Raw genomic sequence first — 57,397 nt, 5'->3', positions numbered from 1 at the left:
GAGTCCCTTCGCATCCCGTACGAGCCGGTGCGCTGGAGCGCGGACAAGCAGGTTGATCCGGCCGACGAGATCAACAAGGTCGCCCGGATCCAGCAGCTGATCCACTCCTACCGCGTCCGCGGCCACCTGATGGCGGACACCGATCCGCTGGAATACGTTCAGCGCAAGCACCCGGACCTTGACGTACTCACCTACGGCCTGACCCTGTGGGACCTGGACCGCGAGTGGCCCACCGGCGGTTTCGGCGGCAAGTCCATGCTCAAGTTCCGCGACATCCTGGGTGTCCTGCGGGACGCCTACTGCCGCACCACCGGCATCGAGTACATGCACATCCAGGAGCCTGCCGAGCGCAAGTGGTTCCAGGACCAGCTCGAACACCCGTACTCGAAGCCCAGCCGTGAAGAGCAGCTGCGCATCGTCTCCAAGCTGAATGCTGCCGAAGCATTCGAGACGTTCCTGCAGACCAAGTTCGTGGGCCAGAAGCGCTTCTCCCTTGAAGGCGGCGAGTCCCTGATTCCGCTGCTGGATGCCATCATGTCCGACGCCGCCGATGACGGCCTGGACGAGGTCGCGATCGGCATGGCCCACCGTGGCCGCCTGAACGTGCTGACCAACATCGCCGGCAAGACCTATGCACAGGTGTTCCGCGAATTCGAAGGCACCCAGGATCCCCGTTCGGTCCAAGGCTCCGGCGACGTCAAGTACCACCTGGGTACCGAGGGCACGTTCACCTCGGACAACGGCAAGGAGACCAAGGTTTACCTGGCTGCCAACCCGTCCCACCTCGAAGCTGTGGACCCGGTCCTCGAGGGCATCGTCCGTGCGAAGCAGGACCGCCTGGACCAGGGCGAGTCCTTCCCGGTGCTGCCCATCGTGGTGCACGGTGACGCCGCTTTCGCCGGCCAGGGCGTGGTTGCTGAAACCCTGAACCTGTCCCAGCTGCGCGGCTACCGCACCGGCGGAACCATCCACATCGTGGTCAACAACCAGGTTGGCTTCACCACGGCTCCCTCCTCGTCACGCTCGTCCACGTACTCCACCGACGTTGCCAAGATGATCCAGGCCCCGGTGTTCCACGTGAACGGCGACGACCCCGAGGCTGTGGTCCGCATTGGCCAGCTCGCCTACGAGTTCCGCCAGCGGTTCCACAAGGACGTTGTCATCGACATGGTCTGCTACCGCCGCCGCGGGCACAACGAGGGCGATGACCCCTCAATGACCCAGCCGCTGATGTACAACCTGATCGAAGCCAAGCGTTCGGTGCGCAAGCTCTACACCGAGTCGCTCATCGGCCGTGGTGACATCACCGAGGAAGAAGCCGAGCAGCTGCTTCGCGACTACCAGGAACGGCTGGAGCGCGTCTTTGCTGAGACCCATGCAGCCCAGACTTCCCCGATTCCGATCATCACGGCGGACTCTGCAGCCGTGTCCGACATCGAGCGGCCCATCGCCCAGCAGTCCGATTCCAGCACCAACGCGCCGGTATCGACTGCCATTTCCGCTGACACACTGGCCCGGATCGGCAAGGCGCATGTGGAGATTCCCGAGGGCTTCACCGTCCACGCGAAGCTCAAGCAACTGCTCGAGAAGCGTGAGCAGATGTCCCGTGAAGGCGGCATCGACTGGGGCTTTGGCGAGATCGCAGCCTTCGGCTCGCTGATCATGGAAGGCGTGCCCGTCCGCCTGGCCGGCCAGGACTCCCGCCGCGGCACCTTCGTGCAGCGCCACGCCGTCTTCCACGACCGCGCCAACGGAAAGGAATGGCTGCCCCTGGGCAACCTCTCCGACGACCAGGCCAAGCTGTGGATCTACGATTCGCTGCTGTCCGAATACGCGGCCATGGGCTTCGAGTACGGCTACTCGGTGGAACGCCCCGACGCCCTCGTCCTCTGGGAAGCCCAGTTCGGCGACTTCGTCAACGGCGCCCAGACCATCATCGATGAGTTCATCTCCTCGGCCGAGCAGAAGTGGGGCCAGCGGTCCTCGCTGGTGCTGATGCTGCCGCACGGCTACGAGGGCCAGGGCCCGGACCACTCGTCCGCAAGGATCGAGCGCTTCCTGCAGCTGTGTGCCGAAGAGAATATCATCGTGGCCAACCCCACCACGGCCGCCTCGCACTTCCACCTGCTGCGCCGCCAGGCTTACAGCCGTCCGCGGAAGCCGCTGATCATCTTCACGCCCAAGCAGCTGCTGCGACTCAAGGCTGCCGCCTCGTCCGTGGAAGACTTCACGAACGGCACTTTCCGCCCGGTGATCCCTGAGCATGAGCAGCTGGCCGCAGACGCCGTCGAACGCGTCCTGCTGGTCTCCGGCCGCCTCTACTACGATCTGCTGTCCACGCGGCAGAAGACGGGCGACACGACCACGGCGATCGTCCGGGTGGAGCAGCTTTACCCGCTGCCGCACGCGGAGATTGCTGCCGAACTGGCCAAGTACCCGAACGCCGAGGTTGTCTGGGCGCAGGATGAGCCTGCCAACCAGGGGCCGTGGCCGTTCATCGGGCTGAACCTTCCGGACGCACTGGACCGCAAGGTGCGCCTCGTGTCGCGCCCCGCCTCGGCGTCCACCGCTGCGGGTTCCATGAAGCGCCACGCCGCGGAGCAGGATGCCCTGCTGAAGCAGGCATTTGCACGGTAGTAATCAATAAGGCTGCCCGGCCGGACGTCGAAATACCAGACTCCGGCCGGGCGGTTCTGTTTAATGGGATGGACAGCGCCTGCCCGGACAGGGAAACATTCCCGGGCGGCGGCCGGCAGGCACCGAAGTAAAGAGGAACGTGTGGAAGACAGGAAGCTGCGTATCGCAGCTGTAGGAGATGAACTGCTGGCCGGACTGGGTGACCCCCGGGCGCTGGGCTGGCTGGGCCGCGTACTGGCCCGCACTCCCCAGGACGGGATGGTCCTGGAAAGCTACGCACTTCCCTGCCCGCAGGAAGGTACGGAGGGCCTGGCCGCCCGCTGGCTGGAGGAGACCGGCCGGAGGTTCAACAGCCAGTACGAGAACCGCCTGGTCATCGGCCTGTCCGGCCGGGATATTGAATTCGGCCTGTCCACGGCGCGCAGCCGGCTTAACCTGGCCAACATTCTCGATTCTGCCTCCCAGAACCGGCTGGAGGTGTTTGTTGTCGGGCCGCCGCCCACCCTCGACCCGGCCCAGAACCGGCGCCTCGACGAGTTGAACACTGCTTTCGCTGACGTCACCACCCGCCGCAAGCACCTCTACGTGGACACCTTCTCCCCGCTCCTGAACCACGAGCAGTGGCGCCAGGACCTTGCGGCCAACGGGGGCACGCCCGGGCAGGCGGGCTACGGCCTGATGGCCTGGCTGGTACTGCACCGAGGCTGGTTCCAGTGGCTGGGGATGGCAGCGCCAGAGTAGCGTTTCTTCGCGATATATCTTGAAGTCCTCCCGCTCCGGGGGTACTTTGGTCAAACACGATATATCGTCTTTGGAGGAACCATGGCTGGAACAACACCTGACCAGAACTGGGATGTCACGGGCGCGGAGACAATCGACGTCGGCTCTGTCGCATCACTGAAACTGGGGATGGTCCGTGGCCGGTTCGATGTAGTAGCCCACGAACAGCCCTACACCCGGATCGAGATTTCCGAAGTGCAGGGCGACCCCGTGGCTGTTTCGCTGCAGGACGGCCGGCTGGAGGTCCGGCACCAGCTGCACGGACCGCAGGGCTGGTTCAAGAACCTCATGGGAACGGTGAACCATCACAGTGAAAACTACGCCGTCATCAGCATTGCCTTGCCTGCCACCGTGGAGGTTGAGGCAGGCACGGTCAGCGGTGACGGCCTGGTGTCAGGAATGGCCTCCCGTACACGCCTGAACACCGTCTCAGGTTCCGTCATGGCCGACGGCACCGACGGCGAACTGTTCATCACCACTGTGAGCGGCGAAGTCAGCGCCCGGAACCACAGCGGTGTCCTCACTGCCAAGACCGTCTCAGGCGAGGTCACCGCTTCGGGGCACTTCAGCCACATCCGCGCCAACACAGTCAGCGGCGATATGAACTTCGACCTCTTGGATTTCACCCAGGATTTCGGCGCCAATTCAGTTTCCGGTAACCTCACCATCCGGATCCCCCACGACGTCGGCGTGGATATCGTCGCCAAATCGGCCACCGGAGCAGTGGTGATCGGCAACCAGCAGTACCACGTCACGGGCGGCAAGGTGGAGACAATTGCCGGCCCGGACGCCAAACTTATGCTGGTCAGGACCAATTCTGTATCGGGCAAGACCTCCATCCTGCACAGGGCGCCCGGCGAGGCGAACGGAAACACCATGGGGTCTGCGGAAGAACGGCACTGATGCCTGCTGTCTTTGCCCACGGCGCCCTGCGGCTTTACCTGCTTGCCCTCCTCGAATCGGGTCCAAAGCACGGCTACGAACTGATCAAGGCACTCAAGGAACGGTTTGGCGGGACCTATTCCCCCAGCGCCGGAACCATTTACCCCCGGCTCGGGAAACTGGAGGAAGAGGGCCTGGTGGTCACCGAAACCTCAGGCCGCCGGACCAACTACCGCATCACGCCGGCCGGCCTGGCGGAACTCAACCTGCGCCGTGAGGAACTGGCAGGAGTAGAGAAGGAAATCTCTGCGTCGGTGCGCCGGCTGGCAGACAACCTTCGTGAGGATATCCGCAGCAACATGCGCGGGCTCAGGGCCGACCTCGCGGCCACCGCCGAGGCCGCCCGCGCCGGTGCGGCGTCTGCCGCGTTCACGGCCCTCAAAGGCGGCCCGGCGTCAGACAGCAAAGGCTCACTCAAGGAAGCCGAGCTGATGCTCCAGGCTTTCCGGGATGACCTTCGCGCCGAACTCCGGGTACAGGCAGGCAAGCAACCCCTGAATCCCGTGGTTCTGGAAACGCTTCGGACCGTGCTGGAGCAGGCGGGCATCGCCATCCGCAACTCACTTCGGAACTAGTCTGCCGGAGCCTTCCCCGCTCCCGGCACGGGCGAAGCCTCCTTGAACCCCAGGTCACGCGGCGGTCGCCGGTTCGCGGGGCATCAGATCATGTGGGAGACTTGAGGGCAGCTCTTTTTGAGTACCAACAGTAAGGAGGCCAGCTATGAGCAAGCGTGCACGCAAACGTCGTGACCGTAAGCGTGGCGGCGCGAACCACGGGAAGCGCCCCAACACCTAGGCACATGCCAGGTATAGCGGTTACAGCAAAGGACCCCGGAAGCCATTCGGCTTCCGGGGTCCTTTGTACTTAATCGGGGTTCCGGGGTGGCGGCCTGCGCATCCGGTAGTACTGTGCGTCCGCTACTGGCTACGCATCCACTGGACGGATCGAGTGGATCCGGTCCAGGATGGCGTTCTTCAGGTTGTCCGGAGCAGCTTCGGTGCAGGAGCGCTTGACCATGTTGCGGATAACGCACTCAAGGTCGTACTGCTCCGTGCACTCCGGGCACTCATCAAGGTGCGTCTTGATTTCCGTGATGTCTTCACGTGTCAACGCGCCGTCAAGGTACTCGTAGATGCGTTGCATCCGGGTATCGTCGCAGTCGCCCAATCCCTGGCAGTCGCTCATTTCCTGTTCTCCTGTTGTGTGCTTTCCGCCGCATCCGGTGCAACTGCGGCTGTTTTGAATCCCCGCTCGGCGGCGTATTCCGCGAGCATGTCCCGCAACATTCTCCGGCCGCGGTGGAGCCGGGACATCACTGTTCCGATGGGGGTGTTCATGATGTCTGAGATTTCCTTGTACGCAAACCCTTCAACGTCCGCGAAATACACCGCAAGGCGGAATTCTTCGGGGATGGCCTGAAGGGCGCGTTTGACGTCCGAATCCGGCAGGTGATCCAGCGCCTCCGCCTCAGCGGACCGCAGTCCGCTGGAGGTGTGTGACTCAGCGCGCGCCAACTGCCAGTCCTCGATGGTGTCCGAGTTGGACTGGAGCGGTTCGCGCTGCCGCTTGCGGTACAGGTTGATATAGGTGTTCGTCAGGATCCGGTACAGCCAGGCCTTGAGGTTGGTTCCCGGCTTGTACTGGTGGAACGCGGAAAAGGCCTTGGTGTAGGCCTCCTGGACGAGGTCCTCTGCATCGGCTGGGTTCCGGGCCATCCGCATGGCCGCCGAGTACAGCTGATCGACGTACTGCATCGCGTCGCGTTCAAACCGGACACGGCGGTCCTCCGCGGATTCCGTAGAAATGTTGACCGCTTCTTCGGTTGCTTCCGCAGACTGCCCGGAGTCTTCCGCCGGCTCTGCCAGCTCGGGCCGGGTATCAGCGCTGCTCTTGGCTTCGTTCTGCGAAGCCTCATACATGGCCGAAACGGCCGGATCCAAGGTGCTCATTGCCTTCAAGTCTACTGTCAGGCTATGCGCACGCGGCGGACCATACTCAGGGGGTTCAGCCCCCATCGAGTGAGTAGCCACCGGTCCTGCTGCTTCGATTCCGTCCAACACCCGCCTCAAGGGCCAACTCCACTCTGTTGTCCGGTGCTTTGTCTTGTGGGCCCCCGCTTTCCAGGCCCAGTTTCCATAACCTGCGGCTTCAGGCAAATATTCCCCAAAAGTGCAAGACTAGAACGGACTCCGCCGCACCAGACGCGGTTCGTCCACCCAGGAGGAAATCCATGTCCTTTGTCCGCACACTCGCACGGCCCATGCTGGCTTCCAGTTTTGTACTTGCCGGAATGGATAAGCTCAAAAATGCCGACGATACCGCGCAACAGCTCTCACCCCTGCTGAGCAAGGCAGCGGCGGCGCTGCCTTTCCAGACGGATGAGAAGACACTGGCCCGGATCATCGGCGGCACTCAGGTGGGCGCCGGCGTCCTGTTCGGGCTGGGAAAGTTTTCCCGTCTTTCGGCCACCGTGCTGACTGTGGTTTCCATGCTCAATACGTTCGTCGAATGGCGCAGCGCAGACATCAGCAGCAAGGAGGGCCGCGCGAACCGCCGCAGCCAGCTCCTGAAGAACCTGTCCCTGAGTGGAGGGGCATTGCTTGCCTCCGTGGACACTGCAGGAAAGCCGGGGCTCGCTTGGCGCGCCGAGCATCTGGCGGCTGACGCGAGGAAGGGCGCCGCGCACCTCGCGTCGGATGCCCGCAAGACCACCAACAAGAAGCTGCACAAAGCCGACAAGGTTGTACGCCGCGCCGTCGAACACGCCACGGGGGCATAAGCAGCACATGACCGCACCAGCCGCCGCCCGGGACAACACCGGAGCGTCCCTTCCCCACTGGCCCGCCCCCTTCGCGCACCGCCCCGTGAATGCCACGGTCACCGTGCCCGGCTCAAAGTCGTTGACCAACCGGTACCTGGTGCTCGCCGCCCTGGCCGACGGCCCGTCGCGGCTGCGCGCTCCGCTGCACTCCAGGGACTCGGCACTGATGATCGAGGCGCTCCGCCAGCTTGGCGCCACCATCACCGAAGTGCCGGGGGACGGTGCCTTCGGGCCGGACCTTGAGGTCCTCCCGATCGCCGCGGACGGGACACCGTCCGCAGCCACGATCGACTGCGGCCTCGCCGGAACGGTGATGCGGTTCGTGCCGCCGCTGGCTGCCCTGCGCAATGGCGCCAGCCTGTTCGACGGCGACCCGCATGCCCGGAAGCGGCCCATGGGAACCATCATCGAAGCGCTGAAGGCGCTGGGAGTGGCTGTTTCCGCCCAGGACGGCGGCACGCCGTCGTCCTTGCCGTTTGTAGTGGAAGGCTCCGGCGAGGTCCGGGGCGGCCACCTGGTCATCGACGCCAGCGCCTCGTCGCAGTTTGTCTCGGCCCTGCTGCTGGTGGGCGCAAGGTTCACCGAGGGGCTGCACCTGGAGCACGTCGGCAAACCGGTGCCGAGCCTGGATCACATCAACATGACAGTTGCCGTGCTGCGCGGCGCCGGGGTTGTGGTGGACGATTCTGTCCCGAACCACTGGGTTGTTGCTGCCGGTCCTATCCGTGCCTTCGACCAGCAGATCGAGCAGGACCTGTCCAATGCCGGCCCGTTCCTTGCCGCCGCACTGGCGTCCGGCGGAACCGTCCGGATTCCGGGCTGGCCTGAACAGACGCAGCAGGTAGGGGATTTGTGGCGCAGCATCCTGGCGGAGATGGGTGCCGATGTCAGCCTGCGCGACGGCGTCCTCACCGTCACAGGCGGAGCGGACATCAAGGGTGCCGATTTCGCGGACACCAGCGAACTGGCGCCTACGGTCGCCGCGCTCTGCGCACTGGCCACCACCCCCTCCCGGCTCACCGGCATCGCGCACCTGCGCGGACACGAGACGGACCGGCTGGCAGCCCTCGTTACCGAAATCAACCGCCTGGGCGGCGACGCCGAGGAGACCAGCGACGGGCTGGTGATCCGGCCCGCGAAGCTGCATGCCGGCGTCGTACACAGTTACGCGGACCACCGCATGGCCACGGCCGGAGCCATCCTTGGCCTGGCCGTGGAGGGCGTCCAGGTGGAGGACATCGCCACTACCGCCAAGACCATGCCCGATTTTCCCCGGCTGTGGGCGGACATGCTGGCCCAGACCGGTGTTTCCAGTGCAGTTTCGGAAGGTTCAGCCGGTGGCGCGGAGCACTGACTCCTGGGACGAGTCGGATGTCCGCATCCGGCCCAGCAAAAAAGGTTCCAGGCCCCGGACCAAGGACCGGCCCAGCCACGACGACGCCGTCACCGGCCGCATCGTCACAGTTGACCGCGGCCGGTACACGGCAGTGGTGGGCGAGGACTCCGGCAACGAGCGCGTGGTCATCGCCGCCCGGGCACGTGAGCTGCGCCGCAACCCGGTGGTGGCGGGCGACTTCGTCTCGCTCGTGGGAGACGTTTCCGGCGACCCCAACACCTTGGCCCGGCTGGTGAAAATCCAGGAACGTAAAACCCTCCTTCGCCGCAGCGCTGATGATACCGATCCCGTGGAACGGGCTGTCGTGGCCAATGCGGACCAACTGGTGATTGTGGTGGCCGCGGCCAACCCGGAGCCGCGCACCGGCTTCATCGACCGCGCCCTGGTGGCTGCGTACGACGCCGGGATCGAGCCGATCCTGCTGGTCACCAAGGCGGACGTCAAGGATCCGGCGGAGCTGTTGTCCAACTACACGCACCTGGACTTCCCGGTCATTATCAGCCGGACGGCGGACTCCGCGGCGTCCGGTATCGACGCCCGCTCTGATGACGGATTGTCAGCCCGGCTGGACAGTAACGCAGTGGCGGAGCTGCGGGGCTACTTGGACGGAAAAGTCACCGTAATGCTGGGGCATTCGGGCGTGGGCAAGTCAACCATGGTGAACGCACTGACGGGGGCCGAGCGAGCAACCGGCGGGGTGAACGCCGTGACGGGCCGCGGCCGCCACACGTCCTCGTCAGCCCTGGCGCTGAGGTTGTCGGACGCGCCGGCGGGCAGCTGGATCATCGACACCCCGGGCATCCGCTCCTTCGGCCTCGCCCACGTGGACCCGGACCGCATCCTGCGTTCCTTCCCGGACCTCTTCCCCGGCATTGAGGACTGCGAGCGGGGCTGCAAGCATACTGCCACAGCTGTGAACTGCGGCCTGGATGCCTGGGTGGAAGGCGGCCATGCCGGAGCCACGGGTGTTGCCCGGCTGGCCTCGCTGCGCAGGCTCCTCGGCACCGATCCCCGGATGGAGGCCCAGGAGGCCAAGGAGCTTGGCAGCGTCAACTGACAGTGCCGATCTCCCAGCAGAACCGCGCGCAGACGGTAGTTTGGAAGCATGATCCAACCCGCTTCAAGCTACAACGATGACCTGCGCCTGGCCCATGTGCTGGCCGACTCCGTGGATGACCAGACCATGGGCCGTTTCAAGGCCCTGGACCTCCAGGTGGAGACCAAGCCTGACCTGACGCCGGTCACGGACGCGGACAAGGCCGCCGAAGAAGCCATCCGCGGCCAGCTGTCCCGTTCCCGCCCGCGCGACGCCGTGCTGGGCGAGGAGTTCGGCAGCACAGGGCACGGGTCGCGCCGCTGGATTATCGATCCCATCGACGGCACCAAGAACTTTGTCCGCGGCGTCCCGGTCTGGGCCACCCTGATCGCGCTGGTGGATGAAGGCGAACCGGTGGTGGGCGTAGTCAGCGCGCCGGCCTTGGGCAAACGCTGGTGGGCGGCCAAGGGCATGGGCGCCTACATGGGCCGTTCGCTCGCCGCGGCCACCCGGCTCCGGGTATCCAATGTGTCCAAGCTTTCCGACGCTTCCCTTTCCTATTCCAGCCTGGGCGGTTGGAAGGAACGCGGCAGCCTGGAGAACTTCCTGGGCCTCACCGAGGATGTGTGGCGGACCCGGGCGTACGGCGACTTCTGGTCCTACTGCATGGTGGCCGAGGGCTCAGTGGATATCGCCTGCGAACCTGAACTGAACCTGTACGACATGGCGGCACTGGTACCGATCGTGGTGGAAGCCGGCGGGCGCTTCACATCCCTGGAAGGGGAAGACGGGCCCTTCGGCGGCAACGCCCTGGCCACCAACTCCATCCTGCACTCCGAGGTGCTCCGCAGGTTGAACCCGGAGCTGGACGACCTCCTGTAACAGCAGCATCATCGAAGAATCAGCGGCGGGCGCCTCCTTGGAGAGGTGCCCGCCGTTCTTTTCTTCGGCAAAAGAAGCTCATTCCGGCCAGGCGTAACAAAGCGCTTAACAATCGCCCCGACTTAAAACCTCCCAACCCGATGTTCTACGCTCTTAACCAGGTCACGAGTGCCAGCGCGAAACCCCGGTTTGCTGGCCGGCAACCCTCCAACCGCGGTGGGGTGCCCCGGGTGACGACCAGGCCGGTCCGGAGCGGATGCGGCAAGCGCGGATTCCCGGGAGCGGGAGTCCTTCTGAAGTGAGGTCTTTCGTGACAACTGCCACCGTCTCCCCCAATGCCACCGCCACGTTCGAAGCTGCCGGGTCTGGAACAGCCCAGGCCGGAACCACCTTTGCCCGCCGTGCCGCTGCCGGCCGGCCGCTCGCAGCCGTCACCGGCGCAGAAATCCAGGCGCCGCTGATCCACGGCGGCCACATCCGCTACGCCAACCTTGACTACGGCGCCTCGGCTCCGGCCCTCTCCGTGGTCTCGGCCTACCTGAACGAGATCCTGCCGTTCTACGCCAGCGTCCACCGGGGTGCCGGCTACGCTTCACAGATCAGCACCTCCGTCTACGAAAACGCCCGCAACATCGTCCGCGAGTTTGTGGGCGGCCGCCCGGACGACTCCGTGATCTTCACCCGGAACACCACGGATTCGCTGAACCTGCTGGCCGGCTGCCTGCCGGAAACAGACGGACGGCCCGACGGCGATGTCCTCTACCTGGACATCGAACACCACGCCAACCTGCTGCCGTGGCAGGGCGTCCCGCACCGCAGCATCGTTGCCGCCGACACCATCGCCGGCACCATCGATGCCGTCCGCGCGGAACTGGAGCAGGGCGGGGTGAGCCTGCTCGCCGTCACCGGCGCGTCCAATGTCACCGGCGAAATCCTTCCCATCCGGGCCCTGGCTGCACTGGCCCACGAACACGGCGCACGGATCGTGGTGGACGCCGCCCAGCTGGCACCGCACCGCCGCGTGAATATTGCAGCGGACGACGTCGACTACCTCGCCTTCTCCGGCCACAAGCTGTACGCACCCTTCGGCGCCGGCGTGCTGGTGGGCCGCACGGACTGGCTGGACGCCGGAACGCCGCACCTTGCCGGAGGCGGCGCCGTCAAGGAAGCAAGGCTCGACGGCGTCAGCTGGGCCACCGGCCCGGCCCGCCATGAGGGCGGCTCCCCCAACGTCCTGGGCGCCGCCACGCTGGCACGCGCAACCCAGGTGATCGCCGGGCTGGACCAGGAACAGTGGCATGCCCACGAATCGGCCATCCGGTCTTTCCTGGTGGAAGGCCTGCAGCAGATCGATGGCGTCACCGTCCACCAGATTTTCAAGGACACCAACCCGGATACGGACACCATCGGTGTGGTCAACTTCTCGGTGGAAGGCTACGACGCCGGCCTGGTGGCGGCCTACCTGTCCGCCGAACACGGCGTGGGCCTGCGCGATGGACGTTTCTGCGCCCACCCGCTGCTGAAGCGGCTGGGTCTGCCCTCCGGATCCCTGCGCGCCAGCTTCGGCGTCGGCTCCCGCCTGGAGGACGCCGAACGCCTCCTTGCCGGTATCGCGGCGCTGCGCACCAACGGGCTGGGCTGGGACTACGTGGTGGACGCCGGACGCTGGGTTCCCGCCAACGATACCCGGACCTACCCGCACTGGGCTCCCAACACCCCGGGCACCGCGGGTGCCGCTCCCTGCATCGACGACTAGGCACTTGCGGTAAATTCGGAGGATACCCAAGGGCATCAATCGAAGGAGGGCCACAGGTGGTACGGGGTGGCCCCAAACTTGATCACGGACGGCGGCGGGAGCTCGGCCAGAGCTTCCAGGACGGCGGCGGGCACTACCAGCAGGTCCGGCCGGGTTATCCGCAAGAATCCGCACAATGGCTGGTCCCCGCCGGAGCCCGCGATGCCCTCGACGCCGGGGCCGGCACCGGGAAGTTCACCGAACTCCTGCTCGGCATGGGACTGTCGGTCACCGCCGTGGACCCGTCCGAGGACATGCTCGAGCAGTTGCGCGCGCACTATCCTGACGCCACGGCTGTCCGGGCCACCGCGGAGGCGACCGGACTGCCCGCGGCAGCCTTCGACGTCGTCAGCGTTGCCCAGGCCTGGCACTGGTGTGACGCCCTCGCAGCCAGCACTGAACTGGCACGCGTCCTGCGTCCGCACGGAACCCTGGGCCTGATCTGGAACCAGCTGGACACCTCGGTTCCCTGGGTTCACCGGCTTTCGCGGATCATGCATGCCGGAGACGTTTACAAGCCGGATTTCCGGCCGCACGTAGGGCCGGAGTTCCGCGATCTTGAGGGCCACCTAACGCATTGGCAGGATCGTGTCACCACCACCGACCTTGTGGAGCTGACGAAGTCGCGGAGCTACTACCTGCGGGCCGGTGAAACCACCCGCGCTAAAGTGCTGGCCAACCTCGACTGGTACCTGCACGACCACCTCGGCCACAGCCTGGACGAAGAGCTCGAACTGCCCTACCTCACGCTTACCTGGCGGGCCACCAAAGCATGACCGCCGGCGGTGAACGGGTAGGCTTGGTGCTGTGAAGACCAGCGCGCCCTCCTCCTCCATCGAGGATTACGTCAAGGTCATCTACTCGTTCACCGAATGGCAGGACAAGCCCATCACGTCCTCCCAGCTGGCCCAGCGCCTTGGGGTGGCCAACTCTTCGGTATCTGAAATGGTGCGGAAGCTGAAGGACCAGGGGCTGGTGGACCACAAACCCTACAGCGCCATCACGCTCACGGACCAGGGCGTCCGGCTGGCGCTTTCCATGGTGCGCCGCCACCGGCTGATCGAGACCTACCTGGTCCAACAGCTGGGCTACAAGTGGGACGAGGTCCACGACGAAGCCGAGCTGCTGGAGCACGCCGTCTCTGACACCTTCATTGAGCGTGTGGCAGCCATACTCGGCGACCCGCAGCGCGATCCCCACGGGGACCCGATCCCCACCGCCGAAGGCACGGTCCGGATGCCCCGCGCACACCTGCTGGGTGAGCTGGACCAGGGGCACACCGGCAGGATCACCCGCATCAGCGACGAAAACCCGGACCTGCTCCGCTACCTCTCCGCCGAGGAAATAGACCTCGACGCCGAAGTGGAGGTGGTGGGCCGCAAGCCGTTCGGCGGGGCCCTGGTGGTCAGGATCCGGAACTCGGGCAGGACCAGGGACTATGACCTGGCCGACGAAATCACGTCTGCCCTCTGGGTACACAGCGACCATCCCCACCCGGGCTGCCTGCTCGGGGACGGCTGAATGAATCCTCCCGGCGCGCCTTCGGCCAGCGCCTGGCTTGCTGTTGCTGTTGGGGGCCTGCTCGGTACTGAGCTGCGCTTTGGGCTGGGACTTCTCTTTCCGGATCTTCCGGGGTCCGTGCCGTGGGCCACGCTGTGGATCAACGCTGGCGGAAGCTTTGTCCTGGCGTTGCTGACCACGGTGTGGATGGCCCGGCCGCACACCGCGTTCTGGCTTCGCGCCGGCCTGGGCCCGGGCCTCCTGGGTTCGTTCACCACGTTTTCGGCGGTGGTGTTCGCAGTGGACCAGCTGGCCCGCGCGGGCGCCCACTTTACGGGGATTGCCTACCTGGTGCTGTCGTTGCTGCTGGGGCTTGCAGCGGCCGGTACGGGGTGGCGGTCCGGAAAGGTTGTGGCGGGCTGGTTGGAGGGGCGCGACGGCGGCCGGGTGAGTGGGCGTTCATGGTGACTGCTGCCCTGGTAGGGGTGTTTGGGGTTGCGGGCGCGCTGCTCCGCTTTGCTGTGGACAGCTGGTTCGCGCATCACACGGCATTCCGGGCTGCACGCGGCCTTGAAACTTATGGCTCACGGCCCCTCGGCGCCGGTGCCCGCGGGCCCGGGCGCGGGGAGCGGCTGCACTGGCCGTGGGCCACACTGCTGGTAAACGTCGTGGGGTGCTTCATCATCGGCGCCGCCCACGCAATGACCCTCAAGCTCGGGTTGGCCCCGGAATGGCAGCTCGCACTTGCCACGGGGCTGGCAGGCGGCCTCACCACCTTCAGTTCCTGGACCACGGCCACTGTGCGCCTGCTGACAGAAGCGCGGTTCGGTGCCGCGGCGTTGAACCTGGCCGGCAATCTGGTTCTCGGTTTCGGCGCGGCCGCTGCAGGGCTGGCCCTCGCTTCTTGAGCCGCGGAAGGCGATTTGGCGGGCTCCCGTATCGTGGATGGTGATGATTAGCAGACGTGACGCGGCCATTGCCCTGGATGTACCGATGGAAATGGCGCAACGCCATGGCCTTCCCAAGTGGATGACCGAGGCGGAACTCGGGAAGATCCTGGACAATCCGCCGCCGTGGCTGGTCCAGTCCCGCGCCAACCGAACCGGGAAGCGGCCTGTCTGGGTTCACCTGGAGTGCGCTGTCTGCGGTTACGAGGAAGCGGCACGGCCCAAGAAGTGGTGGCCGGAGTTTACCTACGTGGTGTGCGCGCACCACGATCCGGCGGATGTTCCACCCCTGCGGCAGGGTTACGTCCGCAGCGAGTTCGACGGCGTGGGCACACGTTTCGTGGGCATCGCGGACGTGGCGGGCCAGGACTAAGCCCGGCTACTTTCCGTTGCTGGTCATCTCTTCGGGCACTGCGGTGAGATGGACTTCCTTGCCATCCCGCAGCACTGCGAGCTGGAGTGGTTCGCCAATCGCGTCGGCGAAGAGCAGACGCTGCAGGCTTTCGGCGTCACTGACCGGGCGTCCACCGGCCGCAAGGAGGATGTCCCCGGCGGTCAGGCCTGCTTTGTCTGCCGGGGAACCGGGCAGCACCTCCACCACCCTCAGCGCATCGCGCTGTCCGGTCCTGATCACTGCACTGGGGGTGAGCCGGGTAGGTGTGCTGACCAGGCCCAGGTAGGCCCGCCGTACGCGCCCGTCTGCCAGCAATGCCGCGATGATCCGCCGGGTGGTGGCGTTGATGGGGATGGCCAGGCCCAGTCCCGCGCCGGCCACCGCAGTGTTGATGCCTACGATCCGGCTGTGGGTATCAGCCAGCGCTCCCCCGGAGTTCCCCGGATTGAGTGCAGCGTCCGTCTGGATGACGTCCTCAATCACACGCCGGTTGCCGCCCGCCCATACCGGGATGGCACGGCCAAGGCCGCTCACCACGCCCGCCGTCACTGAACCGGCCAAGCCGAGCGGGTTGCCGACAGCGACCACCAGTTGCCCAACGCGCAAGGATTCAGCAGCTCCAAATTGGGCGGGCGGAATCCGCGGTGCCCTGCCGTGGACCACGGCGAGATCGGACAGGGGGTCTGCGCCTACGAGTTCCAGGTCCATCCGGCTGCCGTCGGCGAAAACTGCGTGCCCGGTGTTTGTGCCCGCCACCACGTGGGAATTGGTCAGGAGGTAGCCGTCCTCGGTAAAAAGCACCGCGGATCCCGCGCCCACCCGGACGCGGCCGTTACGGCGGGCCGCTGACATTTCCAAGGCAGCTACGTGCGGTGTGACCGTGGCGGCCACGCGCATAACTGTCTGCGAATACGAGTCCAGGGCGTCGACGTCGGACGCCTGTGACGCTGGCTCGCTCCCCTGGTTCATGGGGCACCTCCTGGTAGGCGGATCCCGGCGGCATTGCTTGTCCGGGTCCTACCGGTGACAACGATCGGTGGCGGTTGCATAGTCCCCGGTGCGCTACGCCGTCGGTGAACGGGGTGTCCTGGGCCCACTGGCCAGGCTGCCCAGTCCCCGGGCAAAGAAAAACACCCCGGTCCGAGGACCGGGGTGTTTTCTCGATGAACCCCTCCCCTAGGGAGGGATTCATCGCAAATGTGGAGATGGGGGGAATTGAACCCCCGTCCGATGTCGTGTTGTCAGGGCTTCTCCGGGCGCAGTTTGCGTCGGATTTTCTCGGCCCCAGCCATGCCGCAAACAGCTGGCTGATCCGGGCCCAGTCATCTAAGAGTCCCGTTCACCCCGATGACGGAGGTGGACAGCAGTGGCTATCTAAATGACGCCAGGATCCGGGGCGATAGCAACCTCGGGCTGACGGACTGTCTTACTGCTTAGGCAGCAAGAGCGAAGTCAGTGCGCTTAGAATTGGCACTTATTGGTTTGCAGACAGCGTTTACGAGATAATTCTGCATCCTCGGCCCGCTTCACCTGTCGCGACTAACATCGTCGAAACCGATCATCCCCATATTTTGTTACCAAACCGGTGGGCAAGCCCGCCGGACTACCTACTATAACTCATCCTTCAGGGAATTCATTCCAGCCTAGCGCCGGCGGTTGCGCTCCCGCATTTCGCGCTGCGCTTCGCGGTTGTCCTGCTGTTCGCGGAGGGTCTGCCGCTTGTCGTACTCGCGTTTGCCGCGGGCCACGCCGATTTCGACCTTGGCCCGGCCATCAACGAAGTACAACTGCAGGGGAACGATCGTGTAGCCCGATTCGCGCACTTTGTGCGAGATCTTGATAAGTTCCTCGCGGTGCAGCAGCAGCTTCCGGCGGCGCCGTGCCGCGTGGTTGGTCCAGCTGCCCTGGTTGTACTCCGGGATGTGAATGGCTTCCATCCACAGCTCGTCGTTGTAGAAGGTGCAAAATCCGTCCACCATGGAGGCATGGCCCTCGCGCAGGGACTTTACTTCGGTTCCCATCAGCGCGATTCCAGCCTCGTAGGTGTCCAGCACATGGTAGTCGTGCCGGGCCTTGCGGTTGGTGGCCACCACTTTACGGCCACTTTCTTTAGGCAAGGGAAAGCTCCTCAGTTCAAGAATCGGATGTCCTCCAGGCCAGCCGGCGCGGAGTCATACCAGTGTACGGCAGGCTTATGACCCCCTACAGCAGTCCCATCGGGTCCACGGCATTGCCGTTCAGCCAGGTTTCAAAGTGAGCGTGGCAGCCGGTGGAATTGCCGGTGTTGCCGGAGTAGGCAATCAGCTGTCCCTGCGATACCCGCTGGCCGTTCGAGACCACGATGCTGGAGTTGTGGTAGTAGATCGTGTTCAGGGTGTTGCCTTCAACCAGGCCATGGGAGATCTTCACCCGCCAGCCGCCGCCGTCGGCTGAGTTCCAGCCTGAGCTGAAGACCTCGCCCGCTGCCGCCGCATACACCGGCGTGCCGCACGCTGCGCCGAAGTCGATGCCGGTGTGCAGGTAGCCGCCCTGGCCGTAGAAGTCGATGGTTCCGGGGGGCGTTGCACGCCAGCCGAAGCCGGACGTGATGGGGACGCTGCCGTCAAATGGATGCCGGAGGCCAAAGGCCGACGGCGAACCTACCGGCGGCACGAACGGCTGGACGGGGGGCGGCGGCTGGTTCCTCGCTGCCGCGGCCGCGGCCGCTGCTGCTGCGGCTTCCGCCGCGAGCCGGCGTTGCTCGGCTTCCCAGGCCTCGCGCAGTTTCCGGTCGCGCTCCTCGATTTCGGCTGCGACGGCATTCTGGCTGGCCTGGACACTGGCGAGCTGGGACTGGATGCCGGGCTTGGCAGCCTGCAGTTCAGCGTCAAGGCGGGTGGTGTCCGCGATCAGCCGGTCCACCTCGTCCTTCCTGGCAGCTGCCTCGTCCCGGGCTGCTTTCTCCCGCTCAAGGGCGGCGTCAGCCTTGGCCTTCAAGTCCTTGATTTCCGCTTCGACTGCCTGGAGGCGTGCTTCGGAGTTGACGTTGGTGGCGTTCTGCTGGGACAGCTTGTCCATGGCGGCGTTCTGGCTGCGCATGGCCTGGTCCGCAAGATCCATGGTTTCGGTCAGGCTTCCGCCGTTGTTCGAGCCGAAGAACAAGGACAGGTTGGACGGCACTCCCCCGGACTTGTAGGCCTGGGTGGCGATCTGGCCGATCAGCTTCTTGGTATCGGCAATCTTTTGTTTGTCCGTTTCGAGCTGCTGCGTGATTTTGGCCTTGTTCTGCTGGGCCATATCCACACGCGCGGAGAGCGCTTCCACTTCCTTGACTGCCCCGGCAACGCGGCCCTGCGCCTCAAGGAGTGCCTGCTGCGCGCCGGGCAGCTGGCCCTGGTAGATGACCAGGTCCGATGCTGCCTTGGCGATGCGTGAATCAACGAATTCCAGTGACTGCTGAACCCTGGCGGCCTCGGCTTCAAGCGCCTTCTGCTTGTCTTCAAGCTCGTCGGCGAAAGCTGCCGGGGTGGAGGAAGCGAGCCCTGCGGCGAGGACAACAGCGAGCACGGCGCTCATCACGCCGGCGCGTCGGGGCGCCTTGCGCCGGGTTGCCTGCGGGCGCCGCGGGGACGTTGGATCCGTTACGTTCATGGGCATTCCTTGTTCGGTTTGCATACCTAGACCCGAAGGTATCGGCGCAAGGTCAAGAGAGACGAAATTCCCGCCAAGGATCCGCCAAGGATTATCAGTGCCGGTGCCAGGATGAGCGTCTGGCCCGAGGAGATGAAGGCCGTATCCGGGTATTGCTGGGACATGTACTCGCCGAGGAAGAAGTGCGCGACGGCCCACAATGTGGCGGAAGCAAGGGCAGCCCCAATGACTGCCGCAATGACGCCTTCGAGGATGAACGGCAGCTGGATTACTGTCTTTGATGCGCCCACCAGGCGCATGATGCCCGTTTCCCGCCGCCGGCTGAAGGCGGAGAGCCGGATGGTGGTGGCGATCAGCAGGATGGCGCAGACGATCATCACACCGGCGATGCTGACGGCCACCAGTGAGGCTCCGTTCATGACGGAGAACAGCCGTTCGAGCAGCTGCCGCTGGTCAATGACGGTCTCCACGCCCGGCTGGGACGCGAAGGTCTCGCTGATGATCTGGTATTTCTCCGGGTCCTTCATGTTGATCCTGAAAGATGCCGGCAGCTGGTCCGGAGTCACCGAGTCCACGATGGGTGAGTTCGAGAACTGGTCCTTGAAGTGCTTGTAGGCCTCGTCTTTGGACTCGTACTGGAAGTCGTTGATGTACTGGGCCACCGCAGGGGATTCCAGGAGGGAGTTCAGGCTCTGTTGCTGCTCTGCGGTAACGGGCCCGCCGGCGCAACCGGCCGCCGTCGAGCCCTCACTGCACAGGAAGATGGCCACCTGGACTTTGTCGTACCAGTAGCCCTTCATCTGGTTGATCTGCATCTGGAGCATGCCCGCAGCTCCCACGAAGGTGAGCGAGACGAAAGTGACCAGGATGACAGAGACAACCATGGAGAGGTTGCGGCGGAGGCCGCTGCCGATCTCGCTAAGGATGAATGCAAGCCTCATCGCTGTCCCTCGCCTTCGCCCGGCTGTCCGGCGTCGGGGGTCTCCCGGCCGCTTGCGTCCTTGAGCCGGCGTGACTGGCCGACGACGGGAATCATGGAGGTGTACAGTGCCTTGGCCTCGTCGCGGATGACCACGCCGTTCTTGAGCTCCACCACGCGTTTGCGCATTTCGTTGACGATGTCGTCGTCGTGCGTGGCCATCACCACGGTGGTTCCGTTTTGGTTGATCTTGTCCAGAATGCCCATGATGCCCATGGACGTTGTGGGGTCGAGGTTTCCGGTGGGCTCGTCCGCGAGGAGGATCCCCGGCCGGTTGACCACTGCACGGGCTATGGCCACGCGCTGCTGCTCGCCGCCGGAGAGTTCGTGGGGCATGCGGTGCTCTTTGCCCTCCAGGCCAACGGTCTTCAGGACCTCGGGAACGGTGTCACGGATAACGCTGCGGCTCTTGCCGATGACCTGCATGGCGAAGGCCACGTTGGCGAAGACGTTCTTCTGCGGCAGGAGGCGGAAGTCCTGGAAGACGACGCCGATCCCCCGGCGGAGCCGCGGGACGCGCCAGCTGGAGATCTTGGCGACGTTCTGGCCGGCGACGTAGACGGCGCCGGAGGTTGCGCGGTCTTCCTTCAGCACGAGCCGGAGGAAGGTGGATTTGCCGGAGCCTGACGCGCCGACGAGGAAGGCGAATTCGCCGCGGTCAATCTCAAGGTTGACAGAGTCCAGCGCAGGCCGGGCTTTCTGGTCGTAGACCTTGGTGACATTTTCGAATCGGATCATGGCCCTAAGTACCCTGCAGGGCATGGCTGATTCTGATGCAGCCCAGTTCTGCAGCCGGTGCGCGGGTTTTCGTTTGGGGAAAGTTGGGCCCCGGCCCCTCGACTATACGCAGGGCAACCTGTGAATCAGGCTGGTTTCAAGGGGCGTGTCGCTTGAGGCTGCTACTTCTCAGCGTTGCGGTTGTCCGTGCGCCAGCGGATACCGGCGTCGATGAAGTCATCGATTTCGCCATCGAAGACGGCACTGGTGTTGCCCACCTCGTGCTCGGTCCGCAGGTCCTTGACCATCTGGTACGGGTTGAGGACATAAGAGCGCATCTGGTCGCCCCAGGACGCTTTGACGTCTCCGGCCAGCGCTTTCTTTTCGGCGTCTTCCTGCTCTTTCTTGAGGAGCAGGAGCCGGGACTGGAGCACGCGCATAGCGGCGGCACGGTTCTGCAGCTGCGATTTCTCGTTCTGCATGGACACCACGGTGCCGGTGGGAATGTGGGTCAGGCGGACGGCGGAGTCCGTGGTGTTGACGGACTGGCCGCCGGGCCCGGAGGAGCGGAACACGTCCACGCGGATTTCATTGTCCGGGATTTCGATCGAGTCGGTCTGCTCAATGAGCGGGATGACTTCGACGGCCGCGAAGGACGTCTGGCGGCGGCCCTGATTGTCGAAGGGGCTGATCCTGACCAGCCTGTGGGTTCCGGCTTCAACACTGAGAGTTCCAAAGGCGTACGGGGCTTTGACCTCGAAGGTAGCCGACTTCAGTCCGGCTTCCTCGGCATAGGACGTGTCCATGACGGTGGTGGGGTAACCGTGGCGTTCCGCCCAGCGGAGGTACATGCGCATCAGCATCTCGGCGAAATCAGCTGCGTCCACGCCGCCGGCTCCGGCCCGGATGGAAACTACGGCCTCGCGCTCGTCGTACTCACCCGACAGCAGGGTAACAACTTCCAGTTCCTTCAGGGCCTTCTTGATCGACTCAAGTTCGGCTGCCGCATCCGCCATGGAATCGGCGTCGTCCTCGTCCTGTCCAAGCTCCACCAGTACTTCGAGGTCATCGATTCTGGAAACGAGCCTGTTGAGACGCTCCAGTTCAGTCTGCCGGTGTGACAGGCGGGAGGTGATTTTTTGTGCCGCTGCCGGATCGTCCCAGAGATCCGGTTCGCCTGCCCGCTCGCTCAGTTCGGCGATGTCTTCCTTCAGTGCCTCTACGTCGGAAACTCGCTCAATGGATTCGTAGGTGGCGCGAAGGGCGCGGATTTCAGCGGAAAAATCAATATTGGCCATGGTTGTTTAAGCCTACGCTATCCGGGAAGGGCCTGATCCTGGCTGTTGTCCCCTCGGCCTGCAGCACATAGTTCGCACTTTCCGAGCCCTGACCATCAGGGCCGTCAACGGGTGAGCCGGGAGCGTGCGGTGGAGGTCGCCTCGATGGTTATCCCGGCGGGCATCAGGAAGTTCACCACGGGCGGGTGCACTGCGGCCGTGAGCACCACGACGGCGGTGGATCCATCAGGTGTGCCGGTCGTCCCCGCGACGGCGAGCCCGTCAAAGCGCTGCGAGGCGGGGCTCCTCGACACAAAGTCGGCTGCCACGTTCCTGACCCTGGCTGAGCTAAGAACCGCCGACGGACTGCCGCCCTGCGTTGCCACTTCGCCCAGCGTGTAGCTGTCCGCCGCCGCGACGGAGGCGCCGTCGGCCAGGGACAGCAGACGCTTATGTTCGAGGTACACCGAGGAGATTCCGATGACCACGGTAGTCACCAGCAAGGCCAGCACAACGTAGCCAAGGATCATCACCATCATCTGGCCGTCTTCGTTCGTTGGATGTTTTCTCACCGGTACCTGCCCACGAGTTGAGTGGACGACGCCTCCACTTCGCTGGCGTTGAGCCGGAAGTCATCGTTGAAAGGCAGGAACGGGAGCGGCACTGTCAGGTTCACAGTCACCGTGACAGTGCTTCCGGCAGCCTGGCAGTCTGCCGGAGTACACGTTGTTGCCACCCGGGCCCCTTCAGGCGGATGTCCAAAATCGGCCAGCGCTATCGCAACAGCCTGTTCGGCGGCAGCCTGCGCGGTGGCAGCATCAGGCTGGGCTATGTAGACCTTGGCCGCCTGGTCTGCCGCACCGACCACGGCAAAGGAACCGCCCTGGATCTGGCTCATGGTGATGATGAAGTACACCAACGGAACCATCAGCAGGAGCGCGAGAAAGGTGAACTCAACCACGGCGCTCCCCCGTTCGTGCTGGTGGGCGCCCGACTGCCAGCTTCCCGGACTCTGGCATAGGCTTTCCCGCAGCCGGGCGCGGAAGCGAAGCCGGGTGGATTCACGGCTGCATCGCGGCATGGCCCTTCACCTCCAGCATGTCGCGGGGTCCGATAAGTCCGATCACCGGCATCGGCGCGCGGACCGTCACCTCGAGGGTCCGCAGGCCCTGATAGGTGACCTCACTGGTGCTGACTTGTTCCGCAAACCCTGCGTTTAGGGCGGCCTGGATCAGGCTGCGGGTACGTTCCTCGGCATCACCGGCACCACGGTCAGCGAGCGTTCCATAACGGGCCCCCGATGCCGCAGCGTCGATCAACGTATTCCTTACATGCAGGACCAGGGTCAACTGGATAATCGCGAGGAAAAACAAGGTGAGCAGGCTGCCGACGAGGACAAAGTCGACCACGGCCGAGCCCCGCTCGCCGGGCTCGGCTTCCGGCTTGACCCTGCCCTGCGCAAAGCTTTTTCGTCTGCTGTCCAGTGCGTAGCCGGTGGCCCCGCCGCGGGCAGGCGGCGACACAGCCTAGCTTCCGACCTTGTCCATCGCCTGATTGAACATGGCTTCCAGCGCCGGACCTGCGAGCGCCAGCAGCGCGGCAACCAATACTGCCGACATCAACGTGATCATGACCCAGCCAGGAACGTCGCCCCGCTCGGGATTATCGACGTGTTTGGTCCTTCTCAGGGGGCCGCCTACTGGCAGCCGGTCTTGGCTTGTTCCGACCTGCAGTCTCCTACGCTTTCCGGCGCTCACGCGCGGAAGCAGCGCTGCCGTAAGTGACAGGAACAGCACCATGCAGCGAATCCCCATTTTCTCCATCATTTCCGTCCTAATTCCTGCTTGATATTTCGACTGTTGGTTTTTTCTTGATGGATTTTGTCTTGCCGTCAAAATCCGAGGTTGATCGCCGCGATGCCGGGAAAGACCGCAAAGACCACGGTCAAGGGCAACACCCCAAAGACAAGCGGCACCATCATGGCAATCTCTTTCTTTCCCGCGGCCTCCATCAGGTCGCGCTTGGCCGTATCCCGGACGTCCTGTGCCTGCGCACGGAGCACGTCGGCCAAGGGAGTACCCCGCTCGACAGCCACGACGATCCCGTCGACGAACCGGACCAGCGGCGCGAGGTCTGTTCGCGATGAGAATTCCTGGAGAGCCTGGACCAAGGGTTTACCTGCCCTGGTTTCGGCAAGAACCTTCGAGAACTCCTTCGTGAGTTCACCCCTGGCGCTGCGGCAGACGCGGTCCAAAGCGCCAGTGGCGCTCTCCCCTGCGCTGACGGCCAACGCCATAAGTTCAGCAAGGCTTGGGAATTCTGCCATCATCCTCGACTCCCTGCGCTTTATTTGGACGCCCAGCCAGTAGTCGCGAAACATGAAGCCGCCGACGGCACATCCCAGCACGGCCACCGCGGCCAGCAATGGATTAAATCTTCCGGAAGCCGCACCAAGGACAATCAGGGCGATTGAGGCAGCGAACCCGGTCGCTGCCCATAACAGCTGCTCGGCCCGGAAATCCACCGGTGACTTGTTGATTCCGGCCTGGGCCAGTCTTCGAACCGTAGCCCTGGACACCGGGTTTAGCCTGCCAAGTGCGGAAAGTCCGTCGCGCAGCAGCGGGCGAAGAATCCGTTCCAGGGGACCAAAAGGGGTGACGTTCTGGTCCGCGCTGCGGAGCAGCCTTGACTCAAGATTTTGCGATTTCAGCTGCGGCTCGATGCGCTGCGACAGCGTAAGAGCACGCATCCAGGGAGAACGGAAAAGGATGAGCCACACGCCTAACGCCATCACCACTCCGCAGACAACAGCGGGAGGCGAAATATCCATCACCTGAGCACCCTCTCATCCTGCGGCAGCGCACCGATCCGAAGCATGATGGAGTAGCAAACCAGGGAGACGACCAGCCCGCCAAGCAGGACGGCGGCGCCCACTGGAGTGTTGTAGGCCTGCACTGCCTCCGGTCTTGTTGCCAACAGCATCATGACAATCCAAGGCGCTGCAACGGCGAGTCTTGCCGCGTTGATGGTCCAGGACTGCCGTGCTTCCAACTCGCTCCGCGTTCGCGCATTTTCCCGCAGAAACTCTGCCAAAGTCCCGAGGAGCTTGCCAAGGTCCGAGCCACCAACTTCCCGTGTCAGGCGGAGGGCTTCGACGATCCGGTCTGCTACCGGATCAGCGAGCCGGTGCTTGAGTTGGTTGAGTGACGCTTCGAATTGGCCGCCCGCCCGGTAGTCGGCTCCGAAGTCACGGAAAACGTGCCGCAGCTCTTCGGGTCCTTTGTCACCCAGCTGGATCAAGGCTTCCGGAAGCGGCAACCCGGCCCGGATGGCGGAACGCAGGTGGTCCACGACATCAGGCCACAGGGTGCGCAGCAATGCGCTCCTCCGCTTTGCCTTCCAGCGAAGGACGGTGACGGGCAGCCAGGCGCCGAAGAGGCCGAAGCAGAAGGAGATCGGCCACGAACGGGTAACAGCGAAAAAGATCAGGGCGACGAAAAATCCCAGGCCCGCACACGAGCCAAGGAGGCCAGTGGGCGACACTTTCTCGATGCCGGCCCCGGCGAGGAGGTCCGCGAGGCGGCTCGCTTTTTCTTTAGGAACTGCCGGTTTCGGCGACTCCCAGAAGGACCACCAGATCAGGAAAAGCCCTGTTCCGGCCGTAACTCCAAGAAGGGCCGACATCATCGCGCGTCCAGCAGCGCGGCGACGTCATAACCTGCCTTAGAGAACTTCTCCTGCGCGGGCATCGAGCTGGCGCGTGGCTGCAGCGCGCCTTCGATGACGGTGAACACTGGAGATGATTCGATAATCCCGTTCTCCACACGCCGGCCCAGGGAAAGGATTTCGGTAACTTCCCGGCGTCCGTCCGCCCGGCGGCTGCAATGGACCACCAGGTCAATGCAGGACGCGACTGTCGGGAGCACGAAGGCAGAAGATATGTTCTCGCCTGCCAGAAGTGGAAGTGTACAAATTTTCGTGACGGCGTCATGGGCTGAGTTCGCGTGGACAGTGCACATTCCCGGCAATCCTGAATTCAAGGCTATGAGCATGTCGAGGCTTTCGGCTTCCCGGACTTCTCCTACAACCAGCCGGTCAGGACGCATTCGGAGAGCTTCCTTGACGAGCCGGCGCAGTGGAATTTCGCCTTCGCCTTCAAGGTTGGGCTGGCGGCACTGCAAACCGACAACGTCCCGCAAGGGGAACTGGAGTTCAAAGATCTCTTCCACCGTGATGACACGTTCCCGGCTCCCGATGCTCGCTGCGAGGCAGTTCAGCATCGTGGTTTTCCCGGCCTGCGTTGCTCCCGAGACGAGGATGTTCAGGCCGCTGGAAACTGCGGCGCCGAGGAAACGGGCCGCTTGGGGTGTCAGGGTGCCAAGCTCCACCAGGTGCTCGAGCCTGCTTGCCTTGACGACGAACTTCCTGATGTTGACCGCCCAGTGCCTGCGGGTAACGTCCGGGATGACCACGTGGAGCCTGGATCCGTCAGGAAGTGCTGCATCAACAAAGGGTGACGACATATCCAGTCGTCGCCCGGAGCTCTTGAGCATGCGCTCCACCAGGTCCCGCACCTGTTGCTCCGTCAGGCTGAGCGAGGTTAGCTCCGATTCGCCGTTCCTGGCGACATAGATCTCATTGGGGGCGTTGATCCAGACTTCCTCGATCGTCGGATCGTCCAGCAGCGGCTGCAGGACGCCGAATCCGGCGACCGCGTCAAAGAGGAACTTCCGCGCCGCCTCCAAGGGACCAATGGGAGGCAGCGGGCCCATCAGAGCACGTTCGTCGTAATCCGTTACTGCTGCCTCAACCAGGCGGCGAACTTCTCCGGCCTGGTGCAGGGGATCAAGCCCCCGGCGTCGGATCAGCTCGCGGACTTCGTCCTCGACAATTGCCAGCGCGTCCATGTGTTCCCCAATACAACTGCCGCCCCCGGCGGAGGCAGTGCAACTGGGTAAAGCCTAAGGAGCCCAAACCCCGGCAACAAGTCATATTGAGCAGTGTGTGGATAAAACTGCCGAGGCTGTAAGAGGGCCAGTGCGCCAACTACTACATCGAAACCTCAGGACCGACAGAAGCATGTGTAAAGCATCGGGCAAGTCGTCACTTACTAAAAAAGTCTTGCCGACGGCCCAGGCTCGACAAGATCAAGTATCGATGAGTTCACATTGCGGCTCCGCATACCCGATAATAAGCTCGGCGTCGAGTCACGTCGCCAATTGGCTTGCGATCCTCTTGGGGGAATAATGACTAAATTTCGTGCGAGGCTGACAGCATTGGCAGTTGCTGGATCTATTGCGCTTACTGGCGGCCTGGCCTCCGCAACCTTCGCTGCGAGCCGATATCCCACAGGCGGGGCAATCGGGGCCAAATACGCATCTATGGGCGGCCCCTCTTCCCAATTGGGGGAAGCCACCTGGTATGAGCAAACCGTATCCGGTGGAGCAGAGCAGGAATTTCAGTATGGCCACATATTCTGGTCACCTGTGGGCGGAGCACATCCACTTTGGGGAGCCATCGATAACAAGTGGTACAACGGCCACGAGTCCGGCTACCCCATCCGCGACGAAGAATCTCTCGGCGGCGGCGCAATTGCCCAGCACTTCACAAATGGCACTATGTACTACACACCCCAGATCGGCCTGCACTACATCGGTGCCGGCATCCGGGACGCGTGGTGGAACAGGGGCGGACAGACCGGAGCAGCAGGCTACCCAGTTTCGGACGAAAGCTATTGGTACGCCGGAGGCGCTTACCAAACATTCCAAGGTGGCACTTTTTACTTCACCCCCCAGTACGGGACTAAGCTGCTGCAGGGCGCCATTCGATGGGAGTACCAGCGCGGCGGCGAATACTTCTACATGGGACGCCCCGTAACCGATGAGTATTCAGTGAACGCATCAACGCGTGCTCAGCGCTTTGAAGACGGCATCATCTACTGGTCCAACGGAAGAATCTGGACCGAACGGTACTAGACCGCAAAAACAGTTTGACAGCATGGATCGGCCGCGTATCAGCGGCCGACCATAGCTTTCCAAGGACCACACGAAGGCTCCCCGCACGCAGAAGGCTCGAAAGGCCTGTCAAGCGAAAATTGGCCAGAGAACAACTGGATATCTCCTAGTCACGAGGTTCGCAAAGGCCCGAGGACGTCTTGATCCATGATCTGGGGCACCATAGAAGCCATAGTCTCCCTCTGGATTAGCCCGCTTACGTCCATTGCTACTAACGGGCAACAGAGACGCAGGGATCCTGCAAGACTGAGCTGCGGCCATGCCACGCGAGGACTGCTCAAATCACATCAGCAACATCTGAACCACTAGTTGCAGCTGTAACTACAGTGTTATGGTGGGCGCGTTAATTGTCGAAATACCACCTGCTGGCTGCTTTCCTGGGGGAAAACATCTAGCAGCAACCGAATGAGCGCTCGGCGGAGCGCCACATTGTCTCCGGAGCAAAAATGAAGCGGAACCTGTCTCAGTCCCGTCGCCCCGCATGGATGTCGTTGGGGATAGCGCTCCTGGCTGCCACTTTGGCAGCGGGTCCAGGACTGGCGGGCGTTGCGAGCGCTGCCGAACCCTCCCCCACGCCAACCGCGTCCGCTGGCACAAGTACCGGCTCCGCTAGTGCTTCGCCTGCTCCGGCCCCATCGAAGGCGAACCCAACCCCCGAAGTAACAACACCCGTGGCGACACAATCTGCCCGACCCAGTGCAGAAGCTGTGCAGTCGATGGCGGAAGCAGTTGGAAACGGCGGCGCCGAGATGGGACAGCGCTCCGCTCGCGTGACTGCATCAACTCCCTCTAATTCGGCTAAGCGGCTAAGCGCCGAATCGTTGTCGACCGAGGGCACGTGGACGCCGACTTTTGGGGTGCAGGGTCTGGACGTTAGTGGACATCAGCCCAGCGTGGACTGGCAGCAGCAGTGGAACATGGGCGCGCGCTTCGCCTATGTCAAGGCAACGGAAGGAAACTACTACACCAACCCTTCGTACAGCTCGCAATACCAGGGCTCGAGGAATGTAGGCATGATTCGGGGCGCCTACCACTTCGCTATTCCTAACTGGTCATCGGGTGCGGACCAGGCGCGCTACTTTGTCCAGAACGGCGGGGGATGGTCTGCGGATGGCTACACTATGCCGCCCGTGTTGGACTTCGAGTTCAATCCCTACGAGGGCCGAACGATTAACGGCTTCTATTTCGGCAATACCTGCTACAACATGTCGCCGTCGCAGCTTCAGTCCTGGATCAGGGATTTTGGCAACACAATGCAGAGTCTGACCGGCCGCCTGCCGGTAATCTACACCAACACGAGCTGGTGGAACCAATGCCTTGCCAATCCTTCAGGCTTCGGTGATTACCCGCTTTGGATCGCGGCCTACCCGGGCTCCGCAACTAACAACGCCGGCCCCGTTCCCACGGCGAGCTGGAGCAACTACAGCATGTGGCAGTACAGCAGCACGGGGCCTTTCGCCGGTGACTCGAATGTATGGAACGGAGACTACGCTTCGCTTCAACGCTTTGCGCGGTCCGGAGAGAATATCGAAGCCGCCTTCAATCAGGAATACCAGGCCTCCAAATCCTGGATTGGAAATCCCTGGGGTCCGATAGCTTGTGGATTGGTGAACAATGGCTGCTACCAGATCTTCCAAGGCGGTTCGATTCAGTGGTCTCCGGGCACCGGCGCCCACGCGATACGGGATGGAGCAATTCGCGGCACTTATCAGCGGTCTGGATCTGAGAACGGCCCTTTGGGTTACCCAGTTTTGGGACCAGAGATTTGCGGACTGAAAGCAGGCGGTTGCTACCAGATGTTTCAGGGAGGCGCCATCATCTGGACCGGCACTGGTATCCAGATCAGCCCTGCGGGTCCGATCCGCGACCGCTACGCTGCAATGGGCTTCGAAAATGGGGTTTTGGGCTACCCTACGTCGGGCCAAGTCTGCGGATATTCAGCTTCAGGATGTGTTCAGACATTCCAAGGAGGTGACATATATTGGTCGTCCTCCTCCGGAGCCTACGCCGTAGCTGCAGGTGCAATCCGTGCAAGCTTCCAGCGGCTTGGTTCCGAGAATGGCCAGACCGGTTATCCAGTCAGCAACGAAGTCTGCGGCTTGAAAAACGGCGGTTGCTACCAGTTTTTCCAGGGCGGATCAATGATCTGGTCATCCGCGACTGGAGCCCACTTCAGCCCCTTCGGATCAATCCGATATGTGTGGGCGACCCAAAACTTCGAAAACGGTTGGCTCGGATATCCCTATACTGACGAGTATTGCAACTCTTCAAGCGAATGTCGGCAGGACTTCCAAGGAGGGTCGCTGATCTGGACTCCGACCACCGGAGTAAACGTCTACCGTCGCTAGCAGGGCCGAGGCGAGGCGGCGTGCGGAGGCATACCAGAGAAATTAACCTCGAGCGCGACTTATAGTTTTTCCGGCAATTGGCTGTCGGCGGCTGCCGCTATCAAGGCCGTTAAGTGAGCTCAGTCCGCGACAGCCTCACCCTAGCTTAGGCTGGATGGTCCTCGAGGCTGCGTGATGCCCTTCCATCTCGTAGATGGACCCATCTCAGCGATGGATTCTCGTCTTGACCCGCAACTAGGCTCAGGCGCTGACAGATCGGCTGAAAATGCCCCGCCACCTTTTCTGGTAACGGGACATTCCTTGGCTTCTCGGTTACATAGGCAGTGCCTGGGAGCCGCCGAAATGCTGGCAGGAAACCTGGATGCAGGCCTTAGTTCGCGTACGCCACACTCAAACTTCCGAGGCGCCAAGTAATGCGGCCGCCTTCGTAATCCTGTGCGTATCCGCCGCCACTGACTGGGTACTCATTGCTGGTCGGGTAGCCGAGGCGCCCACCCTCGGACCCTTGGGCCACCCAGGCTGACCTGATGCCGCCGATAACAACACGGGCACCGGCTGCGGGAGACCAGATAACTTCCCCGCCTTGGAACTGTTGCTTTGCACCACCACGCACGAGGCCGCCAATCTCGTCAGATGTCGGATATCCAAGTTGGCTGTCCGATCCGCCGGCATTGATCCACGTGGCGCCGATTCCACCCTTGATAAAACGCGAGCCGCTTGCAGGAGACCACACGATTTGGCCATACTGGAACTTCTGCGCGACGCCGCCGTTGGCTGTGGTGTATTCGTCAGTTGTGGGGTAGCCGAGTCCACTGAGCGGGCCGCCGACGCTATCCCAAGTGACACCAATCCCGCCCTTGGTTATCCTGGACCCCGTGACGGGGTTCCAAGAGATTTTCCCAAACTGGAAGTTCTGTATGACACCGCCCGCCATAGGTGAGTACTCGTCAGAAGTAGGGTAGCCCAGGTCACTGTTCTGCGAACCGATGCTGTTCCAAACCGTGTTGATTCCACCAGTAACAGCGAACGCCGAGGAACCGGGGAGGTAGGCAATGATTCCACGCTCAAACGTCTGGTATCCCCCGCCAAACCGCTGACCTGTGACTTCGTTTGCTATAGGGCTGCCAACCAGCGCGGCTACAGCCGCGTGCTTGGCCGCGATGGAACCCTGGACAACAATGGACGGTTGCCCCGTGTCAATCTTGCCCTGGATGCTGAACAGGTCCGTGCGCAAAGGACTTATGCCTGGTCCTTCCACCTGGAAGAAATTGTTCCCAGTCGGGCTGCCGATCACCGCGTGCTCAACCCCGGGGTCGCCAACGTAGCCGTCCGGTGCTCCTGAGGTCCAACGCAGAAAGGGGCCGATTGTACCGGTTGCTGCCCGCGCAAATGCTGGTTCGCTGCAAGGGGTGTCAAAGCAGCCTTGGTCCTGCGTGTAGTTGATGCTACCGGCGGAGTCAGCCGGCAGGATGATAGTCCCGTACGGGTGCGTGATGGTGTAACTCGCGTTAGCAGTCAGGCCGTCGATGCGGATCCGTATCCGGCTGAATGCCACTTGGTCGCCCGCAGCAGGTACCCCGTTGGCAAAGGCAGCCTCCTGAGCCATCCCGAGCAGTGCGCTGATGTTTCCCGACTCGATTGACGCGTCTCCTGCCCACCAGAATGCTTCATCAGGGAAGTTGTCAGGGAAAGACATCGGTTTTGATGGGTCGGGTCGAAAGTCGGTCGCCAGGCAAAGCGGCCCGTCGAGGCACAACTCGAGCTGCAGCGGACCCAGCCCCGCTGCAGCGTTCCCACCATCGGAAAACCAGGCCGGATAGCCATGGTTCGGGTCGATTGGCCCCATCTGGTTGAGTGCAGCTCCGGCGGGAACTGAAATGGTGGCGGCCAGTATCGCCCCCGCCGCCAGCCCGGCAGCCGTTCTACCCAATGAGCGTCGCGGAGCTGCACCATCAGGGCAGCGACCTAACTTAGTCTGGTACATCTGAAACCATCTCCTAATCCATGATCGGGAGCGCTTCCACCCGCGGCTTCCCGTGCGCCCACTATGCGCGGACGAACTTGGGAAAACCCTTGGTTTAGTAGGTGAGGAAGTCTGTTCTTCCAGCGAAAGGACTTAATGGTCCTGGCCAATTCCCAGGTTCTGGCCGTGACGGCCCGGGAAAAATGGCAGCCCCGCCAGCTTTCTTCAATCAGGGATCAACGGGCACTGCCCAGCAGCATCATCGCATTTCTAGTCACGGGAATATGCTGCAACCGCTGATGCGTCGGGCCGGAACGCCCCAGCGATGATCGGTTGCTGGTGAAGCAAGTCTTCGGAAGAAGTTTCCCCGCGCCGCCATCCCACAATCAGGAGGTTTGAATCGGCGAATATCGGTCCAATGCGTAGCGCTTCACGCGTAACGTTGACCGCAGGACAACTACCGCTCCCCTAGGTGTCGAAGCTCGTGGATGTACTCTTTCAGGGCTTCTTTCGAATCCCTCGTCGTGAAGCCCTCCGAAGCGATTTTGCTGAGGTCAAGAGTGCTGTTGAGGGGTCTCGGGGCAGCCCTCTTATCTTTGAAGTACTCAGCTGTGCTCACTCCCCTCACTGCCTGCCCGCCAACGCCTACCAACTCAAAAACCTCTGCCGCGATATCGGCCCAGGACTGGGACGCGCCGTTATTGGTCAGGTTGTAGGTCCCATAAGCAGCCTCGGTTTCAAGCAGATGCCTAATCCCCGCGGCTATATCAGTGGTGAAACTTAACCGACCCGTCTGATCATTGACAACGGCCGGTTTCACGCCCCGCAAGGCCAGATTCGCCATGGTCCGGACAAAGTTGTTGCCGTCGCCAATTACCCAACTGGTCCGCAGTATGTAATGCCTCGGCACGACACTGACGATAGCGTCTCCGGCGGCCTTCGTCTGGCCGTATACGCCTAGTGGCGTAAAGGGTTCGCTTTCGTCGTGGATATCACGACCGCCGTCAAACACATAGTCAGAGGAGACATGCACGAGGGTAAGGTCATGTTCGACGGCGGTCCTCGCCAAGCGCGATACCGCGCTCACGTTGATGGCCCAGGCCGCCGCACGGCCTTCCGCGCTTTCCGCAGTGTCCACCGCTGTGTAGGCGGCTGCGTTGATGATGGTGGAGTAGCCCTTCCAGTTCTTGTTCCGGAAGGCAGTCTCGGTGCCGAGGTCAAATTCTCCGCGACCAGCAAATTCGACTGATTCGTAACCGGCGTAGAGTGCCCTGAGTGCCTTGCCGAGCTGGCCGTCGGCGCCTACTACCAGGATCTTCTTTACGGGCATGGGGACCACGTCCACCAGCCGTGGGTGGGCTTTGTCCTTGTCGGACAGTTCCGCTTGCTCCAAAGAGATAGGCCATTGAATGGCCGCGGTCTCATCCGCCAGATTCAGGAACGTGTACTGACCCTGCGCTTCAGCAGACCAGTGGTCGTTGACCAGGTAAATGTAGGCAGTGTTGTCCTCAAGGGTTTGGAACGCATTGCCCACTCCACGGGGGATGAAGATTGCCTGGCTGGCGTCCATTTCCGCAGTGAAAACGGTGCCAAAGGATGGACCTTCACGGAGGTCAACCCATGCGCCGAAAATGCGACCGGTGGCAACGGAGATGAACTTATCCCATGGTTCGGCGTGAATCCCGCGGGTGGTGCCGGCCTTCTCGTTGAAGGAGATGTTGTTTTGCACGGGTCGAAAGTCCGGCAGGCCCAAAGACACCATCTTCTCCCGTTGCCAGTTCTCCTTGAACCAACCGCGGTTGTCACCGTGTACCGGAAGATCATAGAGAACAACTCCTGGAATTGGAGTCTCACGAGCGGTCAGTTTCTTCGAGAACTCGATCGGCATCGTTTACTGGCCCTGTTCCTTGTACTTTGCTTCCGTAACCGCTTTTTGCGGCCTCCACCAGTCTTCGTTGTCCCGGTACCATGCGATCGTGTCTTCGATGCCAGCATCGAAGTTGGAGAACTGCGGTTCCCAACCGATTTCACTACGCAGCCTTGTGGAATCGATGGCGTACCGCAGGTCGTGGCCTGGCCGGTCCACTACATGATCGTATGCATCCGGTGACTGGCCCATGTGCTTCAGAATGAGCTCCACGACTTCCTTGTTGTTTTTCTCGCCGTCAGCGCCAATCAGGTACGTCTCGCCGATGATGCCCTTATCGATGATTGCCAGTACGGCTGATGAGTGGTCATTGGCGTGAATCCAGTCCCGCACGTTCTCCCCCTTGCCGTAAAGCTTGGGGCGTATGCCGTCTAACACGTTGGTGATCTGACGCGGAATGAACTTTTCCACGTGCTGATAGGGCCCGTAGTTGTTGGAACAATTGCTGATGGTAGCCTGCAGCCCAAAGGACCGTACCCACGCCCGAACCAGCAAGTCGGACCCGGCCTTTGTGGAAGAGTACGGGCTGGACGGGTTGTACGGCGTCTGCTCGGTAAACCGCACGGGATCATCGAGTTCAAGGTCGCCGTACACTTCGTCTGTCGAGATGTGGTGGTAACGCTTGGCGTGCTTCCGTGCGGCTTCAATGAGCACGTAGGTGCCAATGATGTTGGTGTCGAGGAATGGCCGCGGATCGTGCAGGGAGTTGTCGTTGTGCGATTCGGCGGCGTAGTGGACCACTACGTCGGCGTCGGCAACCAGACCGTCCACAAGGACGCCGTCGGCAATATCGCCTCGAACAAAATTAAGGCGGTCCTTCGGAAGGTTTTTGAGGGACTCCAGATTGCCTGCGTAGGTGAGCTTGTCCAGTACAGTAACCGTATGGTCGGTCTCCTGCAGCACGTAGTGGACAAAGTTTGAGCCAATGAACCCGGCACCGCCGGTTACGAGGAGTCGCGACATAATCCTAGGGTACCGGCTGCATCTTGGTGCGTTGTCATCTCCGCCCGAGGCCGGCAAGTCCTCTGGCATGCCTTAATAACCCGGCGCTGGCGGGTATCCGTAGTACTGTTCAAGCGTGCTGATTCGCTGGTTGTGCATGTCCAGCGCCACGTCCTTTCCGACGTACCGTAAGTGCCAGGGTTCGTATGTGTAGCCTGTCCAGTAGCTCATTCCCGCCTGGTAGCGGACCACAAAGCCGAACTCATGCGCATGTGCTGCCGCGAACTGACCGGCGGCCGTGGAGGCAAAACATTCCTCCAATGCGCACGCTCCACTGGGGTTTCCGATATCAACGGCCAAACCCGTCTGGTGTTCGGAATATCCAGGCCGGGCCGAGATGGCGTCTGCGCGTTCCTGCCCGTACATCGCAACGTAGCCCTCATAAAGGGAAGCCTGGCTGGAGTAACTCCGGAAACCACTCACGATGTTTATCGCCACACCCGAAGCTTTGGCTGCGTCGACAAATTGCCAAAAAGCAAGGGCTGCTTGGTAACGCAGTGGGGACCCGCCGACGTTCACCATGTCGGGGGACACGGAGTCGATGGGCGACAGCGGATTCCTTTTGTTAATCACGCGCTGATAATCCCCTGGCGGGGGGTAACTGACCGTTACGCCGTTGCCCGGATACCAGGCCAGAGTACCGCCTTGGAATCTTTGGCTGCAGACTCCGTCGCCTGGGCAAAGTTCTTCAGTCACCGGATAGCCCAGGCGCCCGTTCTCCCACCTCAGGGTCCCCCAGACATAGTCAATGGATCCTCCCGTTGCGTACGCTCCGACACCCGGAGCCCAGTGGATTTGGCCGCCTTCGAAGGCCTGATAGCAACCATCGGCCACAAGGCCGCACTTCTCAGCCGCCACCGGATAGCCCAATCGACCGGACTCGAAGCCGCCGCCTGCCCAGCGGTTTCTAATGGCACCCCATTGCGTTTTCTGGGCGCCACTCGCCGGCGACCAATGGATCTGCCCGCCCTGGAACGTCTGGTAACAGCCTTCGTGGACGAGGCCGCAAACTTCATCAGACGCAGGGTATCCCAAGCCGCCTTGCTCCCACCCCTGGTGCTGCCAGGCCGCACCGATTGCACCCCATGTGGCACGGGCGCCGGTTCCAGGCGTCCAATGGATTTGGCCCCGCTGGAAGTCCTGATAGCAGCCTCCATCCCCAAGCGCGCACCGTTCAGGTCCCACAGCAGAACCCAGGGCGCCGGCTGGTCCACCCAGCACTTGATACTTGTCTTGGATTGGTGTGCCTGCGCCTGCGGGAACGGCGGAAACTAGGCCAACAAGCAAACAGACGACGGCGAAAAAGCCCGGCAGAGCGGCAAACCGAACACGTTTCATGTTCACCTGACTGGTCGATGGGTATGAAATTCCTGGTGTTGCTTGGTTACTGGGCAAGGTAGCTGACAGCCCGTGCGGCTGATTCTAGTAGTCCAGCCGCCTGGAGTCGCACAGTTAACACAAGTTCTGAGACTCGCAACCGCAAGAACGATGGGTACCGCGACAATGCCGGGAAGCTCCCAGCAGGCTTACCGTAAGATCGAAGGGCACCTGGGAACGACAGGTCTTCGCGCCACCACCGAAAGCCCGAGATGAACTTACCTTGGAAAAAACCCGCCATCCAGCCGCCGGAGGTGGACGGCGACGCTGCCGGGAATCGGACTATCAGCACAAAGAACGCGTCGGGAGTGGGAGTGGCATCCGTCATCGCGGCTGCCGCCGGGTTCATCGTTCTCGTGCTTGCCGGAAACCATCTCCGTCCCGAGGAGTACGCTCAGTTCAGCGTATTCTGGGGTGCACTTTTCGGCATTTTCGGCGTGCTCTCCGGCATTCAGAGTGAAACAACTCGCGCCGTTCGTTCCGCAAACTCAGCAGGAGGGACTGGCGGCGGACCCAGACCTTATCCCCTGGTGTTAACTAACGGCCTCCTGGTCGGCAGCATCCTGGCAGTACTTATCCTGGCCTCTTCCTGGACCTGGGCACCTTCCGTTCTCGGCAGCAGCACCCTGTGGCTGCTTCCCACACTCGCTCTCGCAGCCGTCGCCTATTCCGGTCATTCAGCCCTCGCCGGCGCCTCCGCTGGGGCGCAGGAATGGACGCTATATTCCCAGTTGATGAGCGCCGAGGCAGTGTTCCGCCTGACGACCGTTGGCTGCTCAGTCCTGCTCGGCGTCGGACTTCTGGGCCTTGAATTCACGTGCGCACTCGCCGCCGCCCTGTGGTTGGCATTTCTTCTGCTGTCCCCCACTGCACGCGGCGCCGCCGCCGCCCGAGCGGATGTGCCCCGACCGCTTTACCTGCAACAAATCGGACATGCCATGCTCTCATCCAGCGCCACAGCTGCCCTGATCGTAGGCTTTCCCGTGATTCTCAGCTTCACCAGCACAGCTCAGGAACTGGCCTCCGCCGGCGGCCTGCTGCTGGCCATCCAGCTCACGCGGGCGCCCATAATGGTGCCGCTGCAGGCTTTCCAAGGCGTGGCCATTGCCGCGTTTGTCAATCAGCGTAACCGCGGTATTCGGGCCCTGTATAAGCCGGCAGCACTATTCATCGCTGTGGGCGTGGCCGGCGGGATCGCGGCCGGACTGCTGGGTCCCTGGTTAATGGAACTGTTGTTTCCAGGGAAATATGAAGTGCCCGCCTGGCTTTTGGCCACTCTCACATTTGACGCAGCGCTGATGGCAGTCCTCACACTCACGGGGACAGCGGCTCTTGCCGTGGGAATCCACCGGGCATACTCCATAGGCTGGGTATCAGGTACAGCAGTGAGCATCCTCTGCCTGCTGCTTCCCCTGCCCCTGTCCGTCCGAACGGCTTTGGCCCTGGCAGCAGGACCGGCGTTAGGTTCGGCCATCCACGTCGCCTCCATCGTCCGGCGCAGCAATGCCCCACCTGCTGTATCCGCCTGATCACCGCCACGCCCGTCTGCCGAAACCCACGAACAAGAAAAAAGGCAAGTGTCCAACAACTCGCACCGTCCCCGAACCAGCGTAATCATGCCCGCCTACAACGCCGTTGGCCTGCTCGAACGGGCGGTACGGAGCGTTATGGCGCAAACCGAACCGGACTTCGAGCTGGTTGTGGTGGACGACCACTCAACGGACGGGACTTTGGCCCTGGCCCGCAGCCTCGAAAAAGAGTTTGACAACCTTACGGTCATCGCGCTGCCAGCCAACTCAGGTGTTTCAGCTGCGCGGAATGCCGGTCTGGATGCCGCCCGGGGGTCCTGGATCAGTTTCATCGACAGCGACGATCAGTACCTGCCCGCCTTCCTTGAAACCCTGCACGCCGCTACCGGACCGGACGTGGATATGGTGGTGGGTGGCCGGGTGATAGTGCAACCGGACGGGACGGAGGCAAACGCCGCCTCCCGCGCGCTGGGTGAATTTGATGGCGCCGAAGCCTGCAGGCTTGCCATGTGCGATGAACTCACCCCGTTCCCGTGGGACAAGTTGATTAGGCGCGATCTCTTCGAAAAGGTGCGCTTCGCCGAAGGTGCTGCCCGTTTTGAGGACATGGCCACCAACATCATTCTGCACTCACTGTCGCGGAGGGTCCGGGCAATCAGTACACCGGTGTACAGGTACCACATCATGGACGGCTCCCTTACCTGGGGCAGGGTTCCCACTGTGGCCGACACGAGTGTGGCCTTGAGCCAGCTCGACCAACACCTGGATCAGCGCTACAAGGAGGGCAAGTACGCTGCGGCCTACGATTGCATGCGCACGCTGGTATTTTTGCTGGTGGCGCAAAGCGCCATCGCCCGTGGGAGCGGCACCGCATCCGCAGCTGCCACTGTGGCGGAGTGCCGCCACGACATCAGCTGGCGAATGCTCCTCCGCGCCCTCACAGTTCATAGGGTCATAGGTGCCGGCGCAGCTTTGCTCAAGGTGGCACCCCGGGTTTACTCAAATCTTTACCTGAGGCACATCCGTGCCGCATATGGCGTCGAAACGCCCCGAACGCCAGCGGCAGAGGCGCCCGCTGTCGAGCCCCCAGCCACCCGCGGTACGGGTTCTGGTATAGATTAGTAGCTATGTCAATCCCCCCCTACACCCGCGCCCTCGTCATCATGCCGGCGTGGAACGAAGAGGAATCCGTTGGCAATACGGTCCGCGAAGTGCTGGCGCTCCGCGAGAGCTTTGACGTACTAGTGGTCAACGACGGATCGCAGGACAAAACAGCAGATGTAGCGGCAGAGGCTGGCGCGGTGGTCTTGGACCTTCCCTTTAACCTTGGCGTCGGCGGTGCCATGCGCGCCGGCTTCAAGTATGCAAAGCGGAACGGATACGACGCTGTCATTCAGGTGGACGCCGACGGACAGCACCATCCCAAAGAGATTTCCCGAGTGCTGGCGGCTCTTGATAACGCCGACATCGCCATCGGTGCCCGCTTCGCCGACCGGGGCACATATAAAGTGTCCGGCCCAAGACGCTGGGCCATGGTCCTGCTGGCCAAGGTCATATCCGGCCTGGCCCACACTCGCCTTACTGACGTCACCTCAGGTTTCAAGGCAGCAAACCGCCGCGGTATAGACCAATTCATCGACCATTACCCGGCAGAGTACCTTGGCGACACCATTGATTCCCTGGTTGTAGCCATCCGGTCCGGTTGCGTTATCACCCAAGTGCCGGTGGAGATGCGAGTGCGCCAGGGCGGGACCCCCAGCCATAACCCCGTCAAAGCCGCCATCTATCTTGGCCGATCAGTGTTCGCCTTGTTGTTCGCACTCAGCCGGCGCCGCTCGGAAATTCGAACATCTTCTCCTCAACTCGAAAGAGCATGATCTTGCCCGTTCTGGCCGCATTCATCCTTGCCCTCGTCATCGTCGTCCTTGTGGTCGAGATGCTCCGCCGGAAGAAGCTCCGGGAAAAGTATGCGGTGCTCTGGCTTGTGGTTGGATTAGCAACGCTGATCTTGGCGGCATTCCCTCAGCTTCTTGCGCTGACGGCGAGACTCCTCGGCGTCCAGGTCCCGTCGAACCTTCTGTTCGCAATGACCATCCTGCTGGCACTCGGAGTCTGCTTGCACTTGTCGTGGGAAATTTCCGTTGTGGAAGACGAGACCCGGACCTTGGCCGAGGAAGCAGCAATCCTCCGGACCCACATCGAGCGGCTGGAGGCCCGGCTGGATGCCGAACTGCCCCACCCCTCCCGGACCCCGACTGCGCCCCAACCCGCTCCCCTTGACCGCGGCTGAAACCAGCCTTATCACGACGTATTGGATTCTTCATGCCACTTGATATCTTCATTCCTTATTGGGGCGACCCGGAATACATGAAAGAGACGGTTCGCAGCGTCCTCGACCAGGACTCAGACGACTGGCTCCTCACAGTCGTGGATGACGCGTATCCCGACAATGAAATCCAGCGCTACATGAGCGCCATCGACGATCCCCGTGTCAAGTACATCCGTAAGGAACAAAACGCTGGAATTACGGAGAATTACAAGACCTGCGTCTCTCTCGCTACCGAAGAGGTAATGGTTATCCTCGGCTGTGACGACGTTCTGCTGCCCAATTACGTCACGGTCATCAACCGCGCCCATCAGAGGTTCCCCGAAGCCGCTATTATCCAACCCGGCGTCCAGGTCATTGACGAAGAAGGTGCCGTGGTGCGAACCCTGGCGGACAGCACCAAGCAGCACATCGTTCGGCCCCGTTCGCGTGGATCCCGCCTCCTTTCCGGAGAGCACCTTGCCACCAATCTGATGCACGGTGATTGGCTCTACTGGCCTTCACTGGCTTTCCGCACCGATAAAATTCGCGCCGTCGAGTTCCGTTCCGGCTTCCCCATCATCCAGGACTTGGCGTTGGTCATGGATATGGTCTACCGCGGTGATTTGCTCCTCCTTGAGCCCACCGTCTGCTTTTCTTACCGACGCCACTCGGAAAGCGCATCTTCCACCAAGCTGGTTGATGGCTCCAGGTTCGCTGGGGAACGTGACTACTTCGCAGTATCGGCAGAGCAGGCAACTCTCAACGGTTGGACGAAGGCTTCACGGGCAGCAAAGCTGCGGCTGACATCCCGCGCCCACGCCCTCGCTCTTCTGCCGAAAGCCCTCGCCAGCAAGAATTTCCCGGCCGTCAAAGTCCTCCTCAGTCACACCTTCGGTAACTAAAACTCAGCTCCAGAAAGGCCCTTCATGACAACTCCCGCCCCGGAAACCCAGGCACAGGGAACGGTCCTGGTGACCGGCGGTGCCGGTTTCATTGGCTGCGCCATCTCAAGCGATCTGGTTGCCAACTTCCACCGAGTGGTGGTCGTGGACAACCTGCACCCACAGATCCATGCGTCCGGCGAGCGTCCCGTCGAGCTGCATGAAGGTGTCGAGCTTGTTGTTGCGGACATCACCGACGCGCAGACCTGGGACAAAGTCCTGGCGGATGCCACGCCTGACGTCGTCATCCACCTCGCCGCGGAAACGGGTACCGGCCAATCGTTGCAGGAGTCAACCCGCCATGCCCACGTCAATGTGGTGGGCACAACGCAGCTCCTGGATGGGCTGAACCGGCATGGGAAGCTGCCCCGGCGGATTGTACTATCCTCCAGCCGCGCCATTTACGGTGAAGGCCCCTGGGTCGACGCCGAGGGTCACCGCTTCTACCCCGGACAGCGTACCAGCGCCACACTGGACCAGGGCCAATGGGATTTCCCGAATGCCGTGCCTGCCGCTATGAAGGCTTCGGAGACCTTCCCCGCTCCTGTCAGCGTTTACGGTGCCACCAAGCTCGCCCAGGAGAACATCCTTCAGGCCTGGGCAAAATCCTACGGTGTGGAGACCGTCATTCTGCGGCTCCAGAACGTTTATGGACCCGGCCAGTCCCTCATCAACCCCTACACCGGGATCATGAGCTTGTTCTGCCGTATGGCCATGGGCGGCAAGTCCATCCCCCTGTATGAGGACGGAGAAGTGCGCCGCGACTTCGTACTCATCGAAGACGTCGCCTCCGCCATTGTGGCAGGTGCCCTTGCCCCCAACGTCCAGGGTGAGCCGATGGATATTGGCTCGGGGGAATTCCAAACCATTGGTACTGCAGCCAGAATCATCGCTGCCCACTATGGCGCCCCCGAGCCCCACGTAACGGGGCAGTACCGCCAAGGCGATGTACGGCACGCATGGGCCGACGTCGAAGCTGCCAAAGCGACGCTTGGATGGAAGCCCCAGTACAACCTGGAACAAGGCATAGAGCGGCTCAGCACCTGGATTAGCGCTCAACCGGATGTGCAGCCTTACTAATCAGCCAGTGAGTGACGACGGCGGCATCATCAGGTGCCGCCGTCGCCGGCTTTAATAATCAGAAGCGCTGATCGAGCGAAGCAGTGTACTTACTTGTCCAGTGTCGCCAGGATATGGTTGAGTGCAGCCTGGTTTTCTGGATCAACAACAATCAGAGCCGATGGGTCCGCTTTCATAATCTTGTTCACCACAACCCGCAGATTGTCCGGTCCGCCGCTAAGGGCGAACATATTCAGGGAAAGCTCCCAACCTCTTTCCGTATACGTTGCGGTGAGACCGTCATACCACTGCTTCGCGAGTATAGCGTCGATCTCCGCGGGCCGGGTCGTTACGTAGACAGCCGGTTGACCTTGGCGGTCTTTCGTCGCCGACATCAGCATGGCAATCGAGCGGGGCACCTCATCGAGGACCTTGAATTCCTTGGCCATGGCAACCGCCGATGGGGACGACGGGGGCAGGCCCAGCGCATCCAATGGAAAAGTGAAGCCAAACACCTGTGTTGCGGCAACAGCGGCCAGGGCAGAAGCCACCATTGCGGTCGGTCCCGGCGCATGGCGGAAAGTCTTACGGCTGGATCGGTCCCGTCCGTGGGTTGCAGCGCCCGCAAGTTTCCCTGACAGGCCACGTTTCCGGACAGCTTCCAGCCATGCGGCGAAGGCCAGAGCCATAGTCACGAGCCCCGTTAGGCACATCGCGATTGCCAGCTTGTGCGAGTAATACGTGAGCGTCCCGCCCTTACTGAGCTGAGCCAAGGCCATGACACATCCCAGCACGAACCCGGCAGCAAGGCCTGCAAAAGACCAGCGAAGTCGTTGCTGGGTGCCGCCGAAGTTCCCGGGAGCCTTGCCGAATACGAGCGCGGCCAAGGCTGAAGTGCCGAGCAGGATCACGGCCAGTTGGCCAAGGTCAGGTATGGGGACTCCACCCACACCGTAAAGAACAGCTTCTGTGGAAACCCCGACCAATTGGCCGATGGCGAGGGCCAGGCCGGTTGCGCCCACCAGGACGATTATGCTTGCGATCAAGTAACCGGAACGGGTTGCACGCCAGCGCTCCCGTTCCCAAGGCTGGAGCACCATCACGATGGCACCCAGCACCAGTACTTCCAGGAGGGCCCAATTATGGGCGACACCCACAACACAGGCCACAAACGGGAGTAGTGACGAAGGCCTGAGCGGCCGGTCCATTGTTGCTCCCAGAACTATGGCGACAGAAGCCAGCCCTGCTGCCAAAAAGAAATTTGGGAACCCATGGAGGGACGCCGAAGATCCGGGTCCAAAGATCCAACCCGCTGCGACCAGCATCAAGGCAGGAAAGGCCTTGACGGGGCAGCGACGGAACGCAGGCAACGATGCGAGTGCCGCAAGGACCATGACTGCCACCAGAACCGAAACCAAGGAACTGCCATTGGCGTAGTTGACCAGTTCATCGAACGGAGTTCCTGCTGATTTGCCAAACGTTAGCTCGGCGAAGATGGCAACTATGCCATGGAATCCCTGCGGGTAGTCCTGGAAGGACCATTCACTGCCATCGGGCGAAGCTCCCAACAGTGGTATAACCCGGCCGTAGAGCCGTTGCATGCTAAAGATGTCGAAGTGGGACGCGTTGTCCCAGTTCATAGTCAATAGACCCAGGACCTTGTCGTAGGCGCGGATCGAGAGCAGGTTGAAGTGGACCCATATGGACAATCCTGCAGCTGCGATCGGAACGGCATCGAGCCAGGCAATTTCCGGAACCAGACGACGGGCGCCCGTCTTAAACCCGCCCTTGGCTGCTGCGAAGGCAACCGCACCCGCGGCGGCAGCCAACACCAGCGTGCCGCGCCCCAGCGGACCAAATCCTGAAGGAACCCACCACAGCAACGGCACGAGACCCAACAGAACGCTGAGGGTCACGGCAATGCGTGCCGAGACAGTCCGGGCTACAGGCAGTGCGACCAGGCAGACTAACAGCAGCGCCAAAGCCCAGCCCCCGGTCAGGAACCCTGCCAGGCGCAGAGCGGCAACAATCACGGCCGTAGCCATTGCCGCTGCCGACCCAATAAGCAGGGTGATCGGTTTCTGCCTCCGCGGCGTCGGAAGCAGCCAGCCGCCACGTCTGCCCAGGCCACGACGGGCACGGGAAGAAAACCCACGCTGAGCGGCCCGCTCTGCTTGCACTGCAGTCACGACGGCGTGCGGACGGTATCAGCGCTGGTTAAGGAGTCGCGGTCTGGACGAGCAAGCAATTTGTCGGCCGGTGGAGGCGTCGGACTGTGGTCCTTCCTCCGGACCCTGCGCATCACAGGACGTTCGACCCACAGCCAGCTGGCGATGGCTGTGGGAATAGTGAGGGCCGCGGCTGCCGAGGAAAACAGCACCAAACCCCATTCGTCGCCACCGAAAACTGCCAACAGCTGCTGGAACGCAAAGGCGTATATGTACACACCATAGGAGACGTCGTTCTTAGCAATGAGCTTTGGCTGTGGAAGCCAGGTTGAAATCCAAAGGGTGACATAGGCGATCAGCACTCCGGATGCCTGGCCACCCCAAGCCGGAAACGCGGAAACCATGAGCAGCGTCACAACGAGGCCGCCGACGGCCGGAGCCCAGTGAATTCCGATTCTGGACTTCCAAACAAACAGAACGGCACCTCCAAGGAAAAAAGGCAGAAGCTTCAATAAGAGCACCACATCAAAGTTTCCGTTGGTGTAACGGTTGATCACGTCGATGTTTGCCTGCGCGAGAACCGATGCACCGAAAAGAAGGGTCAGGAACCAGGGAGACTTCCGAAAAATTGCAAAGCATCCAAGCGCGGCCACCACGAGATAGCACAAAAACTCGTAGTAGAGGCTCCACAATGAGCCGTTCCACGCCCCGGAGTAAGGGACATTCAGAGGCGTTCCAGCGATGTCGTAGTGGTTCATCTTCAAAGTGAGGTTCGAGATGAAGAAATTCAATGGAGAAGTTGCTGTGCCGAAGTACCCCGAAAGGCTTCCCTTTGCCACGATGTATCCAACGGGTGCAAAGAAAACCACCATGGTGGCGAGGCAAATTATAAATGCCGGCATGATCCGGGCTAGACGGTGCACCAGGTAGTCGCCCAATCCGTGGCTGAACCTACTGCCAGTGATGAGGTAACCGCTGATCACAAAGAAGCCAGAAACGGCCCAGCCACCCAGTGTCTCGCCTGCGAAGATCGGCTCATTGGCAGCACCAGTCAGTGGCCAGCTGTGATGTACCAGGACCGCAAGGGCCAGGATCAGCCGGATGAGGTTCAAGCTGTTGTTCCGGGGATCGAGCGGCCGCCCCAGGAGTAGTCCTGCAGGGGCTTTTCTTGATGACACGCGGACTCCGGGTTCGGCTAAACGGTATTGATGCTGACACGCAATTCTATCGTGTCGGCGGTTACCCCCGGTTTGCCCCACGCCGAAGCTGCCGCAATGATGGACTAATGCGCGGAATTATCCTTGCCGGGGGTACCGGTTCCAGGCTCCATCCCATCACTCTTGGCATCAGCAAGCAGTTAGTACCGGTGTACGACAAGCCGATGATTTACTACCCCTTGTCCACATTGATCCTGGCCGGCATCCGCGACATCCTCATCATCACCACGCCGCAGGACGCTGATCAATTCCAGCGCCTGCTGGGTGACGGTTCGAAGTTCGGAGTGAACCTCTCCTACGTCCAGCAGCCCAGTCCGGATGGCCTCGCACAAGCGTTCATCCTCGGCGCCGACCACATAGGCGACGACACCGTCGCGCTGGTCCTTGGTGACAACATCTTTTACGGGCAGGGTATGGGTACCCAGCTGCGCCGGCACTCGAACATCGAAGGCGGCGCGGTGTTCGGATACTGGGTCAAGGACCCCTCTGCTTACGGCGTAGTGGAGTTCGACGCGGACGGCAAGGCACTCTCGCTGGAGGAGAAGCCAGCGAAGCCGCGGAGCCACTACGCCGTTCCTGGCCTCTACTTTTACGACAACAACGTCACCGACATCGCGAAAAGCCTCAACCCCTCGGCCCGCGGCGAGTTGGAAATCACCGATATCAACAAGGTGTACCTTGAACGCGGGCTCCTGCAAGTGGAAATCCTCCCCCGAGGAACTGCCTGGCTGGATACAGGCACCTTCAACGACCTCAGCGACGCATCGAATTTCATCCGTACCGTGGAAAACCGGCAGGGCCAGAAAATTGGAGCACCAGAGGAAATCGCCTGGCGCCTGGGCTTCCTTTCAGACGACGACCTGCGGCGGCGCGCCGAGCCCCTGGTTAAGAGCGGCTACGGGGCCTATCTTCTGGAACTCCTGGAGGACTGACAAAAGGTGGGGTCTTCGGCGAAGCGATACATTTGACACTGCAATAGCGACAAATTCCATGATCGCAAGGGCTGCACTTCAGCAAGGAACTCAATGCGAACCCGACTCAAAGTTACTCTCTCGGTAGTTGTCGCCAGCATGGCCCTCAGCTCCTGCAGCATCGTCGATGCACCGCCAAAGGAGTCGCCAACACCGTCGACCCAACCCACACAAACAATCAACCCCACGTATTCCCCGCCGGTTGAAGAGCCGAATGTGCGACTAACGGTGACCACCCTTAAGGGAAATGCCGGGCAACAGTCAACACACCACCTTGTTTGCGTAGGATCTTCGGCGGTCGAGGGAACAGACTTGCCCGATGGACACAAAGCTTGTGAGACCTTAGACCGGCAGCCCAGTCTCCTGGAGTATGACTCCGCCGAAACCAGCGAAGAATGTGCGGCTGTTGATCAGCCGAATATCGCCGATGTTTTCGGGGAAATCAACAGTAAACAGGTCAGGACCAGCTTCCGTCGTGACAATACATGCAACGTCGAAACCTGGGACAAGCTCAAGACACTGCTGGGAACGATTACCGAGAAGAAGTAACCGGTAGTTCCGCCCTCGCCAGTCAAGGAAATACGAATTGAGCCCCATGGGTGTCGGTGAAGGTCGGCAAGGTCTCGGACCTTCTGCTCCCCCCGTTCGGTGGACGAATAGGTGATCGTGATCTAGCCTTCAAACTAGCTCAAAGAGCGGGCAAACTATGGGTGGGGGCCAGAAAATGCGGAAAGCTTGTGCCGTCTTGGGAATTGCAGTACTGGGGGCAACTGGCGGGACCGCTCCTGCATTTGCCGCTCCGGACACCTACCCGCCCGGTGCACTGATCTGCCATGTGACAGAGGCGGGGTCCTATGAGCCTTTCTTTGTATCGGTCCACGGGATGATTCATGATCTGAATGGCCACGGAAGCCATACCGGCGACATCATTCCGTTTCCCGGGTTCGGCGGCAATCCTGCTGGCCAAAACATGACCCCGGAGAATGTTTCTATATACAACGCTGGCTGCGTCGAAGCCACGGTGGCAAGAGTCGGCCCGGTCGTTCCCGTTTCGCCGGCCGCTCCGGCGAAGGTACCGGCAAGTACTTCTACTAACTTGGGCTACAACGTGAATGGCGCCGTACAGGGACACCCCGACCGGGCGGAATCCGGCCATGCGAACTTCACCTGGCTGATTGGCGCCAGCGCCCTTGTCGCGGGCACCGGCATGGGGATTTTGTGGAGAACAAGGATCCGTGCGAAGAAAGTTGTCGGCTAATTACGGTGCTGCGAGGACGACACTGTCAGGTCCGTCGCTCCTCAATGCTGATCGTCTTTCTGGGGGTACTGCCCTTAATCGCAGGTTTCGTCCCCTCAGCCAAAATCACTCCCCAGTCGCCGCAGACTGTTATTGAACAAGGACAGCTGTTGCAGCCAACGAGCGGTCCCGTAGCTTCACCGCCGAAGCAAATATATTATCCAGCGGCCAGCATCAACGTACAGGTCCACAGCCTGGAACCGGACAGCCAAGCCGTCGCCAGCCGCAGTCTAGTACCACCGGAGACGACAGACGGATACTGGCTGGCTTCCTTCGGCTCACCGGGGGCAGGCTCCACGAACACCACCTACATTGTCGGGCATACTTGGGTGGACCAAGACGCTCCCTTCAATCATTTGAGCACTAAAGCCGCTCCCGGGGACAGACTAACGGTTGTAACGGCCACAGGGAAGGTGGAGTACAAGGTGGATACCGTCGCCACTCAATCCAAGTCGACAATGAAGGACAGCAACATTTGGTCTGTAGTACCGAACAACTTGGTCCTGATCAGTTGCCACATCAATGATCCTTGGGGCAAGAACGTGGTGGTGGTCGCGTCCCCACTGGCGGTAACACCTTAGCGCCCTTTTCCTTCCTCAGTCCCTTCCAGGGGCGCGGCAAAACCGGAAGGGCGAGTCGGGCCGGGAGTGCAGGTGAACCTTATTCCTGCCAGCAGGCAACTACTTTGAACAGCCGCGCATTGGCCCCTTCTGAATCCACCAGTTCCAGGCTCTTATTTTCCCTTAGATCCATGACCCCACCGTAACCGGCAAGGGTACCGGTGACAGTCCTGGTGCCGAAATCCAAGACGTAGCGGACGTTGAGGCTTCGGACAGCCTCACAGACGGCGGGGAACTGAGCCGCATCCTTGAGCCCGGCATTAACAACGTCTATATCGGACCCATGAGTCGTAAGAATGTGGGGCTGAATAACTTTACGGTCCGACAGCGCGTACGCGAGAGACGTTCCGCTGCTTGGCAAGCCTGCAATGACCGCACCAGGCTCAGTCGTCTGTGGAAGGCGCTCCAGCAACTCTCTCTCCTGGGGGGACAACAGTGCAGCATTGTCGTCGCTACGGTATTGCCAGTGCGCTTGGTAGGCGGCGTAATTAATCGGAAGTAACTGCGGGGCAATTGGAACAAAGGCCAGAATTGCAAATACCGCAATAAGGGCGCGCTGTCGCCCAGAACCAGGGTTTCCGGGAAGCCGCAGTTTTACGAATGCAGAACTGTCGGCCTTGCAGATCTTCTTCCGCGCCCAATCCCACAGGAAGAGGGCACCAATGACGGCCGGCCCTAATACGACTGTAGGCAGCAATGCCGCCAGACGGTAGCTATCGAAGTACCAGACACCCGTGACAAATTTCCTGATCGGCGCGTCATATCCAGCGGCAAAGAAAAACAGAGCAGCTCCGATCAGATATGTACCAATCAGCCACCGCCGGGATTTCGTGATCCATAAGTGGATCACGCCCGCCAAGAGGCAAATGCTCAGTATCTCCTGGGATGGACGGCCCAAGGGAGCATTGAAAAGAAGCTCTCCGATAGCTTGAGGAGGTGTTTCGACGGGCCGCCAGTTCGCCGCATCGGACGGTGGCCGAAGGAAATACCAAACGGCCGTCAGAACCATCAGGCCAGCCATGAGGCCAATCGACAGAAGCCACGCCTGGCGTTTTGAATCTCTTGATCCGGCAGGCCAAAGCTCTTTCATCCTGCAGTAGTAGACTCCGAGTGCCCCTGGCAGAGCAAACGCCAAAAAAGCCACAAGCGTACTGGGGTGCGCAAGGGCTACTCCTGCAACAGCGACCCCCAGACTCAACCAGGCAATTGCCGCAGGGGGACGGTTGTGATAACCCAGCCCGAGTGCAGTGAACGCCAGCCCCAATGCTGCCGGCAAAATGGAAATCGAGAGAAGGTTGGGATAGAGAACACCCCAATCGATCATCAGGATCGGGAACGTCGCGAAGGCGGCTGAGAAAACACACGTAGCAACGATCGTCGCCCTACGATACCCCGCAACTGCCAGAGTCAAAAAGAGGCAGCTGAGCGGCCAGGCCACAGTACCTATTGCAACGCTTGTCGAGTTCACCAGAACGGGGATGCTCGCTCCGGTCAAACCGCCCACAATGGCCACGATGGCGTGCCAGCCGGCAGGGTAGGCGCTGATGCCGGTAAAGGCTCCCAAATTTAGGGGCGAAGCATTTTTCGACTCCATTGCCCATCGAACTGCGTTGAGATGGAATACGTTGTCGTAGGTCTGTGAAATGGAGCCTGGCTGAATCATTGCTGTAGCCATCTGTGCGCCAATAACAACAGCAGTCAGGACAGATCCGATGCCAGCCAGGGCGGCCAGTTGCACCTGCCCACGAGGTTCGAAGACAGAAGAATGCCTTGGACTCCACCTTCTGGCAACGAAAAAGGCCACCGCTGACACCACGGCGCAACCCACAAATACCGGCGCAGGGGTCCAGGAAACTCGTATGAAAGGAAAAATCAGGGCCAGGAAGGCAATAGTTCCAACGCTGAAGGCAGGCGCGATGAGGACTGCAAGAACTCCCCGCATGCGAATAGCCAAAGATGTCGCCAGGCCAGGAAGCAAAATCAAAAGCACAGCTGTAAGGATTACTGGCAAGGATTGCCACCAGGACACGGAAACACCACTTTCAGGAATAAACTGATCGAAAACTGGATGGCACTGACATAAAGCTGAAACCAACGAGCCTGTCGGCCAATTATGCGGGATCCATCGACCGTCGCCTGAGTTCGGCTACGACTTGGTGCACGTCGCCATCCATGATGATCTCCCCGTGCTCCAAAAGTACTCCGCGCTCACAAACCGTGGCCACCAAATCGAGGTCATGGCTCACTACAAAGAGGGTCTTGCCAGCGTCTGAAAGTTCCTTGATTTTAGCAATGCATTTGCGCTGAAACGGTTCGTCGCCGACAGCAAGAATTTCATCAATGAGGAACACCTCGGGATCAGTATGCACAGCTATGGAAAACGCAAGCCGAAGATACATGCCCGATGAGTAGAACTTTACCTCCGTGTCGATGAATTCGCCGATCTCCGAGAATTCAACTATGGAATCGAACATATCGTCGATCTGTTTCTCGGTCATCCCGAGAATGGCTCCATTGAGGTACACGTTGTCACGGCCACTGAGATCATGATGGAACCCTGCGCCCACCTCGATCAGTCCAGCCACTCTGCCACGCGTTCGGACCGTTCCGCCGTCCGGTTGGAGAACTCCGGATATGAGCTTCAGTAATGTGGATTTCCCGGAGCCGTTCAGGCCCATCAGAGCAACGGTTTCGCCTTGTTTGACTTCGAGGGTGACATCCTTGAGTGCCAGGAATTTCTTGGAGAGATCCCCTTTGCGGCCTTTAACCAGCCATACAAGCGCTTCCTTTAGTGACCTGGTGTGGCGAAGGACGAACTGTTTGCGGACGCCGATGCAGCTAATGGCAACGTGGCCATGCTTCGTCATGTTAAAGCTCCTGGGCGAAGTGTACGGAAAGCCTGCGGAACATCAGCTGGCCAAGGAACAGGACGGCGAGTGAGGTAAGCAAGGAGACGGGCAGCCAGAAGCCCAGCAGGTCAGGAGGCATGATGTCGCGTACCATCTGGTCTGATTTCAGCGTCGGTTCCCAGAAAGCCCAGTGGAAGACTTCGACGGCGGTTGTAATGGGATTTAGTTGGTAGATCCAGTACCAAGGTCCCATGACCCTCTCAACCATGGTCCAAACATAGAGCACCGGAGAAGCCCAGGTTACAACCATCACGATCATGTCCACGATGTTTTCGGAGTCACGGAAATAAACATTGGCTGCGCCGAACATCAGCCCGAGGCCAGTAGCCAGTACGGCCATCATCAAGAAGATCAACACTGCGGCCGCCAGTTGCAGGACGGACGGCGTCCAGCCCACAACCAAGCACGCGCCTACCAGAACTATCAGTTGCGGCAGGAAGTGTGCTGCCGAAACCCATACTGTCGCAGCGGGAAACAGTTCCCTCGGCAAGTAGATTTTCCGGATCAGATCGCGGTTGTCGACGATTGAACGGGTGGCATTGGACAACGACTCCGTGAAGAAGTTGACCAGTACGATGCCCGAAAACAGGTAAATGGCATAGTTGGGCGTCCCGTGTTCAAGGTTAAGGAAAATCCCCAGAGCGATGAAGTAAATCAGAAACTGCATCAGCGGTTTCACATAGGACCACATCAGGCCGAGCACTGAACCGCGGTATCGGATTTTTATTTCCTTGCGAACCAGCAGCTTCAGCAGGAAACGGTCGCCGTAGATGTCCAGGAGCCCGCGACCCACTCCGGGTTTAATAAGTTGGTCCAACTCTCGGGCCATTTAGCTGTAGTCCTTGGTATCGGCGTCGAACGTCTTTTTCCAGGCCGCGATCGAGGTGATCTCGGGGACAGCGGCACGGTACTGTTCGGCCAACTTGTCCCACTCCCGGTAGAGCCGGAGATGCAGAGCTGTGGCTTCGGCCAGCATGGACTTCAGTTTCTTGGGGTCGCGCCGGTACCAGGAGGCGCCCGTGCCCTCAGCATTAGAGACAATGACGCTGTCGTAGTGGGCGAGCCGGAACCAGCGGTTGTCGCGATGCGCCAGGAAACCCTGCGGACGTTCGGCACTCTCCGGCGCCGGAGCCTTGATCAGCTGCCGCGAGACGGTCTTGATGCCCCACGGAACCAGGTCTTTCTTACGGGGCATGCCGATCGGGGCGCCGCCCATAGGGCCCCGGCTCAGCTTGGGCGCCGGAAAGTCATCAACGTCATCCTTCAGCTGCGCATCCGGATACTCGGATTTCAGCGCGTTGATCTCCGGAAGCCTGGTGGCAAGGACCCGGTGAAGGTCTTCGGGTCCCTTCAGAAGGTCCTTGAGCGCCTCGATCCGGCCGTGCTCGGTGAAGTATTGCATGGATACAAGATGCTTGACGTCAGCCTGGACGGATTCCCGCAGCACACGACCGCCCTTGGGGTAAGGGCTGTGAATGAGAGTAGTGATGAGCCGGTTGCGTCCATGGAAGTATGACTGCCAGCCGACCATGTCATCCTTGTCGGCCCAGGAGACATGCCACACCGCCGCACCGGGCAGCGACACGGTCGCGAAGCCTGCTTCCCGGGCACGGAGGCCATATTCGGCGTCGTCCCACTTGATGAACAACGGGAGGGACAGCCCGATTTCCTCGATTACCTTGGTTGGAATCAGGCACATCCACCAGCCGTTGTAATCGACGTCTACGCGCCGGTGCAGCCAAGCAGTCTGACGGAGGTTCGCAACGCTGAAATCGTGGCGCAACTCCATATCAGCGTGTGGTTGTGCCGGCACAATACGGTATGGGTCGACCACCTCACCAAAGGTGTGGAGGACGCTGCGGCTGTAGAGGTCGAACATGTGTCCGCCAACGATCGTCGGTTTGCGGCAATGGTCTGCAAAGGTCAGCAGCCGGACAATGCTCTCGGGTTCAACCACGATGTCGTCGTCCAGGAGCAGGACGTAGTCGCTGCCGTTCTCCACTGCCTCGTACATGCCGCGGGCAAAGCCTCCGGAGCCGCCGAGGTTGGCCTGGTTGATGACGCGCAGCTTGCCGCCCAGGGACGCCGCAACGTCGGCGAACCCCTTTTGGTCCTGCACTTTCTGAGTGCCTTGGTCGACAATCAGAATTTCCTTGACATTCGTCAGGACGTCGAGGTTTTCCGCGAGGATCCGGGCATTATTCAAGCAAAAGTCGGGCTTGTTCATCGTCGTGATTTCCAGCGTGACCTGGCCGCTTTCACGGGCGGCCTCCGCTGTCTGCCACTGCCCGCCTTCGAGAAGCAGCCCGTCGGCGCCGGCAGCAAGATCGAACCAGTACCAGCCGCCGTCGCCAAAGGGTTTAAGCGTCAGCTCGAATATCGAGGTGGTATCCCCTTCGACGTGGCGACCGTCGACGCGCTGAATGGAGCCCCTGGCGTTCGACTTGTAGACCGTGACCGTGCCGGCGCCCTTTGTACTAACGACGAGCCGGATATCCCGGACAGACGTCCACCGCCGCCAGTAGCTGGCGGGGAATGCGTTGAAATAGGTGCCGAAGGAGATCTGCTCGCCGGACCGAACCCTCATGGATTCCCGCGAGAGCAGGTCCTCGAAGTGTGCCTGGCTCACACCGGAGCTGAACATTTGCAGCTTGTCTTCCGGCAGTTTCGGCGAGCGCGCAAGTTCGTCATTCTCCCGCAGGCGGATGCCACTGGCTGGACCGGCGTCCACGTACAGCGGGATAGTGTCTGTCTGATCGGCGGAAGGCAGGATGACCCGTTGGATCATGCGCCAATCGTTTACTCCGTCCCCGGCGCTCATACAGTGACTCCTCCACTTTCGATCTTGGCGCCGCCGTTGAAGTGGGGGCGAATGGCGTTATCGAACATAGTCAGCGCTGACCCGATGGCCATGTGCATGTCCAGGTACTTGTAGGTGCCAAGGCGTCCACCGAACAGGACATCCTTTTCCGCTGCGGCGAGGTCACGGTACTTGAGCAGGCGGTCCCGGTCCGCGGAGGTGTTGACCGGGTAATACGGTTCATCGCCCTTCTCGGCGAAACGCGAAAATTCCCGCATGATGACGGTCTTTCCGGTTTGGTAGTCGCGCTCAGGGTGGAAATGGCGTGGTTCGATGATCCGCGTGAAGGGCACGTCATCGTCGTTGTAGTTCACGACCGACGTTCCCTGGAAATCACCGACCTCCAGGACCTGTTCCTCAAAGTCGATGGTGCGCCAGGACAGATCGCCCTCCGCGTAGTCGAAGTAGCGGTCAACGGGGCCTGTGTAGACAACCGGAATGTTCCCAACAACCTTGTTCTTGCTGTATTCATGCGACTCGTCGAAGAAGTCGGTGTTCAGCCGCACCTCGATGTTCGGATGCTCTGCCATTTTTTCAACCCAGGCCGTGTAGCCGTTGGTGGGCAGGCCCTCGTACTTGTCGTTGAAGTACCGGTTGTCGTAGTTGTAGCGAACTGGAAGCCGGGAGATAATGCCGGCTGGCAGGTCCTTGGGGTCCGTCTGCCATTGCTTGCCCGTGTAGTGCTTGATGAATGCCTCGTACAGGGGTCGGCCGATCAGCTGGATGCCCTTGTCGTTGAGGTTTTGGGGATCCGTTCCGGCAAGCTCTCCGGCCTGTTCCTGGATCAAGTCCCTCGCCTGGCCAGGGGTGAGATTGGCCCTGAAGAACTGGTTGATGGTAGCAAGGTTGATCGGCAGGGAATAAACCTCGCCCTTATGCACGCCGTAAACCTTGTGCACATAGTTGGTGAAGCTGGTGAACCTGTTGACGTACTCCCACACCCGTTCGTTGGACGTGTGGAACAGGTGGGCGCCGTAGCGGTGCACCTCGATGCCCGTTTGCTCTTCCTTTTCGCTGTAGGCATTGCCGCCAATATGGTGGCGGCGGTCGATGACGACGACCTTCAAGCCGAGCTCAGTGGCAGCCTGTTCTGCGATTGTCAGGCCAAAAAAGCCGGACCCTACGATGACGAGGTCAGCGGTCACAAAATCTCCTGGTTTGAATGCGGGCAGCACAATGTCGTCCAAAGTCTGCTGCTCTAGCCTACCCGAGGCGCCGAGGCGGACGTCGAATCAGGGCGGGCCAGCCCCCACTCAAAAGGTGGGCGCTACCCCTCCGCCAGGATGCCATCCTGCTCAACGTACCGGGCTCCGGTCCGGGGGCACACCCATTCCCCGCCCTCGTGCTGCAGCGGGTGGCCCGCCTTCCCAACCCAGCCAACACGCCGGGCGGGTACGCCCGCCACAAGGGCAAAATCGGGCACATTCTTGGTGACAACAGCACCAGCGGCGACTGTTGCCCAAGCACCGATAGTCACCGGCGCAATACACACCGCCCGGGCCCCGATAGCCGCACCTTCACGGATAGTGACGCCGACTTTGTCCCAGTCGTCCTCTGTCTTCAGCCCGCCGTCGGGAGTCACTGCACGGGGGAAAACATCGTTGGTCAGCACCACCGCAGGGCCAATAAATACGCCGGCTTCCAGCACCGCCGGCTCGTACACCAGGGCATAGTTCTGGACCTTGCAGTTGTCGCCCAGCACGGCACCTGGACCTATATAGGCCCCGCGGCCGATCACACAGTTCTCCCCCACCTGCGCGGACTCCCGGACCTGTGCCAAATGCCACACTTTTGTTCCGGCCCCGATGATGGCCTCCTCGGACACATCAGCGCTGTCTGCAACAGTGCTCACAGTGCCTCCTTCATAGCCGGGACCGCGAGTGCGGTCGAGTCTGTAGCGATCCTAACCGAGCCCCGACAGAGTTTGTCCACATACAGCAACTCGCCGGGGCGGCTGTGGCCGTCTGCTGGCTAGCGTGGATTCAAAGGCCGTAAGGATCTGTACGCATGAAATTCCATTGCACCCTCGTCCGCAGCCAGGAATCCGGGCTGCCGGGCACACCCCTGGAACTGACTATCCAGGCTCCCGAAGGCACTGCCGGTGCCTGCATCCAAGGCGAACTGACGCGCCAGTTCGGCACAGGGGGCGTCTCGGTCAGCAGCAAGGCGCTTCAGTCACTCACGGTGGGTGAGGCGCCCTTAGTTAATGGCGCAGTTCTGGTCGAGAGGGCCGCCCTTGCTGGCGCGCGTAAATTACGACGGCGGGCGCCCGCTGATGAGGCGTACCTCGCCCTGGCCGTTCACAGCGGCGTGGGCGCCGGCATCGTCGTACCGTTACGCCGCGGCTCGTACACCCTCGGCAGGAGCGGTACCCGGATCGAGATCCCCGATCCCGAACTCTCCCGTGAACACGCCCGCCTCGATGTGACCGAAACAGACATCATGATCATCGATTTGGACAGCGCGAACGGCATCGACGTCGACGGCGGGAGGGTCAGGAATGCAGTCATTTCCACAGACTCCGTCATCCGCTGCGGGAACACAACAATGTCGCTGGTTCTGCTGGACCCGCCGGAAAGAGCACTGGACCACGCCGGGATGTCCACCCAGGAACCCCTCACCGTCACCGGCCGAACGGAGACAAGCAACCGGACAGTGCTCATCCTGACCGCAGCCCTTCCGCTGCTGATCGGGGTGGGACTTGCCGTAGTAACGGGAATGTGGATGTTCCTCGCCTTTTCGGCCGCTTCAGCAGTATCCGTCCTCGTTCCCCTCGCCGCCGGGCGCCGCCAGCGCCGGGACCTCGCCACTTCTATTGCGGCTGCCGTGGAGGAAGACCGGAAACGACGGTGCCTGGCGGGCCCGTCGCTTGCATGCCTGATGCTGGCCGCCCGCCAGAAGCAAGGCAGCCCAAAACAGGGCGGCCAAAAACAGGTCGGCGAGACACAGACTGCCTCCTCCGACGATGGCGTTGAGGAGGCCGGTGTGTGGCTGCGGCTTGGCGAGGCTTTCCAACCGGCGAACGTGAAAGTGGAGCGGGGGGACCCTTCCGCCGGCGTTCCATCCGCGGGCATTGTTCCCGTCGCTTTGGATCCGGACATCGCCAGGACCACCTTCCGGGGACCGAAGGCCGTAGCCGACGGCCTGGTCCGTT

54 protein-coding genes, 1 other RNA gene, 1 pseudogene and 1 riboswitch (2 of these 57 only partly in view) are annotated in these 57,397 nt (G+C 61.5%); of the genes and pseudogenes, 28 read left to right on the top strand and 28 right to left on the bottom strand.

Annotation, left to right across the window (positions count from 1 at the left end; translation table 11 throughout):
• The 5 genes from QRN11_RS15035 to QRN11_RS22650 all read left to right on the top strand — a co-directional run.
• Positions 1-2,637 carry the 3' portion of a multifunctional oxoglutarate decarboxylase/oxoglutarate dehydrogenase thiamine pyrophosphate-binding subunit/dihydrolipoyllysine-residue succinyltransferase subunit gene (locus tag QRN11_RS15035; RefSeq protein ID WP_285313392.1) on the top strand. It extends 1,173 nt beyond the left edge of the window, so only the last 2,637 of its 3,810 coding nucleotides appear in the window; the start codon falls outside the window, past its left edge; the stop codon is at positions 2,635-2,637.
• Between the two features lie 141 nt (positions 2,638-2,778).
• Positions 2,779-3,378, top strand: a complete 600-nt coding sequence (locus QRN11_RS15030; protein ID WP_091415647.1) for a GDSL-type esterase/lipase family protein — start codon at positions 2,779-2,781, stop codon at positions 3,376-3,378.
• An 81-nt stretch (positions 3,379-3,459) separates the two neighbouring features.
• Positions 3,460-4,320, top strand: coding sequence for a DUF4097 family beta strand repeat-containing protein (locus QRN11_RS15025; RefSeq protein ID WP_285313391.1), 861 nt, complete (start codon positions 3,460-3,462; stop codon positions 4,318-4,320).
• Positions 4,320-4,934, top strand: coding sequence for a PadR family transcriptional regulator (locus QRN11_RS15020; protein WP_285313390.1), 615 nt, complete (start codon positions 4,320-4,322; stop codon positions 4,932-4,934). The genes QRN11_RS15025 and QRN11_RS15020 overlap by 1 nt, the downstream gene beginning before the upstream one ends.
• Positions 4,935-5,079: 145 nt before the next feature.
• A complete protein-coding gene (locus tag QRN11_RS22650; RefSeq protein ID WP_369299106.1) occupies positions 5,080-5,154 on the top strand; it encodes a 50S ribosomal protein bL37 in 75 nt (24 codons plus the stop codon).
• A gap of 129 nt (positions 5,155-5,283) precedes the next feature.
• Here the strand turns inward: QRN11_RS22650 and rsrA are convergent, their stop codons facing one another.
• The gene (rsrA, locus tag QRN11_RS15015; protein WP_091415642.1) at positions 5,284-5,544 is read right to left on the bottom strand and encodes a mycothiol system anti-sigma-R factor; all 261 of its coding nucleotides are present in this window, start codon (positions 5,542-5,544) and stop codon (positions 5,284-5,286) included.
• Positions 5,541-6,374: a sigma-70 family RNA polymerase sigma factor gene (locus QRN11_RS15010; protein ID WP_502935041.1), complete on the bottom strand. Its 834-nt coding sequence runs from the start codon at positions 6,372-6,374 to the stop codon at positions 5,541-5,543. Before QRN11_RS15010 ends, rsrA begins: the two co-directional genes overlap by 4 nt.
• Before the next feature lie 215 nt (positions 6,375-6,589).
• Here QRN11_RS15010 and QRN11_RS15005 point away from each other — a divergent pair, with 215 nt between their 5' ends.
• From QRN11_RS15005 to QRN11_RS14960, 10 genes are all read left to right on the top strand, one after another.
• A complete protein-coding gene (locus QRN11_RS15005; protein ID WP_142064576.1) occupies positions 6,590-7,138 on the top strand; it encodes a DoxX family protein in 549 nt (182 codons plus the stop codon).
• Positions 7,139-7,145: 7 nt separating this feature from the next.
• On the top strand, positions 7,146-8,534 hold the full coding sequence (gene aroA, locus QRN11_RS15000) for a 3-phosphoshikimate 1-carboxyvinyltransferase (RefSeq protein WP_285313388.1): 1,389 nt from the start codon (positions 7,146-7,148) through the stop codon (positions 8,532-8,534).
• Positions 8,518-9,633: a ribosome small subunit-dependent GTPase A gene (gene rsgA, locus QRN11_RS14995; RefSeq protein ID WP_285313387.1), complete on the top strand. Its 1,116-nt coding sequence runs from the start codon at positions 8,518-8,520 to the stop codon at positions 9,631-9,633. Before aroA ends, rsgA begins: the two co-directional genes overlap by 17 nt.
• 48 nt (positions 9,634-9,681) lie before the next feature.
• Positions 9,682-10,494, top strand: a complete 813-nt coding sequence (hisN, locus tag QRN11_RS14990) for a histidinol-phosphatase (protein ID WP_091415634.1) — start codon at positions 9,682-9,684, stop codon at positions 10,492-10,494.
• A gap of 160 nt (positions 10,495-10,654) precedes the next feature.
• A riboswitch (SAM riboswitch) is annotated at positions 10,655-10,768 on the top strand.
• 36 nt (positions 10,769-10,804) lie between these two features.
• Positions 10,805-12,250 (top strand): aminotransferase class V-fold PLP-dependent enzyme, encoded by a 1,446-nt coding sequence (locus QRN11_RS14985; protein ID WP_285313386.1) that lies wholly within the window; start codon positions 10,805-10,807, stop codon positions 12,248-12,250.
• A 56-nt stretch (positions 12,251-12,306) separates the two neighbouring features.
• The gene (locus QRN11_RS14980; protein ID WP_285313385.1) at positions 12,307-13,065 is read left to right on the top strand and encodes a class I SAM-dependent methyltransferase; all 759 of its coding nucleotides are present in this window, start codon (positions 12,307-12,309) and stop codon (positions 13,063-13,065) included.
• A 31-nt stretch (positions 13,066-13,096) separates the two neighbouring features.
• Positions 13,097-13,810: a metal-dependent transcriptional regulator gene (locus tag QRN11_RS14975; protein WP_285313384.1), complete on the top strand. Its 714-nt coding sequence runs from the start codon at positions 13,097-13,099 to the stop codon at positions 13,808-13,810.
• Entirely contained in the window at positions 13,811-14,257 is a 447-nt protein-coding gene (locus tag QRN11_RS14970) for a fluoride efflux transporter FluC (RefSeq protein WP_285313383.1), read from the top strand.
• Positions 14,251-14,697 carry a fluoride efflux transporter FluC gene (locus QRN11_RS14965; RefSeq protein WP_285313382.1) on the top strand — a complete coding sequence of 149 codons (447 nt, stop codon included), beginning with the start codon at positions 14,251-14,253 and terminating at the stop codon, positions 14,695-14,697. The genes QRN11_RS14970 and QRN11_RS14965 overlap by 7 nt, the downstream gene beginning before the upstream one ends.
• A gap of 43 nt (positions 14,698-14,740) precedes the next feature.
• Positions 14,741-15,109, top strand: a complete 369-nt coding sequence (locus tag QRN11_RS14960) for a hypothetical protein (protein WP_142064599.1) — start codon at positions 14,741-14,743, stop codon at positions 15,107-15,109.
• A gap of 6 nt (positions 15,110-15,115) precedes the next feature.
• On the opposite strand, the gene QRN11_RS14955 is transcribed toward QRN11_RS14960, so the two are convergent.
• From QRN11_RS14955 to QRN11_RS14890, 14 genes are all read right to left on the bottom strand, one after another.
• Positions 15,116-16,099 (bottom strand): S1C family serine protease, encoded by a 984-nt coding sequence (locus QRN11_RS14955; protein ID WP_285313381.1) that lies wholly within the window; start codon positions 16,097-16,099, stop codon positions 15,116-15,118.
• 228 nt (positions 16,100-16,327) lie between these two features.
• Positions 16,328-16,696, bottom strand: a transfer-messenger RNA (tmRNA) gene (gene ssrA / locus QRN11_RS14950).
• A gap of 77 nt (positions 16,697-16,773) precedes the next feature.
• Positions 16,774-17,247, bottom strand: coding sequence for an SsrA-binding protein SmpB (gene smpB, locus QRN11_RS14945; protein ID WP_050054575.1), 474 nt, complete (start codon positions 17,245-17,247; stop codon positions 16,774-16,776).
• 85 nt (positions 17,248-17,332) lie between these two features.
• Positions 17,333-18,760, bottom strand: a complete 1,428-nt coding sequence (locus QRN11_RS14940) for a M23 family metallopeptidase (RefSeq protein ID WP_170850655.1) — start codon at positions 18,758-18,760, stop codon at positions 17,333-17,335.
• 26 nt (positions 18,761-18,786) lie between these two features.
• A complete protein-coding gene (gene ftsX / locus QRN11_RS14935) occupies positions 18,787-19,701 on the bottom strand; it encodes a permease-like cell division protein FtsX (RefSeq protein WP_091415621.1) in 915 nt (304 codons plus the stop codon).
• Positions 19,698-20,477, bottom strand: coding sequence for a cell division ATP-binding protein FtsE (gene ftsE / locus QRN11_RS14930; RefSeq protein ID WP_091415619.1), 780 nt, complete (start codon positions 20,475-20,477; stop codon positions 19,698-19,700). Before ftsE ends, ftsX begins: the two co-directional genes overlap by 4 nt.
• Before the next feature lie 161 nt (positions 20,478-20,638).
• Complete coding sequence (prfB, locus tag QRN11_RS14925; protein WP_091415617.1) at positions 20,639-21,754, bottom strand: peptide chain release factor 2; 1,116 nt, start codon at positions 21,752-21,754, stop codon at positions 20,639-20,641.
• 104 nt (positions 21,755-21,858) lie between these two features.
• On the bottom strand, positions 21,859-22,272 hold the full coding sequence (locus QRN11_RS14920; RefSeq protein WP_285313412.1) for a pilus assembly protein TadG-related protein: 414 nt from the start codon (positions 22,270-22,272) through the stop codon (positions 21,859-21,861).
• Positions 22,273-22,301: 29 nt separating this feature from the next.
• Positions 22,302-22,694, bottom strand: coding sequence for a hypothetical protein (locus tag QRN11_RS14915; protein WP_350223996.1), 393 nt, complete (start codon positions 22,692-22,694; stop codon positions 22,302-22,304).
• A gap of 100 nt (positions 22,695-22,794) precedes the next feature.
• On the bottom strand, positions 22,795-23,217 hold the full coding sequence (locus QRN11_RS14910) for a TadE/TadG family type IV pilus assembly protein (protein ID WP_350223997.1): 423 nt from the start codon (positions 23,215-23,217) through the stop codon (positions 22,795-22,797).
• Between the two features lie 42 nt (positions 23,218-23,259).
• Positions 23,260-23,556 carry a hypothetical protein gene (locus QRN11_RS22645; protein ID WP_502935040.1) on the bottom strand — a complete coding sequence of 99 codons (297 nt, stop codon included), beginning with the start codon at positions 23,554-23,556 and terminating at the stop codon, positions 23,260-23,262.
• 68 nt (positions 23,557-23,624) lie between these two features.
• Positions 23,625-24,563 carry a type II secretion system F family protein gene (locus QRN11_RS14900; RefSeq protein ID WP_285313379.1) on the bottom strand — a complete coding sequence of 313 codons (939 nt, stop codon included), beginning with the start codon at positions 24,561-24,563 and terminating at the stop codon, positions 23,625-23,627.
• Positions 24,563-25,420, bottom strand: coding sequence for a type II secretion system F family protein (locus QRN11_RS14895; protein ID WP_370455904.1), 858 nt, complete (start codon positions 25,418-25,420; stop codon positions 24,563-24,565). Before QRN11_RS14895 ends, QRN11_RS14900 begins: the two co-directional genes overlap by 1 nt.
• Positions 25,417-26,640, bottom strand: coding sequence for a TadA family conjugal transfer-associated ATPase (locus QRN11_RS14890; protein WP_285313378.1), 1,224 nt, complete (start codon positions 26,638-26,640; stop codon positions 25,417-25,419). Before QRN11_RS14890 ends, QRN11_RS14895 begins: the two co-directional genes overlap by 4 nt.
• Positions 26,641-26,979: 339 nt before the next feature.
• Between QRN11_RS14890 and QRN11_RS14885 the strand changes: the two genes are divergently transcribed.
• Together QRN11_RS14885 and QRN11_RS14880 are read left to right on the top strand one after the other, a co-directional pair.
• Positions 26,980-27,708: an LGFP repeat-containing protein gene (locus QRN11_RS14885; protein ID WP_350223995.1), complete on the top strand. Its 729-nt coding sequence runs from the start codon at positions 26,980-26,982 to the stop codon at positions 27,706-27,708.
• A gap of 485 nt (positions 27,709-28,193) precedes the next feature.
• A pseudogene (locus QRN11_RS14880) lies at positions 28,194-30,080 on the top strand (GH25 family lysozyme); the annotation flags it as partial.
• Positions 30,081-30,465: 385 nt separating this feature from the next.
• On the opposite strand, the gene QRN11_RS14875 reads toward QRN11_RS14880, so the two are convergent.
• The 4 genes from QRN11_RS14875 to QRN11_RS22640 form a co-directional block, all read right to left on the bottom strand.
• The gene (locus QRN11_RS14875) at positions 30,466-31,941 is read right to left on the bottom strand and encodes an LGFP repeat-containing protein (protein WP_285313377.1); all 1,476 of its coding nucleotides are present in this window, start codon (positions 31,939-31,941) and stop codon (positions 30,466-30,468) included.
• A gap of 574 nt (positions 31,942-32,515) precedes the next feature.
• Positions 32,516-33,946: a sugar nucleotide-binding protein gene (locus QRN11_RS14870; protein ID WP_285313376.1), complete on the bottom strand. Its 1,431-nt coding sequence runs from the start codon at positions 33,944-33,946 to the stop codon at positions 32,516-32,518.
• A 3-nt stretch (positions 33,947-33,949) separates the two neighbouring features.
• Positions 33,950-34,948 carry a dTDP-glucose 4,6-dehydratase gene (gene rfbB / locus QRN11_RS14865; protein ID WP_285313375.1) on the bottom strand — a complete coding sequence of 333 codons (999 nt, stop codon included), beginning with the start codon at positions 34,946-34,948 and terminating at the stop codon, positions 33,950-33,952.
• Between the two features lie 72 nt (positions 34,949-35,020).
• Entirely contained in the window at positions 35,021-36,325 is a 1,305-nt protein-coding gene (locus tag QRN11_RS22640) for a D-alanyl-D-alanine carboxypeptidase family protein (RefSeq protein WP_502935039.1), read from the bottom strand.
• A 569-nt stretch (positions 36,326-36,894) separates the two neighbouring features.
• Here QRN11_RS22640 and QRN11_RS14855 point away from each other — a divergent pair.
• Genes QRN11_RS14855 through QRN11_RS14830 form a run of 6 tightly spaced genes read left to right on the top strand, consistent with a single transcriptional unit; the run spans position 36,895 to position 42,222 of the window.
• Positions 36,895-37,893, top strand: coding sequence for a hypothetical protein (locus tag QRN11_RS14855; protein ID WP_285313373.1), 999 nt, complete (start codon positions 36,895-36,897; stop codon positions 37,891-37,893).
• A gap of 48 nt (positions 37,894-37,941) precedes the next feature.
• The gene (locus QRN11_RS14850) at positions 37,942-39,015 is read left to right on the top strand and encodes a glycosyltransferase family 2 protein (protein ID WP_285313372.1); all 1,074 of its coding nucleotides are present in this window, start codon (positions 37,942-37,944) and stop codon (positions 39,013-39,015) included.
• A 5-nt stretch (positions 39,016-39,020) separates the two neighbouring features.
• On the top strand, positions 39,021-39,770 hold the full coding sequence (locus QRN11_RS14845; protein ID WP_285313371.1) for a glycosyltransferase family 2 protein: 750 nt from the start codon (positions 39,021-39,023) through the stop codon (positions 39,768-39,770).
• On the top strand, positions 39,767-40,183 hold the full coding sequence (locus tag QRN11_RS14840; RefSeq protein ID WP_285313370.1) for a DUF2304 domain-containing protein: 417 nt from the start codon (positions 39,767-39,769) through the stop codon (positions 40,181-40,183). The genes QRN11_RS14845 and QRN11_RS14840 overlap by 4 nt, the downstream gene beginning before the upstream one ends.
• A 32-nt stretch (positions 40,184-40,215) precedes the next feature.
• Positions 40,216-41,103 (top strand): glycosyltransferase family 2 protein, encoded by an 888-nt coding sequence (locus tag QRN11_RS14835; RefSeq protein ID WP_285313369.1) that lies wholly within the window; start codon positions 40,216-40,218, stop codon positions 41,101-41,103.
• 24 nt (positions 41,104-41,127) lie between these two features.
• Positions 41,128-42,222 (top strand): NAD-dependent epimerase/dehydratase family protein, encoded by a 1,095-nt coding sequence (locus QRN11_RS14830; protein ID WP_285313368.1) that lies wholly within the window; start codon positions 41,128-41,130, stop codon positions 42,220-42,222.
• Positions 42,223-42,311: 89 nt separating this feature from the next.
• Here the strand turns inward: QRN11_RS14830 and QRN11_RS14825 are convergent, their stop codons facing one another.
• Together QRN11_RS14825 and QRN11_RS14820 are read right to left on the bottom strand one after the other, a co-directional pair.
• Positions 42,312-44,246: a hypothetical protein gene (locus tag QRN11_RS14825; RefSeq protein ID WP_285313367.1), complete on the bottom strand. Its 1,935-nt coding sequence runs from the start codon at positions 44,244-44,246 to the stop codon at positions 42,312-42,314.
• A 140-nt stretch (positions 44,247-44,386) separates the two neighbouring features.
• On the bottom strand, positions 44,387-45,481 hold the full coding sequence (locus tag QRN11_RS14820; RefSeq protein WP_285313366.1) for an acyltransferase family protein: 1,095 nt from the start codon (positions 45,479-45,481) through the stop codon (positions 44,387-44,389).
• Positions 45,482-45,654: 173 nt separating this feature from the next.
• Between QRN11_RS14820 and rfbA the strand changes: the two genes are divergently transcribed.
• From rfbA to QRN11_RS14800, 4 genes are all read left to right on the top strand, one after another.
• Entirely contained in the window at positions 45,655-46,518 is an 864-nt protein-coding gene (gene rfbA, locus QRN11_RS14815; RefSeq protein ID WP_285313365.1) for a glucose-1-phosphate thymidylyltransferase RfbA, read from the top strand.
• A 93-nt stretch (positions 46,519-46,611) separates the two neighbouring features.
• Complete coding sequence (locus QRN11_RS14810; RefSeq protein ID WP_285313364.1) at positions 46,612-47,106, top strand: hypothetical protein; 495 nt, start codon at positions 46,612-46,614, stop codon at positions 47,104-47,106.
• Positions 47,107-47,302: 196 nt separating this feature from the next.
• On the top strand, positions 47,303-47,815 hold the full coding sequence (locus QRN11_RS14805; protein ID WP_285313363.1) for a hypothetical protein: 513 nt from the start codon (positions 47,303-47,305) through the stop codon (positions 47,813-47,815).
• 44 nt (positions 47,816-47,859) lie between these two features.
• Positions 47,860-48,435: a class F sortase gene (locus QRN11_RS14800; RefSeq protein WP_285313362.1), complete on the top strand. Its 576-nt coding sequence runs from the start codon at positions 47,860-47,862 to the stop codon at positions 48,433-48,435.
• Between the two features lie 79 nt (positions 48,436-48,514).
• Here the strand turns inward: QRN11_RS14800 and QRN11_RS14795 are convergent, their stop codons facing one another.
• From QRN11_RS14795 to QRN11_RS14770, 6 genes are all read right to left on the bottom strand, one after another.
• Positions 48,515-50,464 (bottom strand): DUF6541 family protein, encoded by a 1,950-nt coding sequence (locus QRN11_RS14795; RefSeq protein WP_285313361.1) that lies wholly within the window; start codon positions 50,462-50,464, stop codon positions 48,515-48,517.
• A 121-nt stretch (positions 50,465-50,585) separates the two neighbouring features.
• Positions 50,586-51,341, bottom strand: coding sequence for an ABC transporter ATP-binding protein (locus QRN11_RS14790; protein WP_285313360.1), 756 nt, complete (start codon positions 51,339-51,341; stop codon positions 50,586-50,588).
• Position 51,342: 1 nt separating this feature from the next.
• On the bottom strand, positions 51,343-52,212 hold the full coding sequence (locus tag QRN11_RS14785; protein WP_285313359.1) for an ABC transporter permease: 870 nt from the start codon (positions 52,210-52,212) through the stop codon (positions 51,343-51,345).
• The gene (locus QRN11_RS14780) at positions 52,213-54,204 is read right to left on the bottom strand and encodes a glycosyltransferase (RefSeq protein WP_285313358.1); all 1,992 of its coding nucleotides are present in this window, start codon (positions 54,202-54,204) and stop codon (positions 52,213-52,215) included.
• Positions 54,201-55,388 carry a UDP-galactopyranose mutase gene (glf, locus tag QRN11_RS14775; protein WP_285313357.1) on the bottom strand — a complete coding sequence of 396 codons (1,188 nt, stop codon included), beginning with the start codon at positions 55,386-55,388 and terminating at the stop codon, positions 54,201-54,203. The genes QRN11_RS14780 and glf overlap by 4 nt, the downstream gene beginning before the upstream one ends.
• A gap of 122 nt (positions 55,389-55,510) precedes the next feature.
• On the bottom strand, positions 55,511-56,095 hold the full coding sequence (locus QRN11_RS14770; protein WP_091415562.1) for an acyltransferase: 585 nt from the start codon (positions 56,093-56,095) through the stop codon (positions 55,511-55,513).
• Positions 56,096-56,250: 155 nt separating this feature from the next.
• On the opposite strand from QRN11_RS14770, the gene QRN11_RS14765 reads away from it, so the two are divergent.
• Positions 56,251-57,397, top strand: partial view of a type VII secretion EssC family protein gene (locus tag QRN11_RS14765; protein WP_285313356.1) — the beginning only. Its footprint extends 2,978 nt past the window's final position; the window shows 1,147 of its 4,125 coding nt (coding positions 1-1,147); it begins with the start codon at positions 56,251-56,253; its stop codon lies beyond the right edge, outside the window.

The organism is Pseudarthrobacter sp. fls2-241-R2A-168 (assembly GCF_030209335.1).
In the GTDB taxonomy this organism is placed as follows: Bacteria; Actinomycetota; Actinomycetes; order Actinomycetales; family Micrococcaceae; genus Arthrobacter.
This window is presented reverse-complemented; position numbering and strand designations above follow the sequence as displayed.

Excerpts from the sequence above, each read along its gene's own strand:
- QRN11_RS15025 (WP_285313391.1), top strand. The coding sequence starts at position 3,460 with ATGGCTGGAACAACACCTGACCAGAACTGGGATGTCACGGGCGCGGAG.
- QRN11_RS15020 (WP_285313390.1), top strand. The coding sequence starts at position 4,320 with ATGCCTGCTGTCTTTGCCCACGGCGCCCTGCGGCTTTACCTGCTTGCC.
- rsrA (WP_091415642.1), bottom strand. The coding sequence starts at position 5,544 with ATGAGCGACTGCCAGGGATTGGGCGACTGCGACGATACCCGGATGCAA.
- QRN11_RS15010 (WP_502935041.1), bottom strand. The coding sequence starts at position 6,374 with ATGGGGGCTGAACCCCCTGAGTATGGTCCGCCGCGTGCGCATAGCCTG.
- QRN11_RS15005 (WP_142064576.1), top strand. The coding sequence starts at position 6,590 with ATGTCCTTTGTCCGCACACTCGCACGGCCCATGCTGGCTTCCAGTTTT.
- aroA (WP_285313388.1), top strand. The coding sequence starts at position 7,146 with ATGACCGCACCAGCCGCCGCCCGGGACAACACCGGAGCGTCCCTTCCC.
- hisN (WP_091415634.1), top strand. The coding sequence starts at position 9,682 with ATGATCCAACCCGCTTCAAGCTACAACGATGACCTGCGCCTGGCCCAT.
- QRN11_RS14970 (WP_285313383.1), top strand. The coding sequence starts at position 13,811 with ATGAATCCTCCCGGCGCGCCTTCGGCCAGCGCCTGGCTTGCTGTTGCT.
- QRN11_RS14965 (WP_285313382.1), top strand. The coding sequence starts at position 14,251 with ATGGTGACTGCTGCCCTGGTAGGGGTGTTTGGGGTTGCGGGCGCGCTG.
- QRN11_RS14960 (WP_142064599.1), top strand. The coding sequence starts at position 14,741 with ATGATTAGCAGACGTGACGCGGCCATTGCCCTGGATGTACCGATGGAA.
- QRN11_RS14955 (WP_285313381.1), bottom strand. The coding sequence starts at position 16,099 with ATGAACCAGGGGAGCGAGCCAGCGTCACAGGCGTCCGACGTCGACGCC.
- QRN11_RS14940 (WP_170850655.1), bottom strand. The coding sequence starts at position 18,760 with ATGAACGTAACGGATCCAACGTCCCCGCGGCGCCCGCAGGCAACCCGG.
- ftsX (WP_091415621.1), bottom strand. The coding sequence starts at position 19,701 with ATGAGGCTTGCATTCATCCTTAGCGAGATCGGCAGCGGCCTCCGCCGC.
- ftsE (WP_091415619.1), bottom strand. The coding sequence starts at position 20,477 with ATGATCCGATTCGAAAATGTCACCAAGGTCTACGACCAGAAAGCCCGG.
- prfB (WP_091415617.1), bottom strand. The coding sequence starts at position 21,754 with ATGGCCAATATTGATTTTTCCGCTGAAATCCGCGCCCTTCGCGCCACC.
- QRN11_RS14920 (WP_285313412.1), bottom strand. The coding sequence starts at position 22,272 with ATGATGGTGATGATCCTTGGCTACGTTGTGCTGGCCTTGCTGGTGACT.
- QRN11_RS22645 (WP_502935040.1), bottom strand. The coding sequence starts at position 23,556 with ATGGAGAAAATGGGGATTCGCTGCATGGTGCTGTTCCTGTCACTTACG.
- QRN11_RS14900 (WP_285313379.1), bottom strand. The coding sequence starts at position 24,563 with ATGGATATTTCGCCTCCCGCTGTTGTCTGCGGAGTGGTGATGGCGTTA.
- QRN11_RS14895 (WP_370455904.1), bottom strand. The coding sequence starts at position 25,420 with ATGATGTCGGCCCTTCTTGGAGTTACGGCCGGAACAGGGCTTTTCCTG.
- QRN11_RS14890 (WP_285313378.1), bottom strand. The coding sequence starts at position 26,640 with ATGGACGCGCTGGCAATTGTCGAGGACGAAGTCCGCGAGCTGATCCGA.
- QRN11_RS14885 (WP_350223995.1), top strand. The coding sequence starts at position 26,980 with ATGACTAAATTTCGTGCGAGGCTGACAGCATTGGCAGTTGCTGGATCT.
- QRN11_RS14875 (WP_285313377.1), bottom strand. The coding sequence starts at position 31,941 with ATGGGGCCAATCGACCCGAACCATGGCTATCCGGCCTGGTTTTCCGAT.
- QRN11_RS14870 (WP_285313376.1), bottom strand. The coding sequence starts at position 33,946 with ATGCCGATCGAGTTCTCGAAGAAACTGACCGCTCGTGAGACTCCAATT.
- rfbB (WP_285313375.1), bottom strand. The coding sequence starts at position 34,948 with ATGTCGCGACTCCTCGTAACCGGCGGTGCCGGGTTCATTGGCTCAAAC.
- QRN11_RS22640 (WP_502935039.1), bottom strand. The coding sequence starts at position 36,325 with ATGAAACGTGTTCGGTTTGCCGCTCTGCCGGGCTTTTTCGCCGTCGTC.
- QRN11_RS14845 (WP_285313371.1), top strand. The coding sequence starts at position 39,021 with ATGTCAATCCCCCCCTACACCCGCGCCCTCGTCATCATGCCGGCGTGG.
- QRN11_RS14840 (WP_285313370.1), top strand. The coding sequence starts at position 39,767 with ATGATCTTGCCCGTTCTGGCCGCATTCATCCTTGCCCTCGTCATCGTC.
- QRN11_RS14835 (WP_285313369.1), top strand. The coding sequence starts at position 40,216 with ATGCCACTTGATATCTTCATTCCTTATTGGGGCGACCCGGAATACATG.
- QRN11_RS14830 (WP_285313368.1), top strand. The coding sequence starts at position 41,128 with ATGACAACTCCCGCCCCGGAAACCCAGGCACAGGGAACGGTCCTGGTG.
- QRN11_RS14825 (WP_285313367.1), bottom strand. The coding sequence starts at position 44,246 with ATGGCTACGGCCGTGATTGTTGCCGCTCTGCGCCTGGCAGGGTTCCTG.
- rfbA (WP_285313365.1), top strand. The coding sequence starts at position 45,655 with ATGCGCGGAATTATCCTTGCCGGGGGTACCGGTTCCAGGCTCCATCCC.
- QRN11_RS14810 (WP_285313364.1), top strand. The coding sequence starts at position 46,612 with ATGCGAACCCGACTCAAAGTTACTCTCTCGGTAGTTGTCGCCAGCATG.
- QRN11_RS14800 (WP_285313362.1), top strand. The coding sequence starts at position 47,860 with ATGCTGATCGTCTTTCTGGGGGTACTGCCCTTAATCGCAGGTTTCGTC.
- QRN11_RS14790 (WP_285313360.1), bottom strand. The coding sequence starts at position 51,341 with ATGACGAAGCATGGCCACGTTGCCATTAGCTGCATCGGCGTCCGCAAA.
- QRN11_RS14785 (WP_285313359.1), bottom strand. The coding sequence starts at position 52,212 with ATGGCCCGAGAGTTGGACCAACTTATTAAACCCGGAGTGGGTCGCGGG.
- QRN11_RS14780 (WP_285313358.1), bottom strand. The coding sequence starts at position 54,204 with ATGAGCGCCGGGGACGGAGTAAACGATTGGCGCATGATCCAACGGGTC.